38 protein-coding genes (1 of these 38 cut by a window edge) are annotated in these 43847 nt (G+C 74.6%); 19 read left to right on the top strand and 19 right to left on the bottom strand.

Annotated features, from left to right (window positions below; genetic code table 11):
* The first annotated feature begins 52 nt into the window (after positions 1 to 52).
* The gene (locus tag ACI79K_RS05990) at positions 53 to 958 is read left to right on the top strand and encodes a TIGR01777 family oxidoreductase (protein ID WP_456599216.1); all 906 of its coding nucleotides are present in this window, start codon (positions 53 to 55) and stop codon (positions 956 to 958) included.
* Positions 959 to 972: 14 nt separating this feature from the next.
* Here ACI79K_RS05990 and ACI79K_RS05985 read toward each other — a convergent pair whose 3' ends face one another.
* A complete protein-coding gene (locus ACI79K_RS05985) occupies positions 973 to 2559 on the bottom strand; it encodes a protein kinase domain-containing protein (RefSeq protein WP_456599215.1) in 1587 nt (528 codons plus the stop codon).
* Positions 2560 to 2658: 99 nt separating this feature from the next.
* Here ACI79K_RS05985 and ACI79K_RS05980 point away from each other — a divergent pair, with 99 nt between their 5' ends.
* The 4 genes from ACI79K_RS05980 to ACI79K_RS05965 all read left to right on the top strand — a co-directional run bounded on the left by ACI79K_RS05980 (position 2659) and on the right by ACI79K_RS05965 (position 6027).
* Positions 2659 to 3906, top strand: coding sequence for an FAD-dependent oxidoreductase (locus ACI79K_RS05980; RefSeq protein WP_456599214.1), 1248 nt, complete (start codon positions 2659 to 2661; stop codon positions 3904 to 3906).
* The gene (locus ACI79K_RS05975) at positions 3906 to 4637 is read left to right on the top strand and encodes a Type 1 glutamine amidotransferase-like domain-containing protein (protein WP_456599213.1); all 732 of its coding nucleotides are present in this window, start codon (positions 3906 to 3908) and stop codon (positions 4635 to 4637) included. Before ACI79K_RS05980 ends, ACI79K_RS05975 begins: the two co-directional genes overlap by 1 nt.
* Before the next feature lie 67 nt (positions 4638 to 4704).
* Positions 4705 to 5361 (top strand): lipoyl(octanoyl) transferase LipB, encoded by a 657-nt coding sequence (gene lipB, locus ACI79K_RS05970; RefSeq protein ID WP_456599212.1) that lies wholly within the window; start codon positions 4705 to 4707, stop codon positions 5359 to 5361.
* Positions 5362 to 5433: 72 nt separating this feature from the next.
* Positions 5434 to 6027: a carboxymuconolactone decarboxylase family protein gene (locus ACI79K_RS05965; RefSeq protein ID WP_456599211.1), complete on the top strand. Its 594-nt coding sequence runs from the start codon at positions 5434 to 5436 to the stop codon at positions 6025 to 6027.
* A 40-nt stretch (positions 6028 to 6067) separates the two neighbouring features.
* Here ACI79K_RS05965 and leuS read toward each other — a convergent pair whose 3' ends face one another.
* The gene (gene leuS / locus ACI79K_RS05960; RefSeq protein WP_456599210.1) at positions 6068 to 8962 is read right to left on the bottom strand and encodes a leucine--tRNA ligase; all 2895 of its coding nucleotides are present in this window, start codon (positions 8960 to 8962) and stop codon (positions 6068 to 6070) included.
* Between the two features lie 274 nt (positions 8963 to 9236).
* Here leuS and ACI79K_RS05955 point away from each other — a divergent pair, with 274 nt between their 5' ends.
* Positions 9237 to 11561 (top strand): putative bifunctional diguanylate cyclase/phosphodiesterase, encoded by a 2325-nt coding sequence (locus tag ACI79K_RS05955; RefSeq protein WP_456599209.1) that lies wholly within the window; start codon positions 9237 to 9239, stop codon positions 11559 to 11561.
* Positions 11562 to 11621: 60 nt separating this feature from the next.
* A complete protein-coding gene (locus tag ACI79K_RS05950; protein WP_456599208.1) occupies positions 11622 to 13160 on the top strand; it encodes a diguanylate cyclase domain-containing protein in 1539 nt (512 codons plus the stop codon).
* Positions 13161 to 13200: 40 nt separating this feature from the next.
* On the opposite strand, the gene ACI79K_RS05945 is transcribed toward ACI79K_RS05950, so the two are convergent.
* The gene (locus ACI79K_RS05945; protein ID WP_456589055.1) at positions 13201 to 14130 is read right to left on the bottom strand and encodes an LLM class F420-dependent oxidoreductase; all 930 of its coding nucleotides are present in this window, start codon (positions 14128 to 14130) and stop codon (positions 13201 to 13203) included.
* Between the two features lie 56 nt (positions 14131 to 14186).
* Between ACI79K_RS05945 and ACI79K_RS05940 the strand changes: the two genes are divergently transcribed.
* The 3 genes from ACI79K_RS05940 (at position 14187) to ACI79K_RS05930 (ending at position 17299) form a co-directional block, all read left to right on the top strand.
* Positions 14187 to 15308: a hypothetical protein gene (locus tag ACI79K_RS05940; RefSeq protein ID WP_456589054.1), complete on the top strand. Its 1122-nt coding sequence runs from the start codon at positions 14187 to 14189 to the stop codon at positions 15306 to 15308.
* An 84-nt stretch (positions 15309 to 15392) separates the two neighbouring features.
* Complete coding sequence (gene lipA, locus ACI79K_RS05935) at positions 15393 to 16379, top strand: lipoyl synthase (RefSeq protein ID WP_456597629.1); 987 nt, start codon at positions 15393 to 15395, stop codon at positions 16377 to 16379.
* A gap of 83 nt (positions 16380 to 16462) precedes the next feature.
* Complete coding sequence (locus tag ACI79K_RS05930) at positions 16463 to 17299, top strand: DUF4191 domain-containing protein (RefSeq protein WP_456589052.1); 837 nt, start codon at positions 16463 to 16465, stop codon at positions 17297 to 17299.
* A 22-nt stretch (positions 17300 to 17321) separates the two neighbouring features.
* Here the strand turns inward: ACI79K_RS05930 and ACI79K_RS05925 are convergent, their stop codons facing one another.
* Positions 17322 to 17855, bottom strand: a complete 534-nt coding sequence (locus tag ACI79K_RS05925; protein WP_456599207.1) for a GNAT family N-acetyltransferase — start codon at positions 17853 to 17855, stop codon at positions 17322 to 17324.
* Between the two features lie 49 nt (positions 17856 to 17904).
* Entirely contained in the window at positions 17905 to 18324 is a 420-nt protein-coding gene (locus ACI79K_RS05920) for an RDD family protein (protein WP_456589050.1), read from the bottom strand.
* 190 nt (positions 18325 to 18514) lie between these two features.
* On the opposite strand from ACI79K_RS05920, the gene glnA reads away from it, so the two are divergent.
* Positions 18515 to 19948, top strand: a complete 1434-nt coding sequence (gene glnA, locus ACI79K_RS05915) for a type I glutamate--ammonia ligase (protein ID WP_456589049.1) — start codon at positions 18515 to 18517, stop codon at positions 19946 to 19948.
* A 68-nt stretch (positions 19949 to 20016) separates the two neighbouring features.
* Here the strand turns inward: glnA and ACI79K_RS05910 are convergent, their stop codons facing one another.
* A complete protein-coding gene (locus ACI79K_RS05910; RefSeq protein WP_456599206.1) occupies positions 20017 to 20148 on the bottom strand; it encodes a hypothetical protein in 132 nt (43 codons plus the stop codon).
* 245 nt (positions 20149 to 20393) lie between these two features.
* Here ACI79K_RS05910 and ACI79K_RS05905 point away from each other — a divergent pair, with 245 nt between their 5' ends.
* A complete protein-coding gene (locus ACI79K_RS05905; RefSeq protein ID WP_456599205.1) occupies positions 20394 to 22466 on the top strand; it encodes a cutinase family protein in 2073 nt (690 codons plus the stop codon).
* Here ACI79K_RS05905 and ACI79K_RS05900 read toward each other — a convergent pair.
* Both ACI79K_RS05900 and ACI79K_RS05895 read right to left on the bottom strand, forming a co-directional pair.
* Positions 22424 to 22720 carry a hypothetical protein gene (locus ACI79K_RS05900; protein ID WP_456599204.1) on the bottom strand — a complete coding sequence of 99 codons (297 nt, stop codon included), beginning with the start codon at positions 22718 to 22720 and terminating at the stop codon, positions 22424 to 22426. The genes ACI79K_RS05905 and ACI79K_RS05900 overlap by 43 nt on opposite strands.
* A gap of 56 nt (positions 22721 to 22776) precedes the next feature.
* On the bottom strand, positions 22777 to 23619 hold the full coding sequence (locus ACI79K_RS05895) for an SDR family NAD(P)-dependent oxidoreductase (protein WP_456599203.1): 843 nt from the start codon (positions 23617 to 23619) through the stop codon (positions 22777 to 22779).
* Positions 23620 to 23694: 75 nt separating this feature from the next.
* On the opposite strand from ACI79K_RS05895, the gene ACI79K_RS05890 reads away from it, so the two are divergent.
* Positions 23695 to 24708, top strand: coding sequence for an iron-containing redox enzyme family protein (locus ACI79K_RS05890; protein ID WP_456599202.1), 1014 nt, complete (start codon positions 23695 to 23697; stop codon positions 24706 to 24708).
* A 13-nt stretch (positions 24709 to 24721) separates the two neighbouring features.
* On the opposite strand, the gene ACI79K_RS05885 is transcribed toward ACI79K_RS05890, so the two are convergent.
* Complete coding sequence (locus ACI79K_RS05885; RefSeq protein WP_456599201.1) at positions 24722 to 25636, bottom strand: bile acid:sodium symporter family protein; 915 nt, start codon at positions 25634 to 25636, stop codon at positions 24722 to 24724.
* Positions 25637 to 25876: 240 nt separating this feature from the next.
* Between ACI79K_RS05885 and ACI79K_RS05880 the strand changes: the two genes are divergently transcribed.
* Together ACI79K_RS05880 and ACI79K_RS05875 are read left to right on the top strand one after the other, a co-directional pair.
* Positions 25877 to 27304, top strand: a complete 1428-nt coding sequence (locus ACI79K_RS05880) for a GAF domain-containing protein (protein WP_456599200.1) — start codon at positions 25877 to 25879, stop codon at positions 27302 to 27304.
* Positions 27202 to 27423 carry a hypothetical protein gene (locus tag ACI79K_RS05875; protein ID WP_456599199.1) on the top strand — a complete coding sequence of 74 codons (222 nt, stop codon included), beginning with the start codon at positions 27202 to 27204 and terminating at the stop codon, positions 27421 to 27423. The genes ACI79K_RS05880 and ACI79K_RS05875 overlap by 103 nt, the downstream gene beginning before the upstream one ends.
* A gap of 18 nt (positions 27424 to 27441) precedes the next feature.
* Here ACI79K_RS05875 and ACI79K_RS05870 read toward each other — a convergent pair whose 3' ends face one another.
* The 5 genes from ACI79K_RS05870 to ACI79K_RS05850 all read right to left on the bottom strand — a co-directional run bounded on the left by ACI79K_RS05870 (position 27442) and on the right by ACI79K_RS05850 (position 34812).
* The gene (locus ACI79K_RS05870; RefSeq protein WP_456589041.1) at positions 27442 to 27762 is read right to left on the bottom strand and encodes a CDGSH iron-sulfur domain-containing protein; all 321 of its coding nucleotides are present in this window, start codon (positions 27760 to 27762) and stop codon (positions 27442 to 27444) included.
* Positions 27763 to 27813: 51 nt separating this feature from the next.
* Positions 27814 to 29394: an AMIN-like domain-containing (lipo)protein gene (locus tag ACI79K_RS05865; RefSeq protein WP_456599198.1), complete on the bottom strand. Its 1581-nt coding sequence runs from the start codon at positions 29392 to 29394 to the stop codon at positions 27814 to 27816.
* A 117-nt stretch (positions 29395 to 29511) separates the two neighbouring features.
* Complete coding sequence (locus ACI79K_RS05860; RefSeq protein ID WP_456599197.1) at positions 29512 to 32616, bottom strand: bifunctional [glutamine synthetase] adenylyltransferase/[glutamine synthetase]-adenylyl-L-tyrosine phosphorylase; 3105 nt, start codon at positions 32614 to 32616, stop codon at positions 29512 to 29514.
* A complete protein-coding gene (locus tag ACI79K_RS05855) occupies positions 32613 to 33353 on the bottom strand; it encodes a type 1 glutamine amidotransferase (protein WP_456589038.1) in 741 nt (246 codons plus the stop codon). The genes ACI79K_RS05860 and ACI79K_RS05855 overlap by 4 nt, the downstream gene beginning before the upstream one ends.
* Before the next feature lie 118 nt (positions 33354 to 33471).
* Positions 33472 to 34812, bottom strand: a complete 1341-nt coding sequence (locus tag ACI79K_RS05850; protein WP_456589037.1) for a glutamine synthetase family protein — start codon at positions 34810 to 34812, stop codon at positions 33472 to 33474.
* A gap of 152 nt (positions 34813 to 34964) precedes the next feature.
* Here ACI79K_RS05850 and ACI79K_RS05845 point away from each other — a divergent pair, with 152 nt between their 5' ends.
* On the top strand, positions 34965 to 36800 hold the full coding sequence (locus ACI79K_RS05845; RefSeq protein ID WP_456589036.1) for an NAD+ synthase: 1836 nt from the start codon (positions 34965 to 34967) through the stop codon (positions 36798 to 36800).
* Positions 36797 to 37627, top strand: coding sequence for a 3-methyl-2-oxobutanoate hydroxymethyltransferase (gene panB, locus ACI79K_RS05840; protein ID WP_456599196.1), 831 nt, complete (start codon positions 36797 to 36799; stop codon positions 37625 to 37627). The genes ACI79K_RS05845 and panB overlap by 4 nt, the downstream gene beginning before the upstream one ends.
* Positions 37628 to 37742: 115 nt before the next feature.
* Here the strand turns inward: panB and ACI79K_RS05835 are convergent, their stop codons facing one another.
* The 3 genes from ACI79K_RS05835 to ACI79K_RS05825 all read right to left on the bottom strand — a co-directional run bounded on the left by ACI79K_RS05835 (position 37743) and on the right by ACI79K_RS05825 (position 39523).
* The gene (locus ACI79K_RS05835; RefSeq protein WP_456599195.1) at positions 37743 to 38504 is read right to left on the bottom strand and encodes a helical backbone metal receptor; all 762 of its coding nucleotides are present in this window, start codon (positions 38502 to 38504) and stop codon (positions 37743 to 37745) included.
* Positions 38505 to 38574: 70 nt separating this feature from the next.
* Complete coding sequence (npdG, locus tag ACI79K_RS05830) at positions 38575 to 39270, bottom strand: NADPH-dependent F420 reductase (protein ID WP_456589033.1); 696 nt, start codon at positions 39268 to 39270, stop codon at positions 38575 to 38577.
* A 70-nt stretch (positions 39271 to 39340) separates the two neighbouring features.
* Positions 39341 to 39523, bottom strand: a complete 183-nt coding sequence (locus tag ACI79K_RS05825) for a hypothetical protein (protein ID WP_456589032.1) — start codon at positions 39521 to 39523, stop codon at positions 39341 to 39343.
* A gap of 148 nt (positions 39524 to 39671) precedes the next feature.
* Here ACI79K_RS05825 and ACI79K_RS05820 point away from each other — a divergent pair, with 148 nt between their 5' ends.
* Together ACI79K_RS05820 and ACI79K_RS05815 are read left to right on the top strand one after the other, a co-directional pair.
* Positions 39672 to 40787 (top strand): diguanylate cyclase, encoded by a 1116-nt coding sequence (locus ACI79K_RS05820; protein WP_456599194.1) that lies wholly within the window; start codon positions 39672 to 39674, stop codon positions 40785 to 40787.
* Between the two features lie 71 nt (positions 40788 to 40858).
* Positions 40859 to 42157: a M24 family metallopeptidase gene (locus tag ACI79K_RS05815; RefSeq protein ID WP_456599193.1), complete on the top strand. Its 1299-nt coding sequence runs from the start codon at positions 40859 to 40861 to the stop codon at positions 42155 to 42157.
* A 45-nt stretch (positions 42158 to 42202) separates the two neighbouring features.
* Here the strand turns inward: ACI79K_RS05815 and ACI79K_RS05810 are convergent, their stop codons facing one another.
* Positions 42203 to 42631 (bottom strand): ChaB family protein, encoded by a 429-nt coding sequence (locus ACI79K_RS05810; protein ID WP_456599192.1) that lies wholly within the window; start codon positions 42629 to 42631, stop codon positions 42203 to 42205.
* Positions 42632 to 42810: 179 nt separating this feature from the next.
* Positions 42811 to 43847 carry the 3' portion of an endo-1,4-beta-xylanase gene (locus ACI79K_RS05805; RefSeq protein ID WP_456589028.1) on the bottom strand. 166 nt of this gene lie beyond the right edge of the window, so the window shows 1037 of its 1203 coding nt (coding positions 167-1203); its start codon lies beyond the right edge, outside the window; the stop codon is at positions 42811 to 42813.

Here is a 43847-nt window from a genome sequence, read left to right as displayed (position 1 = left end):
GCGGCGGACCCCGGCACGGGGTCCGCCGCGGCCTGCCTCCCCAGGAGCGTCCGTGAAGATCGCCGTGGCCGGTGCCTCCGGGATGATCGGCGGCGCGCTGCTGCCCGCGCTGCGCGCCGACGGCCACGAAGTGATCCAGCTGGTCCGCCGCACCCCGCGGACGGCCGAGGAACACCGCTGGGACCCGCAGCACCGGCGGATCGACCCGGCGCTGCTGCGGGACGTCGACGCCGTCGTCAACCTCGCCGGTGTGGGAGTGGGCGACCGGCGCTGGAACGAACGGCACAAGCAGGCGGTCCTCGGCAGCCGGGTCGACAGCACCGCCACGCTGGGCGAGGCCCTGCGGGACGCCGTCGCCGCCGACCCCGACCGCCCCCGGGTGCTGCTGAACGCCTCGGGCGTCGGCTGGTACGGCGACACCGGTGACCGCGTCGTCGACGAGTCCGACCCGGCCGGCGACGACTTCCTCGCCCGCGTCTGCGTGGCGTGGGAGGGCGCGACCGCGCCGGCCGCCGACGCCGGGGTGCGCGTGACCACCCTGCGCACGGGGCTGGTCCTCGGCCGCGGTGGCCTGCTCGCGCGGATGCTGCCGCTGTTCCGCGCCGGGCTGGGCGGGCGGCTGGGCTCGGGCCGGCAGTACGTGCCCTGGATCAGCCAGGAGGACGAGGTCGGCGCGATCCGGTTCCTGCTCACCCACGCCGTCCCGGGGCCGGTCAACCTGTGCGGCCCCGCGCCGGTCACGAACGCCGAGTTCACCGCCGCGCTGGGCCGGGTCCTGCACCGGCCGACCGTGCTGCCGGTGCCCGGCCCGGCGCTGTGGGTGGTGCTCGGGGAGTTCGCCCGGGTGGGCGTGCTGGCGGGTCAGCGCGCAGTCCCCGGCCGGCTGACCGAGGCCGGTTTCCGGTTCACCCACGGGGACGTCGACGCCGCGCTGCGCGCCGCGGTGGCCCGGGACTGACCCGGCCGGCGGGATCAGGCCAGGCGTTCGGCGCTCTCGATCCGCCAGCCCTCCGGGGTGCGGACGAGGACCATCCGCACCTGGGCCTCGGGTCGGCCGGGAACCGTGCGCAGCGCCGGGCCGTCCGCTCGGTCGGCGGGCACCACGCGGTAGCCGGGCCAGCTGTCGGTCAGCAGCAGTTCCGCCCGGAAGTCCGAGGACTCGACGACGGTGACGTCGTCGACCACCGGCGCGAAACCGCTCAGCGCCTCACCGGCCGCGGCCAGCGCGCGCGCGTGCTCCTCGTCCGCGGCCAGCAGCGGGCTGTTGATCACGTGCACGGCCCGCAGCAGGGCCGGGCTGCCGCTGAGCCCCTCGGCGCGCCGGGCGTAGAGCTCGCTGACCAGCGCCGTCCAGTCGCCGGCGGTCTCGGGGACCACGGGCCCGGGCAGCGGTCGCTCCTCCACGGCGGGAGACGGCGGGGCTGCCGCACGGGAGTCCGGGGCCGACGACCCGGCGGCGGCCGCGCGCGGCAGGTCGGCGTCACTCCCCCAGCGCGTACCGAGCCAGGCGGTGACGGCGAGCGCCGCCAGCACGAGCGCCGTGGCGAGCAGCCCACGGGTCACCGCTGCCACGCCGACGCCGGGAGGCCGGAACCGCCGTCGCCGCGTCGACGGCTCGACGGCGACCGGCCCGGGACCGGGACGGCGCCCCGGCACCACGTGGGTGACCGCGGAGCGCACGTCGGGGCGGCCGTGGCCGCCCCCGGCCACGGCCCCCAGCGCCACGGGCTCCGCCCGGCAGGCGTGCCGCAGGTCGCGCGCGAACTCCGCCGCGGTGCCGCGGTCGTGCGGATCGGCGGCGAGACCTCGGGCGATGACCTCGACGAGTCGGGGCGGCGCCTCCGGAGCCAGCTCGGTCAGGTCGGGCAGCTGCCCGGTCGCGGCCACGACGAGGGCGCCGGCGGGGGTCGCGGCGTTCCACGGGGCGATGCCGGTGAGCGCGTGGAAGGCCGCCGCCGCGGCGCCGAAGACGTCGGAGGCGGGACCCGGCGCGACGCCACGGGCCACCGCCGGGTCGACGTAGGCCGGGGTGACCTCGGCCGCCGCCGTCTCCCCCAGCACCCGGGCCACCCCGAGGTCGGTGAGCACCGGCCGCCCGTCACCGGTGAACACGATGTTCCCCGGCGCCAGGTCGCCGTGCACCACTCCGTGGTCGTGGGCGTGCGCCAGAGCCGCGGCCACCGGCGCGATCGCCGTCACCACCTCACCGGGCCGGAGCCGGCCGCGCCGGGCGAGCAGCGCGGCGAGGCTGCCCCCACCGAGCAGCTCGAGCACCAGCGCGACCCGCGACCCGCCGCCGCGCCGGGGCTGGTGCACCACCTCGATCAACCGGACCAGGTGCGGGTGGTCCAGCCGGCCCAGCAGCACGGCCTCGCGCGCCTGGCGCGCGGGGTCCCCGGCCACCAGGACCTTCACCGCCACCGGCTCCCCGCCCTCCCGGGGCACCGCCTGCCACACCTCCCCCGACGCGCCGCGGCCGAGCAGGGTCTGCAGCACGTAGCCAGGCACCGCGGGTGGCTGCGCAGCCCCCGGTGCCGCGGGCGGAACGGCGGTGGTCACGAGGGAGGACCGTAGGCGCAGTCGGGTCGCCGGCGCCGCGGTCGTCCACAGCCCCCGGGCGCGCCCGCACGGCTCCCCGGCGACGGATACCGTCGGGCGGTGTCCACGTCGCTGCGGGCGGAGGTCCTCGTCGTCGGGGCCGGCCTGGCCGGGTTGTCCGCCGCCACCCGGCTGGCCGCCGCCGGCCTGGACGTGCACGTGCTGGAGTCCGGGGGGCACGCGGGCGGGCGGCTGGCGACCGAGCGCATCGACGGCTTCGTCGTCGACCGTGGCTTCCAGGTGCTCAACACCGGCTACCCGAGGGCGGCCGACCTCGACCTCGACGCGCTGGACCTCGGCTGGTTCGAGCGGGGCGCGGTGATCCGCGTGGCCGGACGGGCGCACCAGGTGGTCGATCCGCGCCGCCGGCCGGCCTCGGTCGTCGGCACCGCAGCGGCGCCGCTGGGCTCCCCGCGGGAGAAGGCGGCGCTGGTGGCCTACTCGCTCCGCGCCGGGTACTCCCCCGTCGGCCGCCTGCTGCGGGCGCCGGAGGACTCGGCGGAGCAGGCTCTCCGCGCGGCCGGCGTCGGGGACGCCGCCCTGGAGCGGTTCCTGCGCCCCTTCCTGGCCGGGGTGCTCCTGGAGGACGAGCTCGTCACCTCCAGCCGGTACCTGCACCTGCTGTGGCGCAGCTTCGTCCGAGGCTCGATCGGGCTGCCGGCGGCCGGGATGCAGGCGGTCGGCGAGCAGCTGGCGGGGCGCCTGGGTGCCGGGCGGCTGCACCTGCACACGCCGGTGCGCTCGGTGTCGCCAGGCTCCGCGTCCACCGGCGCGGGCAGCTGGGCGGCCGACGCCGTCGTCGTCGCGACCGATCCGGCCACGGCGTCGCGGCTGCTCCCCACCGTCGAGGCCGACGCGCCTCGGGAGGTCACCACCCACCTGCACGTGCTCCCCGACTCCCCCTGGCCCGCCCCGCTGATCGTGCTCGGGCAGCCCCGGGGCCGGCTGGTGAACAGCGCCGTGCTCTCCGACGCCCAGCCGCGCTACAGCCCCGACGACCGGGCGCTCGTCGCCAGCTCCACCCTCGCGCGGAGCCGGGAGGACGAGGTGCGCGGCGAGATCGCGGCGGCGCACGGGGTCGCGCCGTCGGACCTGGAGCACCTGACGTCGGTCACCGTGCCGGGGGCGCAACCGGCGGCGCTCCCGCCGCTGCGGCTGCGCCGGCCGGTCGACCTCGGCGAGGGCCTGTACGTCTGCGGTGACCACCGGGACACCCCGTCCATCCAGGGCGCGATGGCCAGCGGTGCCCGCGCCGCCCGCGCCGTGCTGCGCCGCCTGCGCCCGGCCCCGTCCGGAGGAGCTCCCTGATGCCCGCGTCGGCACCGACGATCGTGGCGACCAGCATGGGCTTCACCCCGCGCGGCCGCGGCCCCACCGACTGGCGGCCCGGACCGGTCTTCGACCTCGCCGCCGAGCTCGCCGGGCGCCCCGAGCGCCCGCGCCTGTGCTACCTCGGCACCGCCACCGGCGACGACCCGGCACGGGTCGCCGGCGTCTACGGCGCGTTCGCCGGCAGCTCCGTGCAGGTCAGCCACCTGAGCCTGTTCCCGATGCCCACGGTCGCCGACCTGCGCGCGCACCTGCTCGCGCAGGACGTGGTGTGGGTGGGTGGCGGGAGCGTGGCGAACCTGCTCGCCGTGTGGCGGGTGCACGGGCTGGACGAGGTTTTCCGCGAGGCGTGGCGGGCCGGCGTCGTGCTGGCCGGGGTGTCGGCCGGGTCGCTGTGCTGGCACGTGGGCGGGACCACCGACTCCTACGGTCCCGACCTCCGGCCGGTCACGAACGGACTCGGGCTGATCCCCACCAGCAACGGCGTCCACTACGACTCCGAGGAACAGCGCCGCCCGCTCTACCACCGCCTGGTCGCCGACGGCACGCTGCCAGCGGGCCATGCCACCGACGACGGCGCGGGGCTGGTGTACCGCGGGACCGAGCTCGTCGAGGTCGTGAGCGACCGCCCCGGCGCCGCCGCCTACCGGGTGGAACGCGGCCCGGACGGCACGGCGGTGGAGACCCGGCTCGAACCGCGCCGCCTCTAGAAGGACCCCGTCCTCCTCCCCCTCGCATGCTCGGGACGAGCCTCGGGACGGGGCCTAGGCTGGTGGCGTGACCGAACTGCGGGTGGTGCGCGCCGGGACCGTGCCCTACGAGGAGGCCTGGGAGACGCAACGCGAACTGCACGCCCGGCGGGTCGCCGGCGACATCCCGGACACGATGCTGCTGCTGGAGCACCCGTCCGTCTACACGGCCGGCCGGCGCACCGAGGCGCACGAACGACCGTTCGACGGGACCCCCGTCGTCGACGTGGACCGCGGCGGCAAGATCACCTGGCACGGACCGGGCCAACTGGTCGGCTACCCGATCGTCGCGCTGCCCGATCCGGTCGACGTCGTCGCCTACGTGCGGCGGCTGGAGGGCGCGCTCATCGACGTGTGCGCCGGGTTCGGGGTGGACGCCGGGCGGGTCGAGGGGCGCAGCGGGGTGTGGCTGCCCGCCGACCCCGCGACCCACCGGCCCGAGCGCAAGGTCGCGGCGATCGGCATCCGGGTCGCCCGCGGCGTGACGATGCACGGCTTCGCGCTCAACTGCGACCCCGACCTGTCGTTCTTCGCCAACATGATCCCGTGCGGCATCCCCGACGCCGGCGTGACGTCGCTGTCGGCCGAGCTGGGGCGCGACGTGACGGTGGCCGACGCGCTGCCGCCGGTCGAGAGCGCGATGCGCGCCGCCCTCTCCACCGCTGGGGCCGCGGCGGCGCGCTAGCCACTTCGGCACGGTCGGCGCCCAGCGGTATCTCAGCGCTAAGGTAAGGCTCCGTCCCGAGGAGGAGCCGCCATGCCCAGGATCGAGCCGCTGGCGCGCGAGTCGCTGCCGCAGTACGAGGAGACCTTCCGCGCCGTGGAGGCCGCGCTGGGCGTCCTCCCCAACAGCACGCTGACCATGGCCCGCCGGCCCGAGGTCATGGAGGCCTTCGCCCACCTCAACACGGTGGTCATGGCCGAGGGCACGGTCGGCGGCGTGCTCAAGCAGCTGGTCGCGACCGTCGTCTCCGGCGCCGCCGGCTGCGCGTACTGCCAGGCCCACACCGCCCACGTGGCCGAGAAGCGGGGCGCCGACGCCGCCAAGCTCGCCGCCGTCTGGGAGTTCGAGTCCAGCCCCCTCTTCACCGACGGCGAGCGGGCCGCCCTGCGCGTGGCCCGGGGCGCCGGGGTGACGCCGAACGCCGTGACCGACGAGGAAGTGGCCGACCTGCGCCGGCACTTCGACGACGACCAGGTCGTCGAGATCGTCGCCGTCATCGCGAACTTCGGCTTCCTCAACCGGTGGAACGACACCATGGCCACCGAGCTGGAGCGATCGCCGCTGGCCTGGGCCGCCGACCACCTGCGGGACGCGGGCTGGGAAGCGGGCAAGCACGCCGGCTCCTGAGGAGCCGGCGCACTCTTCCCCGCGGTGACGGGCTGGAACCTCAGCCCAGGACGAAGTTGACCAGCCGGCCGGGGACGGCGACGACGCGGCGGATCGTCGCGCCGTCCAGGTAGCCGGCGATCTTCTCGTCGGACCGCGCCGCCGCCTCCAGGGCCGCGGCGTCGGCATCGGCCGGCACCGTCACCTGCGACCGCACCTTGCCGTTCACCTGCACGGCGACCTGCACGGTGTCCTCGACCAGCCAGCGCTCGTCGGCCACCGGGAACGGCGCCCACGCCGACGAGCCCTCGTGGCCCAGCCGCGACCACAGCTCCTCGGCCAGGTGCGGCGCCAGCGGGGCGACCATCAGCACCAACGGCTCGGCCACCGAACGCGGCACCGGCCGGTCGGCGCCGTAGGCCTGGGTGAGGTGGTTGGTCAGCTCGGTGACGCGGGCGATCGCGATGTTGAACCGCAGGGTGGCGTAGCCGTCGCGGACGCCGTCGATCGCCTTGTGCAGCGCGCGCAGCGTCTCCTCGGCCGGCTCGACGTCGTCGACCCGCACCCGGCCGGTCTCCTCGTCCACCACGACCCGCCAGATGCGCTGCAGCAGGCGCTGCGAACCGACGACGGCCTTGGTCTCCCACGGCCGCGACTGCTCCAGCGGGCCGGTCGACATCTCGTAGACGCGGAAGGTGTCCGCACCGTAGGCGCCGATCATCTCGTCCGGCGTCACCATGTTCTTCAGGCTCTTGCCGATCTTCCCGTACTCGCGGTTGACCGGCTTGCCCTCGTAGAAGAACCGGCCGTCCTTCTCCTCCACGTCGGCGGCCGGCACGTAGAACCCGCGCTCGTCGGTGTAGGCGTAGGCCGAGATGTAGCCCTGGTTGACCAGCCGGCGGAACGGCTCCTCGCTGGAGACGTACCCCAGGTCGTGCAGCACCTTGTGCCAGAAGCGGGCGTACAGCAGGTGCAGCACCGCGTGCTCCACGCCGCCCACGTACAGGTCGACGCCGCCGGTGTCACCCGGCTCCCGCGGGCCCATCCAGTACCGCTCCAGCTCCGGGTCGACCATCCGGCTGTCGTCGCCCGGGTCGAGGTAGCGCAGGTAGTACCAGCACGACCCTGCCCAGTTGGGCATCGTGTTGGTCTCACGGCGGTACTTCTTCGGGCCGTCGCCGAGGTCGAGCTCGACGGTGGTCCAGTCGCCGGCGCGCGACAGCGGCGGCTCCGGGGCGGAGTCCGCGTCGTCGTCGGCGAAGGTCTTGGGCGAGTAGTCGTCGACCTCGGGCAGCAGCACGGGCAGCATCGACTCGGGGACGGCGACCGGCCGGTCGTGCTCGTCGTAGACGATCGGGAACGGCTCCCCCCAGTAGCGCTGCCGGCTGAACAGCCAGTCGCGCAGCTTGTAGGTGGTGGTGGCCTCGCCGTACCCGTGCTGCACCAGCCAGTCGGTGACCCGGGCGATGGCGTCGGCCTTGTCCAGGCCGTCCAGCGAGATCTCGTCGTTGGCCGAGTTGATCATCCGTCCGGGGCCCGTGTACGCGCCGCTGTCGTCGTCGAAGCCTTCCGGCCGCTCGACGGTCGGCACGATCTCCAGGCCGAACTTCCGTGCGAACTCCCAGTCCCGCTGGTCCTCGCCCGGCACCGCCATGATCGCGCCGGTGCCGTAGCCGGTCAGCACGTAGTCGGCGATGAACACCGGCAGCTCGCGTCCGTTCACCGGGTTGACGGCGGTGGCGCCCAGCCAGACACCCGTCTTCTCCCGGCCGGCGTCCTGGCGGTCCAGCTCCGAGCGCCGCGAGGCCTGCCGCTGGTAGTCGCGCACCGCCTCGGCCGGGGTGGCCGCACCGCCGGTCCACCGCGGGTCGGTGCCCGCGGGCCAGGCGTCCGCGGTCAGCTGCTCGACCAGCGGGTGCTCGGGCGCCAGCACCATGTAGGTGGCGCCGAACAGGGTGTCCGGCCGGGTGGTGAAGACGTCGATGGTCTGCGACCCGGCGGCGAACCGGATCCGGGCGCCGGTGGAGCGGCCGATCCAGTTGCGCTGCATCAGCTTCAGGGAGTCCGACCAGTCCAGCCGGTCCAGGTCGGCCAGCAACCGGTCGGCGTAGGCGGTGATCCGCATCATCCACTGCTTCAGCGGCCGCCGGAAGACCGGGAAGTTGCCGCGCTCGGAACGCCCGTCGGGCGTGACCTCCTCGTTCGACAGCACGGTGCCCAGGCCCGGGCACCAGTTGACCGGCGCCTCGTTCAGGTAGGCGAGCCGGTGCGCGTCGACGACGGCACCCTTCTCCACCTCGTCCAGCTCGGCCCAGGGGCGGCCGTACGGATTCGTCCCCGCGGCCGGCTCACGGGTGCCGGCGTCCAGCTCGGCCACCAGCTCCTCGATCCGCCGCGCCTTCCCGGCGGCCTCGTCGAACCAGGAACCGAAGATCTGCAGGAAGATCCACTGGGTCCACTTGTAGTAGCCCGGGTCGATCGTGGCGAAGGTGCGCCGCTGGTCGTGGTCGACCCCCAGCCGGCGCAGCTGCGCCTTGATCGCGGCGATGTTCGCCTCGGTGGTGATGCGCGGGTGCTGCCCGGTCTGCACGGCGTACTGCTCGGCGGGCAGCCCGAAGGCGTCGTAGCCCATCGGGTGCAGCACGTTGTCGCCGTCCATGCGGCGGAACCGGCTGGTGACGTCGGTGCCCAGGTAGCCCAGCGGGTGACCGACGTGCAGGCCCGCGCCCGAGGGGTACGGGAACATGTCCATCGCGAAGAACTTCGGCCGGTCGGCGACGCGCTCGAAGCCACCGCTCAGCCGGCCGACCGGGTTGGGCGTGTGGAAGGTGCCCTCGGCCTCCCAGCGGTCCTGCCAGGCCAGCTCGATCCGCTGGGCCAGCGCCGGGGTGTACCGGTGCCGAGGTATGTCCCCGCCGCCCGTGGCCTCGGTGCTGTGGCTGTCGGTCTGGCTCATCGTCTCGTGCTCCCGGATCGTGGTGCGGGCGGTGCGGTACCGGTGGTGGGCAACAAAAAACCCCTCACGCAGGAGGGGTCGCCGTGCTGTCCGAGGGGTCTGCGGTCAGCACGGCCGGCGAAGCAGGAGCCGCCCGGTCACGCGCCCGATGCTATCGCGGCGCGCCGGGGCCGCGGCCCGGGCGCCTCCGCGAGCCACGCGGCGGCCTCCCCCCTTGGAGGGGAAGCGCGCGATCCGGCTGCGGCGCGGGCGGTGCGGTACCGATGACGTCCCCGTGGCCGGACCAGACACGCAGCTCCGTGGTGGGCGCGCACCCGCGACCGGCGGGCTGCTGCTCGCCTGCGCCGGGGTGGTGGCGGCCTACGCCACCGGGGCGTTCGGGCGCCCGCCCGGCACCGCGGTCACCGTCGTCTACGACCTCGTCCTCTACACCGCCGTGTACCTGCTCGGGGCGGCGGTCTGCCGGCGGACCGCGCGAGGTGGCGGGCCGGACCGGCTGATCTGGAACGCCCTCACCGTGGCGTTCGCCGCCACCGCGACGAGCACGCTCCTCTACTCGCTCGTGTTCGTCCCCCTGCTCGGTGACGTGCCGACGTGGTTGCTGCTGACCCTCTGGGCACCGGCCTACCCGGCGATGGGCGTGGCCCTGGTGGGAGTGGTCCGGTCCCGGGTCACCGCGACGCACCCCAGCATGTGGTTCGACGCGCTGACCGGGGCGTGCGGTGCGGTCATCTTCGCCGTCACCCTGCTGCCGTCGATCGCGGCCGGCCCGGCCGACGGCCCGTTCGCCGTCGTGCAGCTGTACCCGGTCACCGACACCCTGCTGCTGGCCGCCGTGTCGGCCGTCTGCGCGGTGATGGGGTTCCGGCGCGACTGGCCGTTGGTGCTGCTCGTCGCCGGCCTGCTGTGCACCCTCACCGCGGACGCCCTCTACCTGAAGCAGGCGGTGCGCGGGGAGATCGCCCCGCACAGCACCCTGACCCTGATCTGGCTGTCCGGTGCGGCCTTCGCCGCCGCGGCCGCGCACGTCGCGGGACGCACCGACCGGATCGAGCCCGCGGACGCCGATCCGGTCGCACGCCTGAGCTGGCGGGTGGCCTTCGTCCCCCTCGGTTCGAGCGTGATGAGCGTGGTGGTGCTCGTCTCCACCTGGGGATCGGGCGCCCTCGGTGTCGCCGGCTGGGCCGCCGTCACCTGCCTGCTGGCGATCCTCGCGCGCACGGCCATGTCGGTCCAGGAGCTGCGCGGGCTGCACGAGATCCGCGAGCAGGCGCGCACCGACGAACTCACCGGCCTGCCCAACCGGCGTGAGCTGCTCGAGCGGGCGCGGACCGCCCTCCGGTCGGGCACCGGCCGGCCGGTGGCCCTGCTGCTGCTCGACCTGGACGGGTTCAAGGAGGTCAACGACAGCCTGGGGCACGCCGCGGGCGACGACCTGCTCCGCATGGTCGGCCCCCGCCTCTGCCCGGAGCTGGGGCCGGGCGACCTTCTGGCGCGGCTGGGCGGGGACGAGTTCGCCGTCCTGCTGCCGGGCTGCGGTCTGGACGACGCCGTCGCCCGCGCCGACCGGCTGCGCGCCCGGGTGCTCGAGCCGTTCGTCGTCGACGGGGTCCGGTTGCACGTCGGGGTCAGCATCGGCATCGCCACCGGCCCGGTGCCGGCCGCCACGGTGACCGAGCTGCTGCGCTGCGCCGACGTGGCGATGTACGCGGCCAAGAACGCCCGCGAGGGGGTGCGCTCCTACGTCCCGGACCCGGCGAGCGGCTCCGGCGACCGGCTCCGGACCATGGAGGACCTCCGCACCGCCCTGGACGAGGGGCAGCTCGTGGTCCACCTGCAGCCCCAGGTCTCCCTGGCCAGCGGGGACGTCGTCGGCGTCGAGGCGCTGGTGCGGTGGGAGCACCCGGTGCGCGGTCTGCTCTCCCCGGCCGTGGTGCTGCCCGCCGCCGAGCAGGCCGGCCTGATGCGGCCGCTGACCGACACGGTCCTCGGCCTCGCGCTGGCTGCCGCGACCCGCTGGTGGCCGGAGCGGGCGGTGCCCGTGTCGGTGAACCTGTCGGCGGCCAACGTGACCGATCCGGACCTGCCGGCCACCGTGTCCGGCCTGCTCCGGGCGCACGGCCTGCCGGCCCGGGCGCTCACCCTCGAGCTCGTCGAGGACACCCTCATGGCCGATCCCGACCGGGGCCGCACGGTGCTGGGCGAGCTGCGCCGGCTGGGCATCCGGACCTCGATCGACGACTACGGCACCGGGTACAGCTCGCTGGCCTACCTGCGGCACCTCCCGGCCGACGAGCTCAAGCTCGACCGGAGCCTCACCCACGACGTGGGTCGAGACGACCGGGCGACGGCCATCGTGCGGCACACCGTGGCGCTGGCCCACGACCTCGGGCTCAGCCTCGTCGCCGAGGGCGTGGAGGACGACGAGACGGCCGCCGTGCTCGCCGGCCTGGGCTGCGACGTCGCCCAAGGCTGGGCCGTCGCGCGGCCGATGCCGGTCGGGGACTTCCTCACCTGGCTGGCCGACCGCGTCCGGACCGCGCCGCCCCGCCAGGCGGTACCCGCCCCCCGCGCGGCCGGGGAACGGGCTCGCACCTGAATGCGCGCGTCGGGCCGCGGTTCGCCACCCCCTGAGCCGTCGGTGTGCCAAGGTGCGCGCGTGCCCCGAGGTCGCGCCGAGACGGTGAGAAGTGGCTGGTCGGACGCGGGGTGGCGGCTGGTGGTGGCGACCTTCGTCTGCACGGCTGTGTTCGCCCTGGGGCTGTGGCAGGCTCCGGGGACGCCGGCGGCCGACCTCGTCGACTCGGGAGCGCTCGGCATCGGCGCCCCGCTGCTCGCGGTCGCGGTGTGCCTGCGGGCGGCCCAGCGGGTGCCCGCGGAACGGTTCGTCTGGTGGGCCGCGGCCGCCGCCTGGCTGTTCAACCTGGCCGGCGACCTCACTCACCGGCTGCTGCTGGCCGGGAACCCGGATCCGCCGTTCCCCTCGGCCGCCGACGCGTTCTGGCTCGGCGCCTACCCGGCGCTGTTCGCGACCCCGGTGCTGATGGTGTACGCCCGGCTCACCCGCCCCCGTCCCGGCACCTGGCTCGATGGCCTGGTCGGTGCCCTGGGCGCCACCGCGGTCGCCGTCACGGTCCTCGACCCGGCGGTCGGGGCCCCGGGCATGTCCGGGTTCGGCGTGGCCGTGAACCTGGCCTACCCGGTCGCCGACGTGCTGCTGCTGGCGCTCGTGGGCGCGGTGCTGGCGATGATCGGGCACCGGGCCGACCTCGTTCTCACCATCGTCTGCGTGATCGTGGCCGTGAAGTTCGCCGGTGACCTGCTGCTGGCCAGGGAGCAGGCGTCCGGCGGGTACGTCCCGGGCGGCCCGCTGGACCTGCTCTGGATGGTCAACGCCAGCCTGACCGCTGCCGGGGCCTCGCTGACCCGGCCCCGCCGACGCGCCTCCGACGTACCGGAACACCGCGTCCGCTGGCGGTCGCTGGCCATCCCCCTGGCGTGCGCGGTGGGCTCGCTCGGGGTGCTCGGTGCCCAGTGGGGCGACGGCCGCACCGGCCCCGGCGAGATCTGCGCCGTGGCCTGCGTGGCGGCCTTCCTCCTGCGCAGCACGGTGACCTTCGCGGAGAGCCGGGCCCTGCACGAGGCCCGGCGCCAGGCGGGCACCGACGACCTGACCGGTCTGCCCAACCGCCGGTCCCTGATGCGCCGCCTGGCGGACGACCTCGGCGCCGCCAGGCCCACCGGGTTGCTGCTGCTGGACCTCGACGGGTTCAAGGCGGTCAACGACGGCCTCGGGCACGAGGCAGGGGACGAGCTGCTGCGTCGGCTGGGCGAGCGGCTGCGCGCGGCGCTGCGCCCCGGCGACCTGGTGGCCCGTCTCGGGGGGGACGAGTTCGTGGTGGTGCTGGATGCCACGGATCCCGGCACCGCCCCCGACTGCGCCGAGCGGCTGGCCGAGGTCGTGCGCCTGCCCGTGACCGTCGCCGGCGTGCCGGTGCGGGTGGGCGTCAGCATCGGCCTCGCCCTGGCCCCCCGCGACGCCGGCGACCCCGCTGCGCTGCTGCGCCACGCCGACGTGGCGATGTACGCCGCCAAGCGCGCCGGCGGCGGAGTGCGGCAATACGTCCCGGAGGCACGGGAGCACGTGCCGGCGCCTCGGCCACCGGTCGCCGAGGCCGACGTCGCACCGTCCGGCTGAGCGGCGAGCTCCCGGGCGAGAGGCGTGTTCGCCGGGCCGCTCAGCGCAACTGCGGTGCCACCTCGGCCGCCACCAGGTCCAGGTGGTCGAGATCGGCGAGGTCGAGCACCTGCAGGTACACCCGCTGCGCGCCGGCCTCGGCGTACCGGCCCAGCACGTCGACGGCCTCGGCCGGCGTGCCGGCGACGCCGTGCTCGCGCAACTCGTCCACGTCACGGCCGATGGCCGCCGCCCGGCGAGCGAGCTCCGCCTCGTCCCGGCCGACGCAGAGCACGAGCGCCGAGCTGTACACCAGGGACGACGGGTCGCGGCCCACCTCGTCGCAGGCCTCGCGGACGCCGGCGAACAACCGGGCGTTGTCCGCGGCGGACATGAACGGCACGTTGAACTCGCTCGCGTACCGGGCCGCCAGCCGCGGGGTGCGCTGCTTGCCGCGGCCACCGACGAGCACCGGGATGCCGCCGTCCTGCACCGGCTTGGGCAGGGCCGGGGAGCCCGAGAGCTGGTAGTACCGCCCGGCGAAGTCGAACGTCTCCCCCACCGGCGCGCGCCAGAGCCCGGTGACGACCGCGAGCTGCTCCTCGTACCGGTCGAAGCGCTCCCCCAGCGGCGGGAACGGGATGCCGTACGCGGTGTGCTCGGCCTCGAACCACCCCGAGCCGATGCCCAGCTCGACCCGGCCCCCGCTCATCTGGTCGACCTGCGCGACGGAGATCGCCAGCGGGCCGGGCAGGCGGAACGTGCCGGCGGTCATGAGCGTGCCGAGGCGGATCCGGCTGGTCTCGCGGGCCAGCCCGGCCAGGGTGATCCAGGCGTCGGTGGGGCCGGGCAGGCCGTCCCCACCCATGGTCAGGTAGTGGTCGGACCGGAAGAAGGCGTCGAAGCCGGTGTCCTCCGTGCGCCGGGCGACGGCCAGCAGGTCGTCGTAGGTGGCGCCCATCTGCGGTTCGGTGAAGATGCGCAACTGCACCGCCGGACCGTAACCAGATCGCCGCCACGTCACTCACCCACCTCCGTCCTCGGGGTGTGGGCACCGGCCGGACCGGGCAGGATGACCGCCAGACGATCAACTCGGAGGTGCAGCTCGTGTTCCGCAAGAAGACGCGCGGCGAAATCATCAGCGCGGAAGTGCAGGAGGGCCTGTCCCACCTGGGAACGGCGGTGACCGAGGCAGGTCGCGCCGCCGCAGATCAACTGACCCCGCACGTGGAGGCGGCCCAGCGGGCCGTGGCGCCCAAGATGGCTGCCGCGGTGGCGGCGGCCGCGCCGGCCGTCGCGTCGGCGCGCGACACCCTCGGCCCCCGGGTGGAGGCCGCCCGTGACGCCCTGACCCCGCGGGTGGAGGCGGCCCGGGAGGCCGCCGCACCACGGCTCACCGCCGCACAGCTGGCCGCCGCGCGGGCCGCGGCCGACTTCGGCCCCCGGGTGGAGGCGGCGCGCGGGGCGGCCCAGCGGGCGCTCACCGAGGACGTCGCCCCGCGGCTGACCGCGGCCCAGGCCGCGGCGCTGGCGTACACCACGCCACGGGTCACGGCCGCCCGCGACGTGGTGACGCCGGCCCTGGAGAGCGCCCGCGGCACGCTCCTCGCCGGGGTGGACAGCGCCCGCAGCGAGCTCGACGCCCGGCGCGCCGAGGTGGCCGCAGCGGCCGCCGAGTCCACCCGCAAGGCCCGGAAGACGGCGAAGAAGGCCCGCAAGAAGGCCGGCAAGAAGCGCCGCGAGTTCGAGAAGGCCGCCCAGGCCACCGCGACGACCGTCAAGCGGCGGGGCGGGGTGCAGCCGGAGCCGAAGCGCTGGCCCTGGGTGTTCGCGGTGCTCGCCCTGGGTACGGCCGCGTTCGTCCTGCTGCGGCGCAAGAAGGCCGACGCGTGGACGCCCGCACCTGCCGGTGACGGCCCGGTGCCCAGCTACCGAGAGGACCCCGTGCCCAGTTCCGACAGCAACTCCGGCAAGACCGTCTCCACCGCGTCGCAGACCAGCGACTCGGCGCCGGCGGAGTCCGACATGGGCGTCCGCGACGCGCAGCTGGTGGAGGGCGACGGCCCCGACGCCGCGACGGAGAACGGCAGCGACGCGCCCAAGCCCTTCACCTCGGGCGGCGGCTCGGACGCCGGCCCGACCGCCGGCCCGGACGACAAGCAGGTCTGAGCTACTCGACGACGGATCACCGCCGCAGCCCCCGCCGCCTCGCGCGACGGGGGCTGCGGCGTCTTCGCGAGTACCGTGGGGATCATGAGCGAGGCACCGCCGAGGATCCCGGAACCGACCACCGCCCAGGACTCCCGGATCGAGCCCGCCGGCCGGAAGCTGCTGCGCCTCGAGGTGCGCAACAGCCAGGTCCCGATCGAGCGCAAGCCCGAGTGGATCAAGACCCGGCTCAAGACCGGGCCCGAGTACACCGAGCTGAAGTCGCTGGTCCGCCGCGAGGGCCTGCACACGGTCTGCGAGGAGGCCGGCTGCCCCAACATCTACGAGTGCTGGGAGGACCGGGAGGCGACGTTCCTCATCGGTGGGGACCAGTGCACCCGGCGGTGCGACTTCTGCCAGATCGACACCGGCAAGCCGGCCGAGTTCGACGCCGACGAGCCGCGCCGGGTGGCCGAGAGCGTGGCGACCATGGGTCTGAAGTACGCCACGGTCACCGGCGTCGCCCGCGACGACCTGCCCGACGGCGGCGCGTGGCTGTACGCCGAGACGGTGCGGCAGATCCACGCCGCGCTGCCCGGCTGCGGTGTCGAGCTGCTGATCCCGGACTTCAACGCCGACCCCGACCAGCTCGCCGAGGTGTTCTCCTCCCGGCCGGAGGTGCTCGCGCACAACGTGGAGACGGTGCCGCGGATCTTCAAGCGCATCCGCCCGGGCTTCCGCTTCGAGCGCTCGCTGGCGGTCATCACCGCGGCGCGTGAGGCCGGGCTGGTCACCAAGTCCAACCTCATCCTCGGCATGGGCGAGGAGCCGCACGAGGTCGTGGAGACGATGCAGGCGCTGCACGACGCCGGGTGCGACCTGCTCACCATCACCCAGTACCTGCGCCCCTCGCCCCGGCACCACCCCGTCGTCCGGTGGGTCAAGCCCGACGAGTTCGTGCAGTTCCAGAAGGACGCCGAGGAGATCGGCTTCCCGGGTGTCCTGGCCGGGCCACTGGTGCGCAGCTCCTACCGCGCCGGGCGGCTCTACCAGCAGGCGGTCGAGGCGCGGGGGCTCACCCCCCAGGGCTGACCCCGGGTGCGGCCCTGCTGCAGGGTCCCGACGCGAGCGTGCGAGCGTCGGGGGCAGGAGGGTCCTTCTTCTATCCTGGGGTCATGGCACGCAGCAGGTCCTCTGACCCCACCGCCCCGGGCGGCAGCGCCGGGCGCACCCCGAAGGACGGTGGCCGGAGCTCGGGTGCCTCGGCCGCCGGCTCGGGCAAGGCGGGCAAGGCCCCCAAGCTCGACAAGAACGGCCGGCCGAAGGTCGGCCGCCTCAAGAAGGTGCGCAGCCAGGTCGGCATGCTCAAGCAGGCCTACACCCTGACGCGGCGCAACGACCCGAAGCTGCCGTGGATCATGCTGATCTGGTTCGTCGCGGTCGCGGCAGTGATCGAGCTGATCGGCATCCTGCTGAGCGCGCCGTTCCTGTTCATCCCGCTGGCGCTGCTCTTCGGTGGCCTGGCGGCGCTCATCGTCTTCGGCCGTCGCGCCCAGCGCTCGGCCTACACCCAGGTCGAGGGCCAGCCGGGTGCGGCCGCCTGGGTGCTCGAGGGCATGCGCGGCGACTGGCGGGTCACCTCCGGGGTCGCCGGCACCCCGCAGATGGACGCGGTGCACCGGGTGCTCGGCCGGCCGGGGATCGTGCTCGTCGGCGAGGGCTCCCCGAGCCGGGTGCGCGGCCTGATCGCGCAGGAGAAGAAGAAGATCGCCCGCGTCGTCGGTGACACGCCGATCTACGACGTCACCATCGGCGACGACGAGGGACAGGTGCCGCTGAAGAAGCTCAGCACCCACGTGATGAAGCTGCCGCGCAACCTCAGCGCGGCCGAGGTCAACGCCCTGGGCCGGCGGATGAGCGCGCTGGGCGGGCCGCGGATGCCGGTTCCCGGTGGCCCGCTCCCGGGCGGCCGCCAGATGTCGATCAGCCAGCGCCAGGTCCGCCGCCGCTGACGGCCTCCCTGCAGGGAGGCCGTCAGAGCCGGTCGAACGGCGCGGCGTAGCGGAACGTGCCCCGCAGCCGCGGGCCGTCGAGGTGCCTGGCCTGGAAGTGCGCGCCCCACCGGGGATCGGGCGCGGTGACCCCGAGGTCGGCGGCCGGGGCGAACCCGAACCGCCGGTAGTAGTCCGGTGAGCCGAGCAGCGCGACGAGCCGCTCGCCGGCCGCCTCGGCCACGGCCAGGAGGGCGTGCACCAGCACGGTGCCGACCCCGCGGCCCTGCCGGGCGGGGTGCACGCCGAGTGGGCCGAGCCCGAGCACCGAGGTGCCGAAAGGCTCCAGCCATCCCCGGGTCGCGATCACGTGGCCGAGCACGTCGTCCCCGTCCACGGCGACGAGGGACAGGTGCGGCAGGAAGCCCGGATCGTTCCGGAGCGCGTCGACCAGCCGCGCCTCGGGGACGTCGTCCGCGGCGCGGACGGCGCCCGTGGCGGGGTCGGTGGCGAAGGCCGAGCGGTGCAGCGCACCCACGGCGGCGTGGTCGGTGGGGCGTTCGCGGCGGACGATCACCGGCGCAGTGTGCTGTCCGCCGGCGCTACCGGTCCACCGGGTTACGGGTTCAGTCGAGCACGACGGCCGTGCCGGTGAGCCGGTCGTGCAGGCCGCGGCCGTCGGCGTCGACCAGCAGGGCCGGCACGAGGAGCATCAGCAGAGCGGTGCGGACCACGGCCCGCCACGGCGCGAGCCGCGCGCCGGGCGTCGGGTGGGCCAGCCGCATGCCGAGCACCCGGTGCCCCGGGGTCTGGCCGAAGAGCACCAGGGTGACGACGGTCAGGACGCCGAAGACCAGCAGGCTCCAGTTGCCCGGGCCCTCGGGGGCGGTGAACGCCCAGGCGATCAGCGCCGAGGCGACGGCGTCGACGAGGTAGCCGCCGACCCGCCGGGTGAAGGGCGCCAGCGAGCCGGGTCCGCTGGACGGCAACCCCAGGGAGGCGCCGCGGGCGGGGGCCTGAGAGGGTTGTCCGGCATCACTGACCATGACCGCCAGCGTAATGACCGGTACCCCCCGCCCCCCGGCGCTCGCACGCCCGCAGCGGGACCGCGCAGGGAGCCGCGTGACCCGCGACACGCCCAGGGCGTTGTTACCGCCACGAAACACTCGGGACACCGCGGGGCAACTCCCCGCTCATAACGTGTCGCCCGGCAGTCCGCCCACACCCGGAGGATCGATGTTCACCAGTCCCGACGAGGTCGCCGCCTACATCCGCGACAACGACGTCGAGTTCGTCGACGTCCGCTTCTGCGACCTGCCCGGCGTCATGCAGCACTTCACCATCCCGGCATCGACGTTCGGTGAGGACACGTTCAGCGAGGGCCTCGGCTTCGACGGCTCCTCGATCCGCGGGTTCCAGGCGATCAACGAGTCGGACATGCTGCTGCTGCCCGACGCCAACAGCGCGTTCGTGGACCCGTTCCGCAAGCACAAGACGCTGAACGTCAACTTCTTCATCCACGACCCGATCACGCGTGAGGCCTACAGCCGCGACCCGCGGAACGTGGCGAAGAAGGCCGAGGCCTACCTCGCCGCCAGCGGCATCGCCGACACCGCGTACTTCGGCCCCGAGGCGGAGTTCTACGTCTTCGACTCCGTGCGGTACGACACCTCGATCAACGAGGGGTACTACCACATCGACTCGGAGGAGGGCTCCTGGCGAACCGGGGCCCGCACCGAGCTCGACGGCAGCCCCAACCGCGGCTACAAGGCCCGCCCCAAGGGCGGCTACTTCCCGGTCGAGCCCTACGACCAGCAGAGCGACCTGCGCGCCGACATCATGCGGAACCTCATCGGTGTCGGGCTCGAGCTCGAGCGCGGGCACCACGAGGTGGGCACCGGCGGGCAGGCGGAGATCAACTACAAGTTCGACACGCTGCTGCGGTCGGCCGACAGCCTGATGCTCTTCAAGTACGTCGTGAAGAACACCGCCTGGGCCGCCGGCAAGACCGCCACCTTCATGCCCAAGCCGCTGTTCGGCGACAACGGCTCGGGCATGCACTGCCACCAGAGCCTCTGGAAGGACGGGCAGCCGCTCTTCCACGCCGAGACCGGCTACGCCGGGCTGTCCGACACCGCCCGCCACTACATCGGTGGCCTGCTGGCCCACGCCCCGTCGCTGCTGGCCTTCACCAACCCGACGGTGAACAGCTACCACCGCCTGGTCCCCGGCTACGAGGCCCCGATCAACCTGGTCTACTCGGCCCGCAACCGCTCGGCCTGCTGCCGCATCCCGATCTCGGGCGACAACCCCAAGGCCAAGCGCATCGAGTTCCGCGTGCCCGACCCGTCGGCCAACCCCTACCTCGCCTTCTCGGCGATGCTCATGGCCGGCCTCGACGGCATCAAGAACAAGATCGAGCCGCCGGCTCCGGTGGACAAGGACCTCTACGAGCTGCCGCCCGAGGAGGCCCTGGGCATCGACAAGGTGCCCGCGTCCCTGGACGCCGTCCTCGACCGGCTCGAGGTCGACCACGAGTACCTCATCGACGGCGGCGTCTTCACGCCCGACCTGATCGAGACGTGGATCGAGTACAAGCGGGAGAACGAGATCGACCCGATCCGCCTCCGCCCGCACCCGCACGAGTTCGCGATGTACTACGACATCTGATCTCGCCTGCTGACGCCGCGGCCCCCGACCTCCTCCAGGTCGGGGGCCGCGGTGCGTGATGCCGACGGTCAGAGGCGGTCGGTGACGAAGCGGGCCAGCGACCACGCCCCGATCAGCATCAGCGCCAGCGCCAGCGCCAGCGCCCAGGGCACCAGCAGTGAGCCATCGACGGGATCGGTACGGATCGACTCCAGGCGCACGTCGCCACGGCATACGGCGCACGGCCGCACAGCGCACCTGCTTTCCCCTGTGCTCCCCGGAGGACTGCGACGAACGCTCAGCCCTGGCGTGAGCGGGCCGCGGTGCGTCCGGACCTCGAGGAGCCGGGCGCGGGAGCGTAGCCGACGTCCGCGCCGTGGCGTAGCGTCCGGAACCCTCAGGCGGATGCGCATCCGGCGACGGGCTCCCGCCGTCGGCGCCCATCCCGATCACGGGGGGTCGTGTCGTGGGACGTGCACGTCGGAGCGCGCTGACGATCGGCAGCGTCCTCGCGCTGCTCACCTCCTCCGTCGCCGTGACCCTGGTGGCCGGTGCGGCCGACGACGACTGCCCGGACGTGGCGATCGTGGGTGCCCGGGGATCGACGGAGCCGATCACCACGGCCAACCGCGGGATGGGAACGAACGCCGACTACTTCGCCGACGGGCTCGAGCGCGAGCTCAGGGCCAGGCACGGCAGCGGGCTGGTGGTCGAGAACGTCGCGGTCACCCACTCCCCCACGTCGGTCACCGTCCTGACGCCGACGAGGGCCGAGCTGACCCAGCTGGCGGACCCGGCGCGGCGGCCGGCGGCGATGGAGCGCTACACGACCGAACGCCTGGGGGCCTACACGCGCAGCGTCGACCAGGGCGTCGGCTCCGCCGTCGACCAGATGGTCGCGCTGCACACCCGGTGCCCGGGCGCGGGCTTCGTCCTGGCCGGGTACTCGCAGGGCGCCATGGTGGTGCACCAGGCGCTGGCCCGGCTCGCGGACGACGGCCGGGCGGGGCTGCTGTCCCGCATCACCGCCAGCGTCCTCGTCGCCGACGGGGACCGGGTGGGCCAGACCGCCGCCACCCGCCGCGGCACCGCGCCCGCCACCGCGCAGGGGGTCCGCACGGCCCTGCAGCCGGGCGCACGGGACGTCGTGACGACGTCCCCGGTCTTCGACCTCTGCCTCGCCCGGGACGTCGCCTGCGACTTCGACGCGGCGCGCCTCCTGCACCAGGGCGTCTCCCCGTCCCTCGCGGCGCTCAAGCAGGCGTCGCAGATCCACACCGGGACCGGCTACCGCCCACTGATGCTGCAGGCGGCCAGGGAGATCGCCGCGTCGTTCACCCCGGCGCCGTCGCCCACCCCCACCACCTCCCCGGCGCCGAGCACGACGACCCCCGCGCCCACCTCCTCGGCCCCGACCACCACGACGCCGACCAGCACGACCGCACCTACGACCACCACGGCACCGACCACCACGACCGCACCCACCACCACGCCGCCTCCGTCGGGGGGCACGGAAGGGCTCGACGCCTTCCGCGCGGCCCGTGCCGACAGCGCCGCGGGGCGCGGCCCGCTCGACGTGGTCGTGGTCGGTGACTCGGTGACCGAGGGCCGGGACGTGGGCAAGGGCAACCGCTGGGTCGATCACCTGCTCGGGCTCCTGCGGGCCCGCCACCAGCCGCCCGGCGTCGCCGGCGGCGAGGGCTACGTCCCCGCCTACTACGCCGCCGCCGGCATGGTGGACCGGTTCACCTTCGGCGGCACGTCCACGCTGGGCTCCCAGTACGGCTTCGGCATGCGGGCGAACCACATGCCCTCCGGCGCGGGCAACTCGATGACCACCACCTTCACCGGCACCTCGTTCGAGCTGCACTACGCGAGCAGCCTGAACACCGGGACGATCACCGTCTCCGTCGACGGCGCGGCAGGCATCCCGGTCACGACCACCGGCGGTGGCTACACCCCGAGCGACGGCGGCAGCTGGACCTCGCCCCCGCTGCCCCCGGGCCCGCACACGGTCACCCTGACCAACACGAGCGGCCGCACCGTGCTGATCGAGGGCATCAGCGTGTACGACGGGGACGAGGCCGCCGGTGTCCGCGTGTGGGAGGCCGGCCACTCCGGCTGGCAGGCCGAGGACTACGCCAACCTGCCCACCGCGCCGCAGCACGGCCAGGCGGTCGCCGCGGCCACGCCGCACCTGGTCGTGGTGGCGCTCGGCTACAACGACGTCGTCGCCGGGTTCACCGCCGCCCAGTTCCGCGACTACCTCACCGCGACCATCGGGCACCTCCGCGGACCGGACGTCGGTCCCGACCCGTCGGTCCTGATCGTCGGGTACCCGCGGCGCACCGACGTCTCCGTCGCCGCCTGGGACGCCTACCTCCAGGCCATGGCGGACGTGGCGGCCGACCAGGGGTACGCGTTCGCCGACCTCTCCGCGCTGCCGGACTTCGGCATGTCGGGCGACGGCGTGCACCCGACCCCGACCGGGCACCGTCAGATCGCCGAGGCGCTCGACCGCTTCCTCGCCGCCGCCTGACCCAGCGCCGGCAGCAACGGCCGGCCGGGCTCAGGTCCGCATCGAACCGTCGCGGCCAGCACGAGCAGGTTGCTCTGCACCGTGAAGTAGCTGAAGAACCGGACGATCCGCTCGAGGACGCCCAGCGCGGGACCTGCGGGGTCGGCCACCTGCAGCACGAACTGGGTCGCGATCGACACCGCGACCACGACCGCGAGCGCGCCCCACCAGGTACGGGCCACGGCGCGGGAGGAGGTCGGCGTCGTCCCGGTCACGAGCGGATCATGCCAACCCCTCCCGGGCGCCGGCGGGCACCGCCCGGGTTGCCGCGTCACACCCGGCGGCGCACCGCCCGCTCCGCGGCCGCCCGGATGTGGCCGGCGTTGGCCGACAGCGCCCGGTCCAGCAGGCGGTCCACCGGGGGGAGCTCCCCCAACCGCGCCAGCCCCGACCAGCGAGGGACCGAGATCGTCCGCGCCCGGGGCGAGGTCAGGCACTCGGCCACCCGGTCGGCCACCCGCTCGGGGGCGATGCCACGGGACAGCCGCCCGCGCGCGTCGGCGTCCGACGCCGGGGCACGACCGTGGCCGCGTGCCAGCCACTCGGTCGACACGAAGAACGGGTTCACCGTGTGCACGCGGACGCCCCGGGCCGCGACCTCCCGCCGCAGCCCCGACGAGAAGCCCTGCACCCCGGCCTTCGTCGCCGAGTACACGGTCAGGGGAGGCACCTGCGACCAGGCGGCGACCGAGGAGACCGTCACGACGTCGGCCCGGCCCCGCTCGGCGGCCGACCGCAGGAGGTGGGGCAGCGCCAGCCGGGTCAGCTCGACGACCGCGACCAGGTTGGTGGCGACCACGCCGGCGACCACCTCCCCCGGCATGTCCTCCAGCAGGCCGGCCCAGCCGAGGCCCGCGTTGTGGACGACCGCGTCCAGCCGGCCGTGCTCGGCCAGCACCCGGTCGACCAGCTCGGCCCGGGCCGCCGCGTCGGCGACGTCGGCCTCCGTGGCGGTGACCCCGGGCAGCCCGATCACCGCCGCCCGCAGCCGCTCACCGTCCCGGGCGCAGGTCGCCACCCGCGCACCGTCCGCGGCCAGCCGGGCGACGGTGGCGCGACCGATGCCGGCGCTGCCGCCGGTGACGAGCACGACGCGCTCAGCCGAGGTGGTCATGCCCCCGTCCTACCCGCGGGGGACATCACATCCGCCGGCGCATCGAACCGACGTTCGTTGGGCATGCTCACGATCATGCGCCTGCCCGAGCCCCGGGGCCCCCTCAGCGACGCCCTCGCGCGCGACCTCGCCACCCGCGCCGACCTGTCGGCCGCGACGCGGGAGTGCGCCGAGCGCCTGGAGCTCCACCGCTCCGGGGCCCTCCTCGACGACGACCTGCAGCTCGCCCTCGCGATCTGCTACGAGCTCCACTACCGCGGGTTCGACGGGGTGTCGGAGGACTGGGAGTGGGACCCGGAGCTGCTCCGGCTGCGCGCCGGGCTGGAACGGCGACACCTCGCCGCGCTGCGCGGGCTGGTGGGCGAGGTCGCGGTCACCGGTGAGCCGATCGACCGGCAGCTGACCGCCCTGATCGCGGCGGACGACGGTCCGTCGCTGTCGGCCTACATGGCCAAGCGGGGCACGCTGGAGCAGTGGCGGGAGTACCTCGTCCTCCGGTCGGTCTACCACCTCAAGGAGGCCGACCCGCACACGTTCGCCATCCCCCGGCTGAGCGGGCGCACCAAGGCCGCCATGGTCGAGATCCAGGCCGACGAGTACGGCGGCGGCTCGGCGGAGCGGATGCACAGCGAGCTGTTCGCCGGGCTGATGCGCGACCTGGGGCTCGACGCCGGCTACGGGGCGCAGTGGGACGACGCGCCCGCCGTGGCGTTCGCCTCGGTCAACACCATGTCGCTGTTCGGGCTGCACCGCCGCTGGCGCGGAGCCGCCCTGGGGCACCTGGCGACCGTGGAGATGACCTCCTCCGAGCCCAGCCGGCGGTACTCGGCCGGGCTGCGCCGGCTGGGGTTCGACGAGCGGACCACCGTCTTCTACGACGAGCACGTGGAGGCCGACGCCGTGCACGAGCAGATCGCCTCCGTGGACATGTGCGGCTCACTGGTCGCCGCGGAACCGGAGCTGGCCCCCGACGTGCTGTTCGGGGCGGCCAGCTCGCTGGCCATGGACGGGCTGGCCGCCCACCACCTGCTGGGCGCGTGGGAGGCCGGCCAGTCGGGCCTGTTCCGGCGCCCGGCGCTGGCGGCCTGACCGTTCGACCGCCCTACCGCGGGGGGCCGGTCACCTCACCGACTCCCGCGGTGTCGGCCCGGCCCGGAGCGGTGGCGCGGTTCCGGGTGATCACCCAGCCGAACGCCGCGGCGACGGGGAACATCAGCACGCCGTAGACCGCGGCCGGCACGGCCAGCTCGACGCTGCCGAGCACGCTGACGGCCACCGCGATCGCCAGGGTGCTGTTGTGCACGCCGATCTCGAAGGAGCTGGCGATCGACTGCGCCCGGGCGATGCCGAACAGGCGCGGCACGGCGAACCCGATCGCGAGGCTGCAGAGGCAGAACAGCAGCGCCGGCAGCCCGACGTCGCGCAGGTAGCCCCCGATGTTCTCCCGCTCGGCCACCATGGTGCCGACGATGACCAGCGCGAGGACCACCGCCGACAGGGCGCGCACCGGCTTGTCCGAGCGGTCGGCGAAGGCGGGGGCCGACCGGCGCACGAGCATGCCGAGGGCCACGGGGACCAGCACGATCGCGAAGACCTGCAGCGTCTTGCCGAACTGCAGGCCCAGGCTGCCGCCGGCGGCCGGCTCGAAGAAGCCGATCGCCAGGTTGGTGACCACCGGCAGCGTGACGACGGCGATCACCGAGTTCAGCGCGGTGAGGCTGATGTTCAGTGCGACGTCGCCCCGGTAGAGGTGGCTGAACAGGTTCGCCGTGGTGCCCCCGGGCGAGGCCGCGAGCAGCAGCATGCCGACCGCCAGCAGCGGGGGGAGGTCGAAGAGGAGCACCAAGCCGAAACAGAGCACCGGCAGCGCCAGCAGCTGCAGGCCCAGGGCGATCACGACCGCCTTCGGCTGCCGGGCGATGCGGGTGAAGTCGCCGGGGGTGAGCGAGAGCCCGAGCCCGAACATGACGACGGCCAGCGCCAGGGGCAGCGCGACGGCGGTGAGCGCGGAATTCATGGGTCCTCCGTTCGGGCACCGGCCGGGGAGCCCGCCGGGCAGGACGTTGCGCGCATCCTGTGCGATGCGGGTCACATCGAGCAACCGGCCCCGCCGCAGGCCACCCCTCCGTGTCGCGGGCCCGGCCGTTCCGTTCCCGGCCCGTCTCGGGTACGGCTCAACAACCGTGGTTGCAGGCCGAAACCTCGTGCGCGATCAGACCGCTCCCCACCGGCGCGGCGCGGACCACGGGAGGGTGCCATGCGCAGGCGGGAGACGCGTCGGACGCCGGAGCAGGCGGAGCAACCGCGCGACGTCGAGGCCCTGGAGCGCGTCATCGCGTCGCTGGAGGGCGACGTGACCGGTGAGCTGGACGCCCACCGGCGGATCATGCGCGCGCTCGTGGAGGCGCTCGGGCTGAGCTACGGCGCCGCCTGGCTGCCCGACGGGCAGGGCAACTACGTCCTCCGGGTCACCGAGGGCACGGCCGCCGCGGCCATGGCCGCCGGATGGCCCACCGGCGAGGCGATGGTGGCGGGCGCGGGCTACGGCGGCGAGGCCCTGCGCCGGCGGACGCCGGTGCTCATGGATGCGGGCACTGCCACCGGCACCTGCCTGCGGTGGGCCACCGCCCACGCGGCCGGCGCACGTCAGGGCTGCTTCCTCCCCGTCGTCGAGGGCAACCGGGTGACCGCGGTCCTCGAGTACTACAGCGAGCGCGAGCTGCCGTTCTTCGGCGGGCGGGCCGAGAAGTGGCAGGCTCTGGGCCGGCTGATCGCCCACGCCCGGCGCAGCGCGCTGACCGCCGCCACGCTCCGCGAGACCCTGGACGACCGGGAGGCGGTGACCACCGTCGTCGCCCGGGTGGGCGAGGCACACGACGAGGCGACCGCCCTGCGGGTGGCGCTCGAGACGGTCCGGACCGCCTTCGGCTGGGCCTACGGCTCGTTCTGGGCGCTCGACGAGGAGCAACGCGTGCTGCGGTTCTCCGTCGAGTCCGGCTCGGCCGGGGACGAGTTCCGCCAGGTCACCCTGGCCGCCAGCTTCGCCGAGGGCGTCGGCCTGTCCGGGCGCGCCTGGCGCTCCCGTGACCTGGTCTTCGTCCCCGACCTCGCGGAGGTGACCGACTGCGTGCGCGCACCCGCCGCGCAGCGGGCCGGGGTGCGCTCCGGCGTCTGCTTCCCGATCCTCTGCGACGGGCGCGTCGTGGGCACGATGGACTTCTTCGTCACCGAGACCATCGACCTGTCCGAGTCACGCGCCGCGGCGCTGCGCAACGTGCAGCAGCTGGTCTCCCAGCGCCTGGACATCCTGCGCCGCGCGGAGGCCGACCGGGCCAACTCCCGGGAGCTGCTGGAGACGGTCTCCCGGCTCCGCGAGGCCGGCGACGACGCCGGGCGGGTGGCGGAGAGCGCGGTCGCCGAGGCCTCGTCGATGACCACGCAGGTGCAGGCGCTGGCCAGCGCGTCGGCCGCCGTCGGCGACGTCATCCGGATCATCTCGGCGATCGCCGACCAGACCAACCTGCTGGCCTCAACGCGACCATCGAGGCGGCCCGCGCCGGGGAGTCCGGCAAGGGGTTCGCCGTGGTGGCCAACGAGGTCAAGGAGCTCGCCCGGGAGACGGCTCAGGCGACCAGCCGGGTGTCCGAGCAGGTCGCCGGCATCCAGGCGGGCACGGAATCCGTGACCTCCGGCATCAGCGCGACGAGCGCCGTCATCGGGCAGCTCGACGCCGTCCAGGCCCGGATCGCGCAGATCCTGGAGGAGCAGGTCCGGATGGCCCGGGCGTTCGAGTCCGCGCGCTGAGCCGGGACGGGCGACGGGTCAGGTCTCCCGGCGCCCGTCCCGGAGGATCCGCGCGGCCGGTCGCGGCCTGCTCGGCCCGCTCGGCGCGGAGAAGCCGGAGCGCTTGTGGGACCCGTCGCAGAACGGCTTGATGCCGGACTTCCCGCAGCGGCAGAGCGCGATGGTGTCGCGTCCGGGATCGATCTCGGCGCCGTCCTGGTCCAGCAACCGGAAGTTGCCGCGCACGATCAGCGGCCCGTCGCGGTAGGGCGTGATCGTGGCGCCGTCGGCCGGTCCACCGCCGGGGTCCGTGCCGGCGATGTCCTCGGGGGGTTCGGGCTCGGCCGACGGTGACGACACGCCTCCAGCATGCCCTGCCGGCTCCCGGGTACACGGCGCCGGTCCAACGGATCAGGGCTCGGTGAGCTCCAACGTCTCGACCATGCGGTCCAGGACCCGGACGTTGCGCGCGTAGTCGAACTGCGGCAGGCCCACCGTGTTGACCACCAGGGTGCGCGGGCCGTCCTCCCCCTCGCCGAGGTCGACGACGTAGCTGGTGGTCCGCACCCCTTCGGGCCAGAGGCCCTCACCCGAGGAGACCCGCTCGACCCGCACGGCGGTCCGGCCGCCGACGGTGGTGTCGGTCCGGCTCAGCTCCTCCGCGCCCGCGGGGTTGGCGACCCGGTCGAACGGTGCCGGCTCGACCGAGGCGGTCACCGCGCCCACCCGGGCGTCGGTGCCGGGCGGCACGGTGAACGGGTCGGGCGCGAACCGCGTGCACGCGGGGACCGTGTCCCCCGGGTTCACCGCCCACGACTCCGGATACGACAGGGCGAACCCGGCGGGGCTCTCGCAGCGCTGCGACAGCGCGACCGGGGCGGCCGGCTCCTCCGCGAGGATGTCGACCACGATCCGCTGCGGCGAGTTCAGCAGTCCGACCGCGAACGGCCGTTCCCGGTCCACCCCGGCGAAGAAGGTGTAGTGGCCCTCGAAGAGGGTGTCCTCGACCAGGGTGTCCAGCACGGTCGCCCCGGCGATCGCCTGCTGGTCGGGCCCCTCCCAGGGCTGCACGCCCTCGGGGGCGTCGAACGGCAGCGCGATGTTGGTCAGCGTGATGCCGAGGACTGCGTCGCCGGGCACCTCGACCGGGGCTCCGGACCCCTGGGCACGCGGCTCGTCGGTGTAGCCGACCCGCCAGCCGGCCTCGCCCTCACCGGCCAGCTCGAACACGATCCGGTCGAACCCCTCGTGGGCGCCGAGCCGCACGTCGGTGAGTGCGACGAGCGGCGCGTCGCCGGCAGCGATGGACTCAACGGTGTCGCCGTCGCCGACCGGCTGCAGGGTGCCCGGTTCCTCGTCCGACGGGTGGCGGACGTCGACCACCAGGCGCGGCGGGTCCGCGAGGGTGGCCACGCCGAACGACACGCGCTCCTGCAGGCCGACCGTCCAGGCCATGTTCGCCTCGAAGTCCCCGGTCTGGACCACCTCCGTGACCACGGACCCGCCCGTCGGCTCGATGCGCTCGGGGCCCTCGTACACCTGCTCGGGGCGCTCGCCGGACAGGTCGACCGTGCTGGCCGGGCTGGTGCGCAGCTCCAGGAAGGCGATCCCCTCGATCTCCACCGGGCGCCCCGAGGCGTCCTGCGTCACCGGTGGCTCGACGTAGGACACCCGGTAGCTGGGCACCCGGTCGCCTTCGAACTCCAGGACCACCCGGTCGAAGCCGTCGTGCTCGGCGGCCCGGACATCGGCCAGGTGGGCGACCGGCCGGTCGGCATCGGGGAAACCACCACCCTGCACCGCGGCGGTACCCGGGTCGCCGACCGGTTCGACGGCCTGATCGTCGCTCAGCGCCGTCGTGGTCGGCGACGCCGTCGGCGAAGCGGTCGCGGCGGCGTCGCCGTCCGAGCTGCCGCCGTCCGAGCTGCCGCCGTCCGCGGTGCATGCCGTGAGGAGCAGAGCCGCGCAGACTCCGGCGGGGAGGAAGCGCATCGCAGATCCTGCCTTGATCTCGGCGTCAGGTCACCTCTGTCCCCTTGCCGCCGCGCCCGGCGGTGAACCTCCGCCGTCCCGATGCAACCTGATCGTCATGTACCGCCGGGGCTCCGGTCAGGGCACCGGACCGGACTGCGGCTGACCGTAGAAGACCTGCTCGACCACGGCCCGGGCGTGCCGGGTGGTGCGGCGGTAGTCGTCGAGGAACCGGCCCGGGTCGTCGTCCGCGCCGTACCCGCACGCCCGGGCGACGCCGCCCAGCTCCAGCCCCGGCCTCGGCAGCTGGTCGCTGGGCCGCCCGCGCACCAGGAAGATCGCGTTACGCGCCCGGGTGGCCAGCTCCCACGCCGCGGTGAGCGCCTCGGCCTGCTCCGCCGGCAGCAGCCCTTCCTCGGCGAGCGCGGTCAGCGCCCCCGGGGTGGAGGCCACCCGGAGCGCCGGCCTCGCGGCGGCGTGCTCCAGCTGGAGCAGCTGGACGGTCCACTCGACGTCGGCCAGCCCGCCGCGGCCGAGCTTGGTGTGGGTGGCGGGGTCGGCCCCCCGGGGCAGCCGCTCCCGCTCCACCCGCGCCTTGATGCGCCGGATCTCGGCGACCTGCTCGCCGGACAACCCGTCGGCGGGATACCGGACGGGGTCGACCAGCGCGACGAACTCCGCGCCCAGGGCTTCGTCGCCGGCCACCGGGACGGCGCGCAGCAGCGCCTGCACCTCCCACACCGACACCCAGCGCTGGTAGTACTCGCGGAAGGCGGGGAGGCTGCGCACCAGGGCGCCCTGCCGCCCCTCGGGCCGCAGGTCGGCGTCGACCTCGAACGCGGGGTCCGGTGCCGGCTCACCGAGCAGCCGCCGCAGGGTGTGGGCCACGGCGTTCGCCGCGGCCGAGGCCCTGGCCTCGTCCGCTCCCGGCCGGGGCCGGTGGACGAACAGCACGTCGGCGTCGGAGCCGTAGCCGAGCTCCCCACCGCCCAGGCGCCCCATGCCGATCACGGCGAGGTCCATCGGCAGGTCGGCGACGTCGACGCGCGACTCGAGGGCGTGCGTCCGCAGCGCGGCGTCGAGCCCGGCCTGCAGCGTGGCGGCGGCGACGTCGGTCAGCGCCTGCCCCACCCGGTGCACGTCGAGCCGGCCGAGCAGGTCCGCCGCCGCGATCCGCAGCAGCTCCTGCCGGCGCAGCCCGCGGATGACCCGAACGCCGGCCTGCGGGTCCGGCGCGCGGCCGGCCGCCTGCCGCCACGCCCGGGCCAGGGTCGCCGCCGAGCGCGGCTCGAGCTCGGCGTCGTCGGCGAGCAGCCGCAGCGCCTCCGGCGTCCGGGTGAGCAGCGAGGCGACGTACTGGCTGGAGCCCAGCAGCTGGGCCAGCCGCTCGGCGACCTGCCCCTCGTCGCGCAGCAGCCGCAGGTACCACTGGTTCCCGCCGAGGGCCTCGCTGACCTGCCGGTAGGCCAGCAGCCCGGCGTCGGGGTTGGGGCAGGAGGCGAACGTCTGCAGCAGCACCGGCAGCAGGTACTTCTGGATCGAGGCCGAGCGGGAGACCCCGCCGGTGAGGGCCGCCAGGTGCCGGAGCGCGCCGTCGGGGTCGGCGAAGCCGAGCGCCCGCAGCCAGTCACCGGCGGCCTTGCTGCCCAGCTGCGCGGCCTCCGACGGCACCTTGGCCACGGCCGACAGCAGCGGCCGGTAGAAGAGCTTCTCGTGCAGGCGCCGCACCTCGCGGGTGTGCAGCGCCAGCTCCGCCCGCAGCACGTCGACGGCGTCGCCGCGGTGGTCGGGCTTGTACCCCATCGAGCGGGCCAGCCAGCGCAGCTGCTGCTCGTCGGTGGGCAGCAGGTGGGTGCGCCGCAGCCGGAGCAGCTGCAGCCGGTGCTCGACGGTGCGCAGGAAGCGGTAGGAGGCGATGAGCGTCGCCGCGTCCTCCCGACCGACGTACCCACCGGCCGACAGCGCCAGGAGCGCCGGCAGGGTCCCGCCCACCCGGAGGTTCGGGTCCGAACGGCCGTGCACCAGCTGCAGCAGCTGGACGGCGAACTCGACGTCGCGCAGCCCGCCGCGGCCGAGCTTGAGCTCCCGCTCGGCCTGCGCCGGCGGGATGTTGGCCTCCACGCGGCGACGCATGGCCTGCACCTGGCCGACGAAGCCGGGCCGGTTGCCGGCCTTCCAGACCAGCGGCCACAGCTCCTCGACGTAGGCGCGGCCCAGGTGGGGGTCGCCGGCCACCGGCCGCATCTTCAGCAGCGCCTGGAACTCCCACGTGTCGGCCCACTGGCCGTAGTAGGCGGCGTGCCCGGCGACGGTGCGCACCAGCGCACCGGCCTTGCCCTCGGGACGCAGCGCGGCGTCGACCTCCCACGCGGCCTCGTGGCAGATGCGCATGAGCGACGCGGCCACCCGGGTGGCGGTGGCCAGCGCCGGGCTCTCCGGGTCGCTCGGGTCGGCGGGCTCGGCCACGAAGACGACGTCGACGTCGCTGACGTAGTTCAGCTCCCGCCCACCGGTCTTGCCCAGCGCGATGACGGCCAGCCGGCAGGCGGCGGCGTCCGCAGGCTGCTCGGCGACGGCGAGCGCCAGGCCGGCGGTGAGCACGGCGGCGGCGATGTCGGCGAGCTCGGCCGCGGCCTCCTCTGCCGGCACGCCGTCGCCGAGGTCCCGCCCGGCCAGGGAGAGGATCGCCCGGCGGTAGGCGTGCCGCAGGGCCGCGATGCGCGACGGGCCGGCGTCCGGGGCTCCCTTCCCCAGCCGCACGCCCCACGGGGGGTCGTCGGGGTCGGCGCCGACGGCGGCCAGCATCTGCTGCTCCAGTGCGTGCGGGGTGGGCCGGCTCGGCCCGTTCCCGTCGTCGAGCACCTCCCAGTCCAGCGGGTAGGCGGCCAGGTGGTCGGCCAGCCCGGCGCTCGCGCCCAGGACGGCCAGCAGACGGGCGCGGAGGGAACCCGACCCCCGCAGCCGCGCCAGCAGCGCGGCCGCTGCATCGCCCGTGTCGTCCTCGGCGTCCAGCGCCTCGATCAGCCGCTGCAGCGACCGCACGGCGAGGTCGGGGTCCCCTGCCCGGGCGAGTGCGGCCACGACCGGCCCGGCCTCCGGGTCGGCGGGCTCGTTGCGCTCGAGGTCCCACAGGCCCAGGGCGGGGTCCGACAGCAGCCGGGCGGCGCGCTCGCCGTCCTCGAAGCCGAACCGGACGAGGCGGACGATCGCGCGCCGCGGGATCTCCACCTGCGGCGCGCTCACGCGCGCACCTGTGCCCTCGCCCGGACCAGCTCGGCGAACCGCTCGGCGAACGGGCGCCACGCCTCGGCCACGTCGTCGTGGGCGGCGGCAGCCCGGGCGCACAGCGTCTCCCGGTCCAGCGGGGAGGCTGCGACGCCGACGGGGTCGCTGCCGGCCCAGGCCCGCACCATCTCCGGCGTCGTCTCGATGTGGAACTGCAGGCCGTAGACGGAGGTCCCCACCCGGTAGGCCTGGTGCGGGTAGTGCGGGTTGCCGGCCAGCAGGGTGGCGCCCCCCGGCAGTTCGGAGATCTCGTCGTGGTGCCACTGGATCACGTCCGGCGAGAGCGGCAGCGGCCCGAACACGGGGTCGGCGTCCGCGGCGTCCCGCTTGGCCACCAGCGTCGCACCGACCTCGGGCCCGTCCACCCCGACCCGGGTCCGGCCGCCGCCCACCTGGGCCAGCAGCTGGGCGCCCAGGCAGATCGCGAGGGTGGGCAGATCGTCCCGCAGCGCCTGCCCGAGCAGTCGTCGCACGCCGACGAGCTCGGGGCTGGTCTCCTCGTCGTCCATCGACGACTGGGGGCCGCCCAGCACGAGCAGCCCGTCGAAGCCCTCGAGGCCGTCCGGCAGCTGCGCGCCGAGGCCGAGCCGGCGCTCGTCGAGCTCCATGCCCGCGTCGCGCAGCCACTCCCCCAGCCGGGCCGGCGGATCGGTCTCGCTCGGGACGACGACGAGCAGGCGGCCGGTGGAGGTCACGCGACCGAGGTTAGTGGCCCGCGCCGTCGGGGCTGACCCGCGCTCTGCGGGTGCTGTCCGCGCCCTGGCAGTCCTGCAGGACCCGCACAGCACGAGCAGCACTCCCAGAGCGGGCGGGTCAGAGGCCGGGGAGGTACCGGCGCAGCTCGAAGGGCGTGACGTTCTGCCGGTAGGAGTTGAACTCCTCCCACTTGTTGCGCAGGAAGAACTGGAAGACGTGCTCGCCGAGCGTCTCGGCGACCAGCTCGCTGCCCTGCATCGCCGTCAGCGCCTCGCCGAGGCTGACCGGCAGGTCCTCGTAGCCGGCCGCGCGGCGCTCGGTGTCGGTGAGCGACCAGACGTCGTCCTCGGCCTCCGGCGGCAGCTCGTAGCCCTTCTCGATGCCGCGCAGGCCGGCGGCCAGCAGGACGGCGAAGGTGAGGTAGGGATTGCACGCGGAGTCCGGCGAGCGCACCTCGACCCGGGCCGACTGCGCCTTGCTGGGCTTGTAGCTCGGCAGCCGGACCAGCGCCGAGCGGTTCGCCCGACCCCAGGTCGCCGCGGTGGGCGCCTCGGTACCGGCCAGCAGCCGGCGGTAGGAGTTCACCGTCTGGTTGGTGATCGCGGTGACCTCGCGGGCATGGGTCAGCAGGCCGGCGATGAACTGCTTGCCGGTGGTCGACAGCCGCATCGGGTCGGCCGGGTCGTGGAAGGCGTTGCGGTCGCCCTCGAACAGCGACAGGTGGGTGTGCATCGCCGAGCCCGCCAGCTCGGTGAACGGCTTGGGCATGAACGTGGCGTGCACGCCCTGGGCCAGCGCGACCTCCCGGACGACGTGCCGCAGCGTCATGATGTTGTCCGCCATCGACAGCGCGTCGGCGTAGCGCAGGTCGATCTCCTGCTGGCCCGGGGCGACCTCGTGGTGGCTGAACTCCACGGAAATGCCCATCGCCTCCAGGGCGAAGACCGCCTCGCGGCGGAAGTCGTGCGCCACGTTGTGCGTGGAGAGGTCGAAGTAGCCGCCGGTGTCGGCGGGCTCCGGTGCGGTGCCGTCGGTGGGCAGGTCCTTGAGCAGGAAGAACTCGATCTCGGGGTGGGTGTAGAAGGTGAACCCCATGTCGGCCGCCTTGGCCAGGGTCCGGCGCAGCACGTGCCGGGGATCGGCCCACGAGGGCGAGCCGTCGGGCAGCGTGATGTCGCAGAACATCCGCGCGGTGTCGCTGGCCCGGCCCTCGCGGGCCGGCATCACCTGGAAGGTGCCGGGATCGGGCTTGGCGAGCATGTCGGACTCGTAGACGCGGGCGAAGCCCTCGATCGCCGAGCCGTCGAAGCCGATGCCCTCGGCGAAGGCGGCCTCGATCTCGGCCGGGGCCACCGCGACGGCCTTGAGGTAGCCGGAGACATCGGTGAACCACAGCCGCACGAAACGGATGTCGCGCTCTTCGAGGGTCCGCAGGACGAACTCCTGCTGTCGGTCCATACCGGCCATGATCCAGTCCGCTCGTTTCAGGTGTGTGACGTCGGCGCAAGCCTGCCCAATCCGGGCGATCCGCACACGGTTCCCGGCCGCGATGGTGCCCGTGTCGCGCCCCCACCTGGCCGTCGGCCCTGGTGGGCGACGAGACTGGCGGCGTGAGCGATCAGCAGCCGGTGCAGATGCGGGTCTCCCTCGCCCAGGTCGACACGCGGGTCGGTGACCTCGCGGGCAACAGCGACCTGGTCCTCCGGTGGGCGGCGGAGGCCGCGGCCGCCGGCGCGCACCTCGTCGTCTTCCCGGAGATGACGCTCACCGGGTACCCGCCGGAGGACCTGGTGCTGCGCGAGTCGTTCGCCCGCGCCAGCGAGCAGGCGCTGGTGGACCTCGCGGCCCGGCTGGCCGCCGACGGGCTGGGCGAGCTCGCCGTCGTCGTGGGGTACCTGGCGCACACCGAGGGCAGCGGACCGGCCCCGGTCGACGAGCCGCCCACCGACGACGACCGGCCCAGCGACGCCAACCCCCGCCGGGGTGCTCCCCGCAACGCGGCGGCCCTGCTGCACGGTGGCGACGTCGTCGTCCGCTACTACAAGCGGCACCTGCCCAACTACGGGGTCTTCGACGAGGCGCGCTACTTCGTGCCCGGCACCGAGCTGCCGGTGGTGCGGCTGCACGGCGTGGACGTCGCGCTCACCGTCTGCGAGGACCTCTGGGTCGAGGGCGGGCCGTGCGGGGTCGCCGGCCAGGCCGGGGTCGACCTCGTCGTCTCCCCCAACGCCTCCCCGTACGAGCGGGCGAAGGACGACCTCCGGCTCCCGCTGGTGCGTCGCCGGGCGGCCGAGGCGGGGGCGGCGATCCTGTACTGCAACCAGGTGGGCGGGCAGGACGAGCTGGTGTTCGACGGCGACTCGATGGCCGTCTCCCCCACCGGGGAACTGCTGGCCCGCGCCCCCCAGTTCGTCGAGCACCTGCTCACCGTCGACCTCGCGCTGGACCCGTCCGCGGTGCCCGAGCGCCGCTCGGGCCGGGTCGGGCCGATGACCGTCACCCGGCACGTGCTGAGCGAGGAGCCGGTGCCCGCCTTCGACCCGCGCCCCGCCACGGTCGCCGAACCGCTCAGCGACTGCGAGGAGGTGTGGCGGGCCCTGGTGCTGGGCCTGCGCGACTTCATCGACAAGAACGGCATGCCCTCGGTGGTGCTCGGTCTCTCCGGGGGCATCGACTCCGCCGTCTGCGCCGCCCTCGCCGTCGACGCGCTGGGTGCCGACCGGGTGCACGGGGTCGGGCTGCCGTCGAAGTGGTCCAGCGAGCACTCGCTCGCCGACGCCGAGGACCTCGCGCGCCGCACCGGCCTGCACTACTCCGTCGTGCCGATCGCGCCGATGGTCGACGCCTACGAGTCCTCGGTGGAGCTCTCCGGGGTCGCCGCCGAGAACCTGCAGGCCCGGGTCCGCGGCACGCTCCTGATGGGGCTGTCCAACCAGCACGGCCACCTCCTGCTGACGACGGGCAACAAGAGCGAGATCGCCGTCGGCTACTCCACCCTCTACGGCGACTCGGCCGGCGGCTTCGCCCCGATCAAGGACGTGCCCAAGACCCTGGTCTGGGAGCTGGCCCGCTGGCGCAACGCCGAGGCCCGCCGCCGTGGCGAGACCGAGCCGATCCCGCAGAACTCGATCGACAAGCCGCCGTCGGCCGAGCTGGCGCCGGGTCAGGTGGACAGCGACTCGCTGCCCTCCTACGACGAGCTCGACGCGGTGATCGCCGACTACGTCGACCGCGACCTCGGCATGGCCCAGCTGCTCGAGCGGGGGCACGACCCAGAAGTGGTGGCGCGCGTCCTCCGGTTGGTGGACGCCGCGGAGTTCAAGCGCCGCCAGTCGGCGCCGGGCACCAAGATCAGCCTCAAGGCGTTCGGGCGCGACCGGCGCCTGCCCATCACCAGCCGCTGGCGGGAGACCCTCCCCACCGTGCGGGAAGGAGCACAGGCGTGAACGAGTCGGTCCTCTACGGCGGCCAGTCGACGGCGCGGGTGCGCATCCACCACCTGCAGCAGGCCAAGGCGCGCGGCGAGAAGTGGGCGATGCTCACCGCCTACGACACCTACAGCGCGGCCATCTTCGAGGAGGCCGGCATCCCGGTCATGCTCGTCGGCGACTCCTCGGGCAACGTCGTGCTCGGGCACACCAGCACCGTGCCGGTGACCGTCGAGGACATCCTGCTGATGACCAAGGCGGTCACCCGCTCCACCAAGCGGGCGCTGATCGTCGCCGACCTGCCGTTCGGGTCCTACGAGTCGGGCCCGCAGCAGGCGTTCGACACCGCCGTCCGCATGATGAAGGAGGGCGGCGCCCAGGCGGTGAAGCTGGAGGGCGGGGTGCGGGTGGCGCCGCAGATCCGGCTGCTGACCGAGGCCGGGATCCCGGTCATGGCGCACGTCGGCTTCACGCCGCAGAGCGAGCACGCCCTCGGCGGCTACCGGGTGCAGGGCCGGGGGGCCGGGGCCGAGCAGCTGCTGGCCGATGCGCACGCGGTGCAGGAGGCCGGTGCGTTCGCCGTCGTCCTGGAGATGGTGCCGGCGGCCGTCGCCGCCCAGGTGACCAAGGAGCTCGCCATCCCCACGATCGGCATCGGCGCCGGCGTCGAGTGCGACGCGCAGGTGCTGGTGTGGCCGGACATGGCCGGGCTCAACGGCGGCCGGGTGCCGAAGTTCGTGAAGAAGTACGCCGACCTGCGGGGCGAGCTGCTGCGGGCCGCGCAGGAGTTCGCCGACGACGTCCGCGGCGGGGCGTTCCCCGGCCCCGAGCACTCCTTCGAGTAGCCACTCAGCTCGCTCTGGGGGTCGAGCTCCCGCTGTCGGCGCCCTGCAACGCCCCCAGTCCGTGCGCACGACCCCCAGAGCCGGCCGCGCGCGGCGCAGCACGTCACCGGTCCGCTCAGGTGGTCAGCTGCCGGGCCAGCACCTGCGGCGCCTCCGCCAGCGAGGGGCCGTACCAGGTGAGGTGCCGGCCGCTGACGAACACCGGCCGAGCCTGCGGCCACGCCTCGGGGCCGTCGTCAGGCGTGAACGCGTAGGGCTCGTCGGGGAACACCACGAGCTCCGCGGGCACCGTCGCCGGCTCGTCCCGGCCGAGCTTCGGGTACCGGTCGGCATGCCCGGCGAACACGTTGCGGACGCCGAGCCGGGCCAGCACGTCACCGGCGAAGGTGTCACGGCCCAGCACCATCCACGGGCGGCGCCAGATCGGGACGACCGCCGGCACGTCCGGCAGCCGCGCCGGTGCCTCCGAGGCCGCGCGAGCGTCGGCCAGCCAGCCCGGGTCGGGGCGGCCCAGCACGCCGCAGAGCCGGGCGAGCGAGTCCAGCGCCTGGTCGACGGTGGCCGGCGCGGTCACCCACACGGGTACACCGGCGGCCCGGAGCGCGGCGACGTCGGAGTCCCGGTTCTCCTCGGCGTTGGCGACCACCAGGTCGGGGCGGAGCTCCAGCACCCGGCCCACGTCGGGCCACTTGGTGCCGCCGACCCGCGGGACGTCGAGCCCGGCCGGATGGGTGCACCAGTCGGTCGCCCCGGCGAGCAGCCCTGCGTCGGTGGCCGCGATCGCCTCGGTCAGCGACGGCACCAGCGAGACGACCCGCCGCGGCGGCGGCCCCTCGTAGGGCCGCCGCTGGTCGTCGCGGATTCCAGCGCCGGTCACGGCTCAACTCCCCTGGCCCCGCCCAGAGGCTCACCCTGAGCCTGCGAAGGGTGAGGAGGACGGGGTCGTTTCAGACGTCGGTGATCCGGACGCCCGCGTGCACCTTGTAGCGCCGGTTGACCGAGACGAGGTTGATCGTCAGGGCCTCGACCTGCCGGGCGTTGCGCAGCCGGCCGGCGTAGATCCCCCTCATCCCCGGCAGCCGGCCGGCCAGCGCCTGGACGGTGTCCATCGAGGCGCGGTCGTCGCCGACCACCATGACGTCGCCGTCGATCGTGGGCTTCGAGAGGTCCTCGAGCAGCTTGGCCGACAGGTGGTGGAAGGCGCCGACCACGTGCGAGTCCGGCAGCAGCGCGGCCGCCTGCTGCGCGGCGCTGCCCTCCTCGACGTCGAGCACGTAGGCACCGAGCTCGTCGAAGCCCATGGGCACGACGCAGTCGACGACGATCTTGCCGGCCAGCGGGGTGGCGAGCTCGGCCAGAGTCGCGGCGTGTCCGGCGAAGGGGACGGCGACGATGACCAGGTCCGCCGCGCCCGCGACGTCCACGTTGGAGCCCCCGGTGACCGACACCTCGACCCCGCCGGCCACCGTCGCGGCCCGCTCGGCCACCTCGGCGGCCACCTCGGCGGCGCGCTCGGCGTCGCGGGAGCCCAGCAGGATGCGCTGGCCCTGGGCGGCCAGCCGGACGGCCAGTCCACGCCCCTGCGGGCCCGTGCCGCCCAGCACTCCCACGACCAGTTCCTCGACCGCGCGACCGTCCGTCACGTCCACCCCTTCCACGGCGCCGGACGACCCGGCGGCTGGGACCGATCATGCCTGGCCCCCGGGACGGGGGTCAGCGCTCCTCCCACTCGCGGTCCTCCGCGTCGAGCCGCTCGTTCCGCTCGGCGACGGCCGCGAGCGCCTGCTCGGCCTCCTCCCGGGTCTCGTACGGCCCGAGCCGGTGGCGTTCGGCGCACCCGTCGCGGTCCTCGACCCGGTGGTGCTTGAGACAGAAGAACCAGGGCCCCCCGGCCATGCGCGACCTCCTCCACTCGTCGGACGACCTCAGCCTTCCACCCGGCGCGCGGGTCCGCTCGGACGACGACCGCCCGGGCTCGCACCCCAGGGTGACCGGCGGCGCACAGGGGGTGCCGGAACGCCGGTTGGTGCGGCATCCTGCATCCGTGATCGGCCCGGACCTGCGCACTTCCGCCCCCGTCTGCTCCGGGCCGGCCGCCCCCGGTGGGCACGAGCACCGCGTCGCCGCCGTCACCGTCGCCGTGCTGCTGGCCATGGGCGGTGTGATGGGCTCGGTCAACCTCCTGGTGGACGGCGTGCTCCGCGAGGGGGTGGCGCGGTGGGCCTACGCGGGCACCATGCTGCTGCTGCTCGCCCTCGCCGCGGCACTCGCCGCGCGCCGCCGGATCGGCCCCGGGTACACGCTCGTCCTGGTGCTGCTCGGAGATCTGATCTACCTCGTCGTGGTCCTCTGCATCCAGGACCCCCTGCGCTACGCCACCCCGCTGATGCTCCTGTTCCCCGCGCTGGCGGCCGCCTGGTTCCTGGAGCTCCGGGCGCTGGCGGTCCACATGGCGGTGACGACCGGCGTCTGCCTCGCCGCGCTGTGGCCCAGCTACGACAGCGCCGTGGCCCTCGGCGTCCAGGTCGGGGTCAGCGCCGTCACGCTGAACGTCGCGGCGACGGCGGTCTACCTGCTGCGCCGGCGGGTGCAGCGCCTGCTGGTGGAGACCGCGACCCTCACCCACCTGGATCCGCTCACCGGGCTGCACAACCGCCGCTACCTCGTCGAGCAGGCCGAGCGCCTCTGGGGACAGGCCCGGCGGGACGGGACCCGGATCTGCGCCATGGTGCTGGACCTCGACCACTTCAAGCGGCTCAACGACGAGTTCGGGCACGCCGTCGGCGACTCCGTCCTCAGCTCCGTGGCCGCCGCGCTGTCGGCCGCCGTCCGGCCCGCGGACGTGCTCGCCCGCACCGGCGGCGAGGAGCTCGTCGTCGTGGGCTCGGTGGGCGACCCTGCGGAGGCCCGCCGGCTGGCCGAGCGGCTGCGGGCTGCCGTCGCCCGCGGGCAGGGCGCCGGCGGGCACGTGGTCACCGCGTCGATCGGCCTGGCCGTCACCCGGCCGGGCGAGGGGGAGGACGCCGTCGCGGCGTTGTGGCGGCTGGTCGACGAGGCCGACGCCGCCATGTACCGGGCCAAGCGTGAGGGGCGGGACCGGGTGGCCACCGCCGTGGTCCCGCGCGCCCGCAGCCCCCGGGCGGAGCAGGCCAGCTCCTAGCCCGGCCGCCGGCGGGGGCCGGACGGTGCTCTCGACCGGTGCGTTCGGCGGTTCTCTGCTTCGCTAGGTGCATGACGCTCGTCGCGCCCGACCCGACGCGGACGGTGCCTCTGCCCCTGCGCGAGCAGGCCGACGTGCGCGACCGATGGCTCACCCAGCGGCTGCTCGACGTCCTCCCCGGTCTCATGGACCGGGCGGGCATCGATCTGTGGATCGTCGCCGGACGGGAGTACGACGAGGACCCGGTCCTCGCCACGCTGCTCCCGGCCACCTGGTTGTCCGCCCGCCGGCGCACCATCCTGCTGCTGCACCGCAGCGACGACGGCGTCACCCCCGCCGCGGTCTCCCGCTACCCGGTCGGCCAGTTCCTGCCCGCGTGGACCGCCGACCCGCGGGAGCCCGCCGAGCGCGCCCAGTGGGCGGAGGTCCGCCGGTTCGTGGAGCAGGCCGGCCCGCGCCGCATCGGCATCGACGTCTCCGAGCGCTTCGCCCTGGCCGACGGGCTCTCCCACACCGAGCACCGGCTGCTCACCGAGGCGCTCGGCCCGTACGCGGACCGGCTGGTGTCGGCCGAGCAGCTCGCGGTGAGCTGGCTGGAGACCCGCCTGCCGGAGGAGATCGAGGCGCTGCGGGGGATGAACCGGCTGGCGCACCAGGTGATCGCGGAGGCCTTCTCCCCCGCCGTCGTCCGGGTAGGCCGGACCACCGCGCTGGACGTGGCGTGGTGGCTGCGGCAGCGGCTCCACGACCTGGGCGTGGAGCCGTGGTTCCAGCCGTCGGTGCTGGTGCAGCGCGCCGGCGTGCCCCTGGTCGAGGACGGGGGAACGCTGCTGCCCGCCGTCCCCTCCGACGCGGTGGTCCGGGCCGGGGACCTGCTGCACTGCGACGTGGGCCTGAGCTCGCTGGGGCTGCGGACCGACACGCAGCGCAACGCCTACGTCCTGCGGCCCGGCGAGACCGACGCCCCCGGGGGCCTGCGGTCCGCCATGCGGGCGGCCAACCGGCTGCAGGAGCTGACCGCGGCCGCGCTCCTCCCGGGCCGGACGGGCAACGAAGTGCTGGCCGCCGCCCGCGCCGCCGCGGCAGCGGAGGGCCTGGACGGGGACGTCTACTCGCACCCGATCGGCTACCACGGCCACGGGGCGGGGCCGGCCATCGGCCAGTGGGACCAGCAGCGGGACGTGCCGGGCGCGGGCGACTACCCGGTGCACGCCGACACGGCCTACGCCCTGGAGCTCGCGGTGCGCCGGCCCGTGCCGGAGTGGGACGGCCAGTGCGTGCGGCTGGGGCTCGAGGAGGGCATCGCGCTCACTGCGGACGGCGTCGAGTACCTCGCCGGCCGGCAGACGGAGTTCCAGCTCATCGGCTGACGCGCCGCCGCTCCCCTGGACCAGGGAAGCGGCGACGCGGTGACCTCACTTCGTGCGGGCCTGGGCGGTCTTCTTGTCGTTCGCCTTCTGGATGGCGTCGACCAGCTCCTGCTTCTTCATCTTCGAGCGGCCGGAGATGTCGAGCTTCTTGGCGAGCTCCTGCAGGTGCTCCTTGGTGGCGTTCGCGTCGACGCCGCCCTTGGTCTGCTTGCCGGTGCCGCGGCCGCCGGCGGCCTGGGCGTCCGAGGGGCCCTTCTTGCCGCCCTCCTTCTTCTCCCAGTGGTCGCCGACCTTCTCGTAGGAGTGCTTGACCGCCGCCCACGCGACGCGGTTGGCGCGCTCCTCGTCGTCGTACTCGTCCACCGCTGAGTCGTAGGCCTTGGTGAACGTCCGCTGGGCCTTCTTGTCCGAGCGTCGCAGGGTGCTGGGCAGCTCGGACTGCTTCGCGTCGCCCTTCTTCGTCGTCTTCGGCATCGCTGTCTCCTCTCGGTTCGGGTGCGGCCCTACCCCGGGGGACGGAGATGATCACCTGATCGGGCCGCCGTCCCGCCGGACGGCGGGTCCACCCGCCCGACGGGACCGGGCGGCCGCTCCCCGGGTCGAGGAGCGACCGCCCGGCGCTCAGGCGGGTCCGGCGGGTCGGACCGGGCCGGTCACCGCCCGGCCTGCGCCTCCGCGAGCGTCTCGTGCAGGGCCCAGTAGGCGGGCTTGCGCTCGTAGTTCTCGAACATCACGGTCGCCGCCCCCTGGCCGGGCGAGAAGCTCGGGACCCACGAGTACTTGTCGTTGAAGCCCCAGATGGTGAAGGAGTTGCAGTCGTCCACCGACAGGCAGGCCTCGAGGACGCCCTCGTAGGTGTCCGCCTGCTCGGCGAGCTGCTCCGCGGTGGGCACCCCGCTCTCGGGGAGCGTGAACCGGACGTCCAGCTCGGTGATCGCGGTCTCCAGCCCCAGGTCGTCGAAGCGCTGCATGTTCTCGTCGAGGGTCTCCGGGAAGGGGTACTGCAGGTCCAGGTGGGCCTGGAAGGCGAACCCGTGCAGCGGGACCCCCTCGGCGAGCAGCTGCTTGGCGAGCTCGTAGTAGGCGTCGCTCTTCGGGCCGATGTCCTCGACGGCGTAGTCGTTGAGGAAGAGCTTCGCCTCCGGATCGGCCTCGTGCGCCCAGCGGAAGGCGTCGGCGATGATCCCCGGGCCGAGCCGCTGGATGAAGATGTTGGCAGTCGCGCCCGTCGAACCGTCCCGTAGCCGCACGCCGCCGTCGTCCCACGTGTCGGCGAAGATCTCGTTGGCGACGTCCCACTGGTCGATGCGGCCCTCGTAGCGGCCGACCACCGTCTGGATGTGCTCCTTGAGGATGGTCCGGAGCTCCTCGTCGGTGTAGTCGCCCTCGGTGACCCAGTCGGCCAGCTGGCTGTGCCAGAGGAGCGTGTGGCCGCGGACCTCCTGCCCGTGCCGCTCGGCGAAGGCGACGATCGCATCCGCCGGCCCGAAGTTGTAGACCCCGGGCTCCGGGTGGATGAACTCCCACTTCATCTGGTTCTCGGGGGAGACCGAGCTGAACTCCGTGGCGAGGACCTTCCGGTACCGGGGGTCGCGGGTGAACGGATCGGGGTAGCCGGCGTCCACGTGGTGCCCCCCGCCGGCGACCGCGGTCCCGATGACCAGGTCGTCGGGGGCGACGGTGCGCAGGC

The sequence above is a fragment of the Blastococcus sp. SYSU DS0616 genome (assembly GCF_054051015.1).
This window is presented reverse-complemented; position numbering and strand designations above follow the sequence as displayed.

What these genes read in the sequence shown, in the direction of transcription:
- ACI79K_RS05965 (WP_456599211.1), top strand. Translation starts at nt 5,434, where the DNA reads ATGCCCAGGATCGAGCCGCTGGCGCGCGAGTCGCTGCCGCAGTACGAG.
- ACI79K_RS05920 (WP_456589050.1), bottom strand. Translation starts at nt 18,324, where the DNA reads ATGGTCAGTGATGCCGGACAACCCTCTCAGGCCCCCGCCCGCGGCGCC.
- ACI79K_RS05895 (WP_456599203.1), bottom strand. Translation starts at nt 23,619, where the DNA reads ATGACCACCTCGGCTGAGCGCGTCGTGCTCGTCACCGGCGGCAGCGCC.
- ACI79K_RS05890 (WP_456599202.1), top strand. Translation starts at nt 23,695, where the DNA reads ATGCGCCTGCCCGAGCCCCGGGGCCCCCTCAGCGACGCCCTCGCGCGC.
- ACI79K_RS05815 (WP_456599193.1), top strand. Translation starts at nt 40,859, where the DNA reads ATGACGCTCGTCGCGCCCGACCCGACGCGGACGGTGCCTCTGCCCCTG.
- lipA (WP_456597629.1), top strand. Translation starts at nt 15,393, where the DNA reads ATGAGCGAGGCACCGCCGAGGATCCCGGAACCGACCACCGCCCAGGAC.
- ACI79K_RS05975 (WP_456599213.1), top strand. Translation starts at nt 3,906, where the DNA reads ATGCCCGCGTCGGCACCGACGATCGTGGCGACCAGCATGGGCTTCACC.
- glnA (WP_456589049.1), top strand. Translation starts at nt 18,515, where the DNA reads ATGTTCACCAGTCCCGACGAGGTCGCCGCCTACATCCGCGACAACGAC.
- ACI79K_RS05885 (WP_456599201.1), bottom strand. Translation starts at nt 25,636, where the DNA reads ATGAATTCCGCGCTCACCGCCGTCGCGCTGCCCCTGGCGCTGGCCGTC.
- ACI79K_RS05865 (WP_456599198.1), bottom strand. Translation starts at nt 29,394, where the DNA reads ATGCGCTTCCTCCCCGCCGGAGTCTGCGCGGCTCTGCTCCTCACGGCA.
- ACI79K_RS05930 (WP_456589052.1), top strand. Translation starts at nt 16,463, where the DNA reads ATGGCACGCAGCAGGTCCTCTGACCCCACCGCCCCGGGCGGCAGCGCC.
- ACI79K_RS05850 (WP_456589037.1), bottom strand. Translation starts at nt 34,812, where the DNA reads ATGGACCGACAGCAGGAGTTCGTCCTGCGGACCCTCGAAGAGCGCGAC.
- ACI79K_RS05825 (WP_456589032.1), bottom strand. Translation starts at nt 39,523, where the DNA reads ATGGCCGGGGGGCCCTGGTTCTTCTGTCTCAAGCACCACCGGGTCGAG.
- ACI79K_RS05810 (WP_456599192.1), bottom strand. Translation starts at nt 42,631, where the DNA reads ATGCCGAAGACGACGAAGAAGGGCGACGCGAAGCAGTCCGAGCTGCCC.
- leuS (WP_456599210.1), bottom strand. Translation starts at nt 8,962, where the DNA reads ATGAGCCAGACCGACAGCCACAGCACCGAGGCCACGGGCGGCGGGGAC.
- ACI79K_RS05880 (WP_456599200.1), top strand. Translation starts at nt 25,877, where the DNA reads ATGCGCAGGCGGGAGACGCGTCGGACGCCGGAGCAGGCGGAGCAACCG.